This is a genomic window from Streptomyces sp. L500 (assembly GCF_054551825.1).
On the sequence record NZ_JBTOLC010000040.1, the window covers coordinates 1 to 54,238 of the forward strand.

The following is a 54,238-nucleotide window of genomic DNA, read 5'->3' on the forward strand; positions in this document are numbered from 1 at the left end:
ATGAGCGCACCGGATGGGCGGTGGATTTGGCGCCGCCCGGGGAGCGGCACTTGGAGGACAGCGTCCTGCGGGCACTGCGGGAGGCCCCCGAACCGGCCGACGTGACGCACGCGGGCGACGGCTGTCCCACCGCGCGCACGGCGGCCGTGCTCGACTGGGACGCCGGACAGCGGGAGGTCATCGCGGAGGCGTGGCGGACGCTGCGCACGAGCTGGCCCCGGATGTCCGCCGAGCTGGAGGTGACACTGCGACAGGTGGTGCTCCTCGGCGGCTGGGGTATCGACGGGTTCACCGACTTCACCGCGCACGGCGCCGTCTTCGTCAACAGCCGACGGCTGACCGGACGCGAGCCCGACGGGCCGGCCGGCCACGTCCGGCTCGCGGAGGCGCTGGTGCACGAGGGCACCCACAACCGATGCGATTCCGCCGCCGCCTCCGCTCCCTTCTTCCGGGCGTCCGGCGCCGGGGAACTGCTGAGTACTCCGCTGCGCCCCGACGCGCGCCCTCTGGCCGGTCTGTTCCAGCAGGTGGTGGTGCTGGCCCGTAGCGTGCTGCTGTACCGGCGGCTGCCGGACGGGCCGGCCGCACGGGCCCGCCACGCCCTCCTGCTGGACCGGGGCAGACGAGGCGCGGCGACGTTGCGCGGCAGGAGCGAAGCGCTGACGGATGCCGGCAGGGAGCTGCTGGAGCAGGCCGAAGCGGTCTTTGCGACGCGTCCCACGGGCAGGGTGGGCAGCGCGGGGCTTCCCGACTGGCCGGTCCAGACACAGCGGCCGTTCCCTGACGCCCCCTGGTTCGTGCTCGGTAGAACAGCCGCGCGCGGTAACGCCTTCGCGGCGAACGACGCGGCCGGAGGACAACCGGTCATCATCGGTTCGGCCGCCGGCACGGACCCGGCGGATGTCGTGCGGCGGGCCCGGGGCGAGCTGATGGAGCGGGTGCACAGCGTTCTCGCCGGGCACCGGGCGCGGGAGGGAGCCGTCGTCGCGTCGTACGCGTCGCTGCGGCGACAGGGCCGGCCCGCCCTGGACCCATGGGCCTGGCCGGAGTTGCGGCCACTGGCGGAGGTGCGGGAGGCGACGCTGCCCTGGGTGACGGCGGAGTCGCTGACCGGCGGCGGCCCCGTGCTCGTACCGGCGTGCGCCGTCTACCTGGCGCACCGTCCGCCCGCCGGCTGTCCGGCGCCGCTGCGCCCCGGCTCCACCGGGCTCGCGGCGCACCTCACGGCCGCGCGGGCGCGTGAACACGCCGTGTTGGAGATCCTCGAACGCGACCTGTTCTGGCACGCCTGGTACGACGACGCACCCCGCCGGACGCCGCCGGGACCGGCGCCGCTCGGCGAGGATCTGCGGCGGGTGCTGGCCGTCCTGGGCCTGCGGGAACGGTGCGTCGTGCTGCCCGGTCCGGGGAGTACCGCGTGCGTGGTGGCGTGTCTGCACGCGGGCGACGGCACACGGCAGAGCTTCGGTGCCCGCGCCACCGCGGGGGACCGGGCGTCGGCAGCGGTCTCCGCCGTCCACGAGGCGCTGATGGTGCGCTGGAGCATGGGCACCGCGAGCGCCGTCGCCGTATGGGACCGGATGCGGGAGCACGGGCCGTCGCAGCCGCCGAACGGCCCGCTGGAACACGCCCTGCACGCCTTCCACCGCCAGGACAGTCTCGCCGCTCTCCTGCGCGGAGCGGTCACGGAGCCTTGGCCGACAGCGGCTCGGGCCACCATGGCGGAGGAGTTGCCGCGTCTGCTGGCCGAGCGAACCGGTGAGGACGTCGTCGAGGTGGACTCCTCCGCTCCCGGAGCCGGGTTCGGCGAGCCGGTGGTGGTGCGTGTGGTCGCCCCGGGTGCCCGGCGTCTGCCCGCGAAGGAACCGGACCCGGCGACGTCACCCAGGGGAACGGCCCGCCGGCGTCTTCCGCACCCGCTCGGCTGACCGTAGCCGACCGTGCGCCCGGCCTCTTCCCCAATCCCTCCCCTCCCTCCCCTCCCTTGAGCCCCTTGGAGAAGCCCGTGCCCGCATCCCCGGAGGCCCACGAACCGCCGGAGCCCGCCCCGGCCACCCCGTACGCGCGGCGGTTCGCCGACCGCTACGACCGCTGGTTCGGCAAGGAGTCACTGACCGCCGACACCGTCGACTTCCTCGCCCGGCTCGCCGGCTCCGGTACCGCTCTGGAGCTGGGTGTGGGCACCGGCCGGATAGCGCTGCCGCTGGCCCGGCGCGGCGTCAGGGTGGCGGGCGTCGACGCGTCGCCGGAGATGGCGGCGCGGCTGGCGGCCAAGCCCGGCGGCGACCGGATCCCGGTGACCGTCGGCGACTTCACCCGGCTGCCGGCGGACGGGCGGACGGTCGACGTGGTCTTCGTCGCCGGTGGCACGTTCTTCGAACTGCCCACGCAGGAGGACCAGTCGCGCTGCTTCCGTCATGCGGCCGGTCTGGTCGGCGCCGACGGCGCCTTCGTGCTGGACGCGATCGTTCCCGAGGTCCTGGTCGGTGCGGAGTGGTCGGGCGGCCGCGTGGTGCCCAATCGGGGCGATGATCTGGTCGTGCGCTACCGCCGGTTCGACCGTGCCGCTCAGCGGTACCACTCGCATTACGCGATCACACCAGGCGACGGCAGTGGCAGCCTCCACCTCCATGTCTCCTTCCGCTACGCGGGCGTCGGCGAGCTGGACCTGATGGCCCGGGCGGCCGGGCTGGAGCTGCGGGAGCGGTACGGGAGCTGGGGCGGGGCGCCGTTCCGGGACGGCTGCCCGTATCACGTGTCGGTCTACCGGCCCGCTCGCTGAACGGGGGCCGGGCCATGCCTGCTTGGGCCTCCACCACGCTGACCGTCGCGGCCGTGGTCGTGCTGGCGGCGTTCGTCGCGTGGGGAGCGACGATCTCACCGAACCGCCCGTTCTCGTGGGGCATGTACTCCGGTTCGTCCAAGGGCTATCTGTGGTCCGGTCCCGACGACCCCACCGTACTGCCGCCGCACCGGCTGCTGATCGCCCCCACCGGCCACTACCTCACGGTCCTGGAGCTGCGGAACCTGCTGGAGGGTGCGGGCTTCGACATGCCGCTGCACGGCCTGATCGTCGGATCCGACGGCGGCTGGCGGGTGGACTACGACCCCGGTCGGCACCGCCTGCGTGTGGCCCGGCTGCCCGCCGGGCACGAATGGCGCGTCCTTGCCGACGCGCTGGGTGGGGCGCAGTGAGCACGGCGGTGCTCGGCGCGGGACTGCTGCTCGCCGTCGCCGTGGTGTGGCACGCCGACGTCGTCACGGCCGACGCCCGTGCCGTCGCCCGGAACTATCCCGGCGGCCGGGTCTACCGCCTCGGCCACGGCTGGACGTCCTCCTCCGCGTACGCCGCCTACCACCGTCTCGCTCGTGTCATGCTCGCGGTGGGAGGGGCTCTAGCGGCTGTGTGCGTCGGCGCACGGCTCGCCCCCGGGCGCGGTACGGCCGCGGCCCTCGGTGGATGCGCCGCGGCCGTCCTGGCCCTGGTGTTCGTCAACCGGCGGTACGGCGGCGTCCGGTACGCCGGGGTGTGTCTGGCGATCCTCGCGGGCTGCCTCATCGTGGCGGGCCTGGGCCGTGCGGTGGGCGGCCCGGCGTGGACGGCGGCGGGCGGGGCGCTCGCCTCATTCTTCGCCGCACAGCTGTACCTGGTCGCCGGCCTGCGCAAAGTACGCTCGCGGCACTTCATGAACGGCGGCGTCCTCATCGACAACCTGACCTACAACGCCACCCAGGCCGCCGCCGGCAACCGCGACTTCCTGCCCTGGCCGCGGCAGGCCGCACTGGGCACACTGCTGCTCCGGCCCGCACCGCGCACCGTCTGCCGTGTCATCGCCGTCTGCACGGCCCTCGGCGAAGTCCTCCTCGGACTCGCCGTGCTCGGCCTGCTCCCCGCGCCCGCCACCCTCGCCCTGGCCGTCCTGCTGCACGCCGGCTTCCTGCTGGTCAGCCCGCTGCGCATCGTGCCGTTCGCGGCGGCCGCGACGGGTCTGGTCCTCCTCGCCACCGCCCACCCGATGCTGTCGGCACTGCTGTGACCCGGCCGGGAGGGGCAGGGCATTGCGCACCCGTCGACCGCCTCGACGTGCCCTACGGGAGCGGCGCTTCAGCCGCTCCCCCGGCCAGGTCAGGGATCACTTGTTGGGGCGCAGCGTCCACCAGATCGTCATCTCGCCCGTCTCCGCGCCGTCCTCGCGGGTGATCGAGACGCGCACCGGGAACTCCGGGCGCTGTCCGGCGTCGAGTTCGGCGATGACGTCGGCGGCCGGGCGGCCGAGTTCGGCGGTCGCGGTGACGGGGCCCATGGCGAGCTTCTTGTAGCCGATCTCGGCCTTGACGGCCAGCGGCACGGCGCGGGAGAGCTGGTCGCCGAAGGCGGCGAGGACGATGGCGCCGCTGGCGGACTCGGCGAGGGTGAACATCGCGCCGGCGTGCGGGCCGCCGACGTGGTTGTGGTAGTCGGGCTGGTCGGGCAGCCGGAGGACCGCGCGCTCGGCGGTGATCTCGTCGAAGACGAGGTTGAGGGTGCGGACCATGGGCACGGTGGCCGCGAGGGCGTCGCCGATCGAGGGCGTGGTCTGTGACATGCCGGTAAGTTACCAATCGGTAGCACGATCGGGAAGGGGCGACGACCACAACCGTTACCCACGGCCTCTATGGTTGTCGGCCATGTGGCCAGGACAGCAGCAGCCCGGGGGCGGACAGAACCCTCAGGACCCGAACGCGAACGTGAACCCGAACGGGAGCCCGAACGCGAACCCGTACGCACAGCCGGGTCCGGGTCAGCCCCAGGGCAACCCGTATCAGCAGCAGCCGGGCTACCAGCAGCCCAACCCCTACGCACAGCCCGCCGGGGCGCCGCCCGTACCGCCCGGCGCGCCCCAGTGGTCCCCGCCGGGGGCGCCCGGCGCGCCCCAGCCGCAGGGCGGGGGCGGCGGCCGGGACAAGCGCACCACGGTGATCGCGATCTCCGTCGCGGCGGCGGTGGTCGTCGCCGCGGGCGTCACCGGCTTCCTGGTCCTCAAGGACGACGGCGGCAAGGACGACCCGGCGCCCGCCGCGAAGGACGCCAAGCCCTCCGCGTCCGCCCAGGGCCCGTCGCCCGCCGCGAGCTCCCAGGCGCCGCTGGACAACCCGCGGGCGGGCGGCAGCGGCGTCAAGCCCGTCGTCGACGGCTGGAAGGTCGTCGTCAACTCCAAGCGGCACCTCGCCTTCGACGTCCCCGCCGACTGGGACGTGCCGCAGGACGGGGCGGCCGTGCGGATCGACGACGAGGCCGACACGTCGGGCATGAAGCTGGCCGAGGCCATGTCCTCGCCCGCCTACTTCCAGCGGGAACAGTGCTCGGTCAAGAACGACCGGGGCACCGACGACACCTACTCGTCCGGCGTCGCCGGCACCAAGGGCGCCCAGGGCGCCAAGAGCCTGGAGGAGGCCGCCCAGAACGAGGCGGCCGCCTGGGCGTGGGCGATGTTCGACCAGAAGAAGCAGGGCAAGTACGACATCGGCAAGGGCACGGCCTTCAAGAGCGACCACGGCATCACCGGCGCCACCGCGACCACCACGGTGACCAACGTGCCCCAGGCCAACAAGTGCTCCAGCGACGGCAAGGCCTTCACCGTGGCCTTCAAGGACACCAACGGCGACTTCGCCGTCTGGGTCTTCTCCGGGGTCAAGGGCGACAAGCGCGAGGTCGCCGACGACACCGTCAAGAAGGTCATGAGCACCCTCAGGCCGCTCGCCTCCTCCTGACGGACGGTGGCCTCGCCGAAGCCGCTCAGCCGACCGTGAACGCCCCGCCCGGCGGCTCCGGCGAGGCCACCGCGTCCGCGTCCCGGACCGGTACCGCGCCCCGGGCGAACCGCTCCAGGGCCGCCCCGTACTCGACCCGCGCGGGGAACGCGTCGGCGGCGGACCGGCGGGCGAGGTCGGCGAGCGGCGGCTCCCGGTGCGCGGCGACCAGCACGGCGTTGCCGAACCGGCGGCCGCGCAGCATCGGGGCCTCCGCGATCACGCACACGTGCTCGAAGACGGCCGCGAACGTGGCCACCTGGGCGCGCAGGAAGCCGAAGGGCGCGCCGTCCGCGAGGTTCGCCACGTAGTGGCCGTCCGGCCGCAGCACCCGCGCGACGCTCCGCGCGTACTCCAGGGACGTGAGGTGCGCGGGCACCCGGGAGCCGCCGAAGACATCACCGATGATCATGTCGGCGGAACCGGCGGGGGCCTCCTCCAGCACGGCCCGGGCGTCCCCGGCGCACACCTCGATCCCCGAGCCGTCAGGCAGCGGCAGGTGTTCGGCGACCAGCTCGATCAGGCCGCGGTCCGCCTCGACGACCCGCTGGGCCGAGCCGGGGCGGGTCGCGGCGGCGTAGCGGGGCAGGGTGAGAGCTCCGCCGCCGAGGTGGAGCAGCGTCAGCGGCCGACCCGGTTCGGCGACGGTGTCGAGGACGTGGGCGATCCGGCGCGCGTACTCGAATTCGAGGTGGGTCGGGTCGTCGAGGTCGACGTACGACTGGGGTGCGCCGTCCATGGTCAGCAGCCAGGCCCGCGCCCGGTCCACGTCGGGCATGAGCTTGGCGGTGCCCTGGTCGACCTCGCGGGTCACGGGTATCGGTTCGTCCACTCCCCCATTGTTCCCCCTCGTGGCGGGGCGGCGTGCCCCCTGGTACCGGGGTCGCCGCCCCGCCACGCGCTCACCGCCTGCCCCGCGCTCACGCCGCGACGGCCGTCACCGTGCCGGTGCCGATGGTGCGGCCGCCCTCGCGGATCGCGAAGGGCAGCCCGGCCCGGACCGGGAGGGGACGGTCCAGGCCGACCGTCAGGGCCGCGCTCCCGCCCGGGCCGACGCTGCCGCGCGGCCCGAGGCCGATCTCGCCGGTGACCTCGGCGGTCCGCAGATGGAAGCGGGCCCGGAAGCCGGTGCGGACCGGGGTGCGCCGTCCGCCCTCGGCCGGCGTCAGCAACCGCGCCCGCGCGGTGAAGCGCCGGTGCACGGTGGCGCTGCCCGGCGCGGCGACCACGTCCCCGCGCCGTACTTCGTGCCCCTGCAACCCGCGCAGCAGCAGCGCCACGCTGTCCCCCGCCTGGGCGACCTCCATGCCGCGGCCGAAGGTCTCCACACCCAGGACGTGGGTGAGGCCGTACCCCTCGGGCAGTTCGACGAGGTCACGCGGGCGCACGGTGCCGCGCTCGACGGTGCCGGTGACGACGGTTCCGCGCCGGGGCACGATCAGGACGCGCTCGACCGGCAGCAGGAAGGGCGCGTCCGTGTAGCGGACCGGGGTGGGGAGGCAGGCGTCGACGGCGTCCAGGAGGGCCTCGATGGAGGCGGTCCAGCGCGGTTCGCCCCGCAGCGCGCCCAGCGCGGAGACCCGGACGACGGGGGTGTGGGCGCCGTCGCCGCCCCAGGCGGTGAGCAGCCGCCGGACGTCCGCCTCGACGGCGTCGGCGCGCTCCGGCCGGGCGGCCTCGGTCTTGGTGAGGGCGACGACGAAGTGCTCCACGCCGGCGCGGCGGGCGAGGAGCAGATGCTCGGCGGTCTGCGGCCGGACGCCCTCCAGCGCCGAGACGACGAGGATCGCGCCGTCGAGCCCGGCCGCGCCCGACAGCATGTTCCCGACGAACCGGGGGTTCCCGGGCAGGTCGGCGTGAGCGTAGTGGCGGGTGTCCGTCTCGTACGCGACGTACGTGGTGGCGACCGTGGGGCCGGGCGGGACGCGGCGCGCGGCGGTGCGGCCGAGACGTGCGCTGATGGCACGGGTGAGTGTGGTCTTGCCGTGGTCGAGGTGGCCCATGGTGCCGATGTTGAGATGCGGCTTGGTGCGGGCATAGGCCTGCTGGGTCATGGCTCCTTCTCTCCGGGATCTTCGGACGCTCTCCGGACCCGGTTCACTCGTTCACCCGGTTCCGGAGTCGGGGACGGGGCGCCGCCACGGCACCGTCGCCCGTCAGCCGGGCCCGACCGCACCGGCCCCCGAGCGCGATGCTCGCGCACCGCCCGGGGCCCGTCGAATGCTTTTCGCCCGCTCCGCACCGCAGGCCGACGGACCGGCCGGGCGAACGGAAAATGACCGTTCGTTTCTGCTTCTGTGCCGTCTCACGCAGATCACACCGTCCTTACGGCCTCGTCGGTTACGCTCCTTCGATGCTCGATACCGCCGCGCCGCCCCCCGGCCCCGCCGAGCGCCGCGCCCGCGCGCTGCTGTCCCCGCGGGTCCGGCTGGGGCTGCTCGTCACGCTGGTCGGCGGGGCCGTCGCGGCCGTGCTGCTCCTCCATCCGGAGCGGCTGCTCACGGGCGGCTGGCCGGACCGGCTGTCGGGCGGGGCGGCGGCGCTGGTGCTCTTCGCCGGCGCGTACGGGCTGTGCACGGCGGCGTTCGTCCCGCGCCCGGTGCTGAGCCTGGCGGCGGGCGCCCTCTTCGGGGCCCCGCTCGGCACGACGGCCGCCGTGGTGGGGACGGTGCTGGGCTCGGCGCTCTCCTTCGGGCTGGGCCGGCTGCTGGGGCAGGACGCCCTGCGGCCCCTGGTACGGGGGCGGTGGCTGACGGCCGCCGACCGGCAGCTGAGCCTCCACGGATTCCGTTCGATGATGGCGCTGCGGCTCTTCCCGGGGCTGCCCTTCGCCGGCGTGAACTACTGCGCCGCGGTCTCCCGGATGGGCTGGTCGCCCTTTCTGCTGGCCACGGCCCTGGGGAGCGCGCCCAACACCGCCGCCTACGTCATAGCGGGCAGCCGCGCGGCGTCCCCCACATCCCCCGTCTTCCTCGGCGCGGCGGGCTTCCTGGCCGTCACGGGGCTGGCGGCCGTCATCGTGGCCTGGCGGCGGCGCGGGCGCCGGATCGAACGTCCGGACGGGTGCCCGGGCGCGCCGGCACCCATGGACGCCCAGCCGTCCGGCGAGTGAACAGTCGACGCGAACTCCCGCACGTCGGCCGCGCATTCGATCAAGCATGACGTTCTGCGACCGTTCCACCGGCCGGAACATCGCGCGCACCGGCTGGCCGTGATCACGACGCGGTGACGGGCTGGCTGGTGATCGTCGGCTCGCTCCCGAGCGGCGCGCTGGAGCTGCCGCTCTTCGCGCTCGTCGGCGCGGGCGTCCTCGCCCCGCACGCCGGGGAACTCCTCCTGACCGGCACCGACGGTACGAAACCGCTGATGTCGGATCATCCCCCGCATGACCCGACATCAGCGGACACGCCGGAGCCCGTCCGCCGGGAGGGACAACCGGCCGCCCCCTGAGTATATTGGCTCGGAGCCAGTCAACGCAGGAGTTAAAGCAATGTCTCCGCGCAGCCCAGCGGTCAACGAGGAGTTGCGACGCCGCTCCATCGAACGCCTGCTGCTGGCGACCGTCGAACTCGTCGACGAGCGGGGCTACGAGGCGACGACCCTCGCCGACATCGCGGACCGGGCGGGCACCGCGCGCGGGCTGGTCTCCTACTACTTCCCGGGCAAGCGGCAGCTGCTCCAGTCCGCCGTGCACCGGCTGATGCACCTGGAACTCGCCGCCTGCCTGGAGCACGAGCCGCGCACGCGCGAGGGACACGCCCTGCTGGCCCGCGCCATCGACGCGATCCTCGGGCTCGCCCGGGACCGGCCCCGGCTGATGCGCACCCATATGGCGGGCATCCTCACCGCCGAGGGCTTCATCCAGTGCCCCGAGCAGCAGCGCCTCGCCGCCCTGTTGCGCGACACCATGGCCCACTACGGCTCCGCCGACCCGGAGACCGACTACCGCCTGCTGCGCGCCCTGCTGATGGGCGCGGTCGTGGCCATCCTGCTGCCGGGGGCGCCGATGCCCGCGGAGCGGCTGCGCGCGGAGCTGTTCCAGCGGTACGCGCTCGCCTGGGAGCTCGGCTTCCCGCCCGGCGAACCGCCACCGGCCCCGGGGGCTTGACGGCCCCCGACCGGGGAACCGACGGCCTTGGACCGGAGATCTGACGGGCGCCCGACCCGGGAACCGGCGAGCCCGCCTTCGGGAGACCGCACCCGTGTGGCCCTTCTGCCCCTGCCGTGACCCGGCCGTCGATGGGATCCTGGACGCACCCGCGGGAAGGAGCCCCTGTGCTTCGCGTCGCAGTCGTCGGATCGGGACCGAGCGGTGTCTACACGGCCCAGTCCCTCGTGGAACAGCGCACGGTGCCAGGAGTCAGGGTCGACGTGCTCGACCGGCTGCCCTGCCCGTACGGGCTGGTGCGCTACGGCGTCGCCCCGGACCACGAGAAGATCAAATCCCTTCAGAACAACCTCCGCACCGCCCTGGAGCTGCCCGGGGTGACGTTCCTCGGCAACGTCGCGGTGGGCGACGGCCCGGGAGAGGTGACGCCGCGTCGGCTGCTGGACCTCTACCACGCGGTGGTCTACTGCGTGGGCGCGGCCACCGACCGGCGGCTGGGCATCCCGGGCGAGGACCTGCCGGGCAGCTTCTCGGCGACCGAGTTCGTCTCCTGGTACAGCGCCCACCCCGACGCCGCGCCCGAAGGGTTCGCCCTCGAGGCGCGCTCCGCCGTCGTCATCGGCGTCGGCAACGTGGCCGTCGACGTGGCGCGGGTGCTGGCGCGCCGCGCGGACGACCTGCGGCCCACCGACGTCCCGGACGCGGCCCTGGCCACGCTCGCCGCCAGCCGGGTGCGGGAGATCCACATGGTGGGCCGGCGGGGACCGGCCCAGGCCCGGTTCACCACCAAGGAGCTGCGCGAACTGGGCACCCTGCCGGGCGCCTGGGCGCACGTACGGGCCGACGAGGCCGCGCTGGACCCGGCGTGGGCCGACCCCTCCGCGCTGTCCGCGGCCGCCCGCCGCAACGTGGAGGTGCTGCGGGAGTGGGCCGGGCGGCCGGACACCGACGGGCTCCGGCGGATCCGGCTGCGGTTCTTCCTGCGGCCCGTCGCCCTGCTGGGCGACGAGGCCGTACGGGCGGTGCGCTTCGAGCGGACGGCGCCGGACGGGAACGGCGGCGTCGTGGGCACCGGGCGGTTCGAGGAGATCGAGGCGCGGCTGGTCCTGCGCTCGGTGGGCTACCGCGGAGTCCCCATCCCCGGGCTGCCGTTCGACCCCGAGCGCGGCACCGTCCCCCACGACCAGGGGCGCGTGCTGCGGGACGGCGCGCCCTCGCCCGGCGAGTACGTCGCGGGCTGGATCAAGCGCGGGCCGACCGGCGTCATCGGCACCAACCGCCCCTGCGCCAAGGAGACCGTGGGCTCGCTGCTCGCCGACGCCCGGACCCTCCTGGCCCGCCGCCCCGCCGAGGACCCGCTCACCGCTCTGCGCGCGGCCGGCGGGGACCCGGTGGAGTGGCCGGGCTGGCTGGGCATCGAGGCGGCCGAGGCCACGCTGGGGCGCCGGCTGGGCCGGGGCACGGTCAAGATCCCGGACTGGGAGGGCCTGCTCGGCGCCGCGCGCTCGGTGGAGGGGACGGCGGTGAACTGACGTTCCGGCCGGTCGTCCGGACCGGGTGGCGGGCGATGGCGACGAGGGCGACGTCGTCGCTCAGGGAGCCGCCCGCGTGGACGACCAGATCGCTGTGGAGGCGCTGGGCGAGCCGCTCGGGGTCGGTCTCCCGCCAGGCCCGGAGCCGGTCGGCGAGGGGGTAGAAGACGCCGTCGGCGTCGCGGGTCTCGACGACCCCGTCCGTGTAGAGCAGCAGGAGGTCGCCGTCCCGGTAGGGGAAGGTCTCGGCCTCGTAGTCGTCCTCGGTGACGCTGCCGCTCACCCCGAGGGGGAGGGCGGGATCCCGCACCGCCAGTTCCGTCGGCTCCCCGTCGCGCAGCAGGATCGGCGGCGGGTGGCCGCAATTGATGAGTCGGAGCACCTGCTCGTCGTCGGGGATGTCGAGGACCGCGGCCGTGACGAACCGTTCCCCGGCCGAGGTGTCGCCGGTGGGCTGCCCGGACTCCTCGTCGGTCCACTCGGACTCCTCAGCCCCCTCCGGCCCCTCGTACCCCTCGGGCCCTTCGGTCTCCGAGCAGACGGCGTTCTGGAGGTGCGCCACGAGCCGGGGCAGCGGTGGATCGCGATGGGCGGCGGCGCGGTAGGCGCCGAGCAGCAGGGCCGCGTCGCCGACCGCCATCAGCCCCTTGCCCCGTACGTCGCCGATCATCACGCGGGCGCCCCGGGGGGTGCGGACGGCCGCGTACAGGTCGCCGCCGATCCGCGCCCCGGCCTCCGCCGCGACGTACACCGACGCGATGCGCAGCGGCCCCAGTCGCGCCGGCAGTGGCCTGAGCAGGACCTTCTGGGCGACGTCGGCCACCCAGCGGGCCTGGCTGAGCTCCCTTTGGTGGCCCTCGTGCACCGAGCGGAAGGCCACGACGAACAGGGTGATCACCACGAGCGCGATGATCTGCGCCTGGTGGTTGGACGTCCACAGCCCGCCGTGGAAGAGGCCGATGACGATCTGGGCGACCACGGCGAGGGCGCCGATGAGGGCGGTGAGCCGGGGACCGGCGAACACCGCGGTGATCGTCGGGGCCACGACCAGCAGGGGGCCGAGGTGGATGTTGGGCGCGGTCAGCAGGTCCACCGTCACGATCAGCCCGATCAGCCCCAGCGGCACCGCGATCAGCGCACGGCTGGGGCGCCACGACTCACCCGGGTCCGGCAGACGGTGCTGAAGGCGCATGCTTCCTGCTTACATTCCCCGCGGTCCGGGCGCCTGTCCAACACGAGGTCCGACACGAGGTGGGCCTGTCGCCGTCAAGGCCCGTCCGGGAGTACGTCATAAAGAATGACAAGCCGATGATGGGTCCCGGGCACCGCGACGGGTGAATCCGCAGGACGCGCGGGAGCGTCGCACCGGCCGGTCCGCGCTGCCGTCCGGGCATCCCGACGGGCGCCGCCCTCGCCTCGCGTACGATCTTTGCCTCAGAGCGACACCGTCCATACGTGAGGACAGGGAGGCACGGCAGCCGTGGCTGCGAGACCCTTGAACGAGATCGTCGAACCGGGCTGGGCCAAGGCGCTCGAGCCGGTGGCCGGGCGGATCGCCGCCATGGGTGACTTCCTGCGCGCCGAGATCGCGGCGGGCCGGACCTACCTGCCGTCCGGCGCCAACGTGCTGCGCGCCTTCCAGCAGCCGTTCGACGACGTCAGAGTACTGATCGTGGGTCAGGACCCCTACCCCACGCCCGGCCACGCCGTCGGCCTCAGCTTCTCCGTCGCCCCGGAGGTGCGCCCGCTCCCGGGCAGCCTGGAGAACATATTCCGGGAGCTGCACACGGACCTCGGGCTGCCCCGGCCGTCCAACGGCGACCTCACCCCGTGGACCCGGCAGGGGGTGCTGCTGCTCAACAGGGCGCTGACCACCGCCCCGCGCAAGCCCGCCGCCCACCGGGGCAAGGGGTGGGAAGAGGTCACCGAGCAGGCGATCCGCGCGCTGGTGTCCCGGGGCAAGCCGATGGTGGCGGTGCTCTGGGGGCGCGACGCCCGCAATCTGCGGCCGCTGCTGGGCGGGGTGCCGTGCGTGGAGTCGGCGCACCCCTCCCCCATGTCGGCGGACCGCGGCTTCTTCGGCTCGCGCCCGTTCAGCCGGACCAACGACCTGCTGGCCCAGCAGGGCATGGCGCCGGTCGACTGGCGACTGGCCTGACACGGGCCACGGCCCGGGCGATAGGGTGCGCGCCATGTCGCTTCGTACCGGCACGGCGGACAGGGGCAGAGCGGGCGCGGTCCTGGGGGTCGACTCGGGCGGCTCGGGCCTGCGGGTGGCGCTCGCCCCGGCCGCCGGCGGCTCCCCGCTGACCTGGTCCTCGCCCGTGCCGGTCGGCACGGGCGGGCGCGGCATCGACGCCCCGGAGCTGCTCGACCGGGTGCTGCCCGCCGCCCGGCGGCTGCTCCACGAGGCCGGTTCGCCGGGCTGCGACGCCGTGTGCGTGGGCGCCGCAGGCATGGCGACCCTGGGGAACGACCTCCACGCCGTGCTGCCCGGAGTACTGCGCGCCGAGCTCGGCGCCCGGCGGCTCGCGCTGGCCAGCGACGCCGTGACCGCCTACGCGGGCGCCCTGGGGCAGCGCCCGGGCGTGGTCGTCGCCGCCGGTACGGGCGTGATCGCGCTCGGCACCGCCCTCGGCCCGGAGGGCCGCTGGCGGCGCGCCGACGGCTGGGGCCATCTGCTGGGCGACTGCGGTGGCGGCGCCTGGATCGGACGGGCCGGGCTGGAGGCGGCGATGCGGGCGTTCGACGGGCGCGCCGGGGGATCACCGGCGCTGCTCGCCCGCCTGGAGGCGGTCCTCGGCCCGGCGTGCGGGCTGCCCGGAAAGCTCTACCCCCGGCCGGACCGGCCCGCCGTGCTGGCCTCCTTCGCCCCGGAGGTGGGGCGCTGCGCGCCGGACGACCCGGTCGCGGCGGGCATCCTGCGGGAAGCCGCGCGCCACATCGCCGCGTCCGCCGCGGCGGCCTGCCCACCGGCCACGAGCCCGGACGCGGGCCCGGCCGCGACTCCCGAGGTGGCGGCTCCCGAGGTGGCGCTGACGGGCGGGCTGTTCCGCATGGGCGAGCCCCTGCTCTCCCCCGTCCAGGAGGAGTTGCAAATGCAACTACCTCAGGCCCGGGTGACGACCGCTCAGGGCGATCCCCTCGCGGGGGCATTGCGCGTGGCCACGGCGCTGACGGAGGACAGCCTCGCACTGCCGGTGGACGGCGCGCTCCTGCGCGTCGTTTGCTGATCACATCCGCACCCAACGCTTGAGGGGATGAATAAAACCGGACAGACCTTGATCATTTACCCCCACCTAAACGGACGAGTCCTATGAACGGCTAACATGCGGCGCCATGAGCTCCCCCACAGGGCCCACGCCGGGCCTGCCAGTACGAATGCCGCGTCCCCGCCAGCCCGGACGGCACCGGCGGCCGGAGCCCGCGGCCGCTCCGGCGGGTGCTCCCCCGCTGGTGCTCGCCGTGCCCGGGACGCCCGACATCACCACACGCCGCCTCGCCGAGGAGCTGCTGAGCATCGCCCGCTCGGAGCTTCCGGGCCTCGACGCGCGCATCGGCTACGTGGACGCCACCGAGGGCGGCGACGCCGGTGACGGCTTCCCCGCCCTGGACGCCGTCCTCGGCCACGCCTCCGCCCAGCGCGCCGCCCGCATGGCCGAGGCCGAGGCCGCCGAGGGCCCGGAGGGCGCCGCCGTCTGGGCGCAGGCGCCCGACGCCGTCGTCGTGCCGCTGCTGGCGGGCCCGGACAGCGCCGTCGTCCGCCGCATACGCCAGGCCGTGATGAGCAGCGGCTCCGCCAGCGAGCTCACCGACGCGCTCGGCCCGCACCCGCTGCTCGCGGAGGCCCTCCACGTCCGCCTCTCGGAGGCCGGGCTGGCCCGCGCCGACCGCGCCCGACTGTTCACAGTCGCAACGGCCGCCGACGGTATCGTCCTCGCGACGGTCGGCGGCGAGGAGGCCGTGCAGTCCGCCGGCATCACCGGCATGCTGCTCTCCGCCCGCCTCGCGGTGCCGGTGCTGGCCGCCGCGCTGGACGAGGACGGCGCCGTCGCCCGCGCCGCCGACCAGCTGCGCGGCTCCGGCTCCCGGAACCTGGCGCTGGCCCCCTGCCTCATCGGCCCCGAGGTCGACGAGACCCTCACGGCCATGGCCGCCAAGGAGGCCGGCTGCGCCGCCGCCGAGCCGCTGGGCGAGTACCCGTCGCTCGGCAAGCTCGTCCTCGCCACGTACGCGGCCGCGCTGGGCATCACGCTGCCCACGGCCCAGGGCACCCCGGCCGCCCGGTAACCCGGCCGTCCGCACCGCCACGGGAGGGGTCTCCACCGCCGGAGGCCCCTCCCGGCGTTTGCGGCCGCCTCCGGCGAAGCCCAGGCCCCGCCGGGGCGAACGGGAATCGGCCGTCTCCGGTCGCAGGGCCGGCGCCCCGCCGGGGACGGGCTCGCGCGAGCGAAGGCCGCTCCGCGGCAGCGCATGGCGCCGCACGGCTCAGGTGAAGACCACGCAGGACGCCGCCGCGATCGCGGCAGAGCCCGTCCGCTCCGGTATGCCCGTGTCCGGGTCGACGGCGAACCAGGTGACGTCCCCGGAGCGCTCATTCGCCGCGTACAGCACCCGTCCGTCCGCGCCGGACGTCAGGTCACGGGGCCAGTGCCCGCCGCAGCCGACGGTGCCGAGCAGCACGAGCTCGTCGCCGGAGGGGTCGAGGGAGAGCGTGGCGACGCTGTCGTGGCCCCGGTTGGCCGCCCACAGGAAGCGGCCGTCGGCGGAGATCACAGGGGCGGACGGGTACGTCGGCCCCTCCGCCCCGGCCGGTACGACGCGCGTCTCGCTCAAGGGCTCGAGCGTCCCCGTCGCCCCGTCCCAGCGGCAGACGGTGACGGTGGGCTCCAGCTCGTTGAGGACGTAGGCGCGGTCGCCGCGCGGGTGGAAGACCAGATGGCGGGGGCCGCTGCCGGGGCGCAGCCGGGCCTCCCCGTGCGGGCCGGGCGCGCCGGTGACGGGGTCGGTCCCGTAGATCCACACCGAGTCCGTGCCCAGGTCGGTCGCGAGGAGCCAGCGCCCGGTGGGGTCGGGCACGACGGCGTGCGCGTGCGGCCCGGCCTGACGGTCCGGCACGGGGCCGCCTCCCTGGTGCGGGAACACCGCCGAGGGAGCGCCCGGGGCCCCGCCCATCCGGACCGGAAGGGCGCTGACGCTGCCGGAGCCGTAGTTGGCGGTGAGCAGCCACGGGCCGGCGGTGGCGAGGTGGGTGGGCCCGTCACCCCGGACGGGCACGGGCGGACCCAGGAGCGCGGGCCGGGCGGGATCCGCGAGGGAGAACGCCGCGACGGCCCCCTCGTCGGTCTCGCTGACCGCGTACAGGACGTCGCCACCGGGCGAGAGCGCCAGGTACGACGGGTTCACGACCGCGTCGGTGGCGTGGACGGGCGTGAGCGCGCCCGTCACGGCGTCGGCCTCGGCCACGGTGAGGCCGGGGCCGCCCGCCTCGGTGAACGAGCCGATGTACGCCCACCGGCGCCGCTGTCCCTCACTGCCGTTCGCCATGACGTCCTCCCCCTCGCGGCCTGGCGGGTTGATGCGGCCCGCCGAGCGTCGGATCACTGTCAGTGGCTCCGACGCTACACGGCGGCACTGACAACGCCGCGACCGGTCGCTCCCCCGGCCCACGCGCCGCCGCCTCGCCGGGGTACCGGTCGGTCGGCCAGCGGACGGCCGGAGCCACCCGCGACCACTCACGCCGCAGAGGCGAAGACCCCGCGCGGCCCCTCGCGCAGCGGCGTGGCCAGCGAGGCGAGGGACGCCTCCAGGTCGCGCAGGTGGGCGAGGGCGGTCTCGGCGCCGGGGTGGTGGTGCGGGGCGGCGCCGGGTCCCGTCGCGGCTCCGGGCGTCTCGCCGGGCGCGGCCAGGGCCAGCAGCGCGGATTCGACGCGGTCGCAGGCGGCGGTCAGCCGGGCGTCGTGGGAGGCGGCGGGGTCGGCGGCGACCTCCGCCAGGCCACGGGCCTGGCGGGCGCAGTCGTCGAGGTGGGCGAGGACCGCCCGGGCGCGCTCGCGGCGCGCCCGCAGCGGGCTCAGCGGGTGGAGCAGCGGGGCGAGGGAGACCCGCACCTTGGTCAGGAGGAGCTCCAGCTCGGCGACGTGCGGCGCGGGGTCGGCCGACTCGTCGCCGGCCAGCCGGCGCGTGGACTCGGCGGTGCAGTGCCGCACGGCCAGCAGGGCCCGCCGGATCCAGGCGTCGGTGGCGGCGTGGGTGGTGACGGGCAGGACGACGGCGACGGCGACGGCCGCGCCCGCCGCGCCCACGAGGGTCTGCTCGAAGCGCAGCGCCAGCAGGCCGGGGTGGAGCACGCCGAGGAGCCCGTACAGCAGGCCGGCCATGACGGTGACGAAGAACATCATCCAGCTGTAGGAGGGGGCGGCGGTGTAGAAGATCCCGAAGACGCAGAGGGCGACCAGGGCCGCGGTGGGCGCGGGCGCGCCGTGGAGGGGTACGGCCACGAGGAGGCCGGCGGCGATGCCCGCGACGGTGCCGACGACACGGCGGAAGCCGCGGACGAGGGTCTCCCCGCGCGAGGCGGTGTTGACGAAGATCCACCAGGCCGTGCCGACGGCCCAGTACCAGCGCTCCTGGGAAACCAGCTGGCCGACGGCGAGGGCCAGGCCGCAGGCGAAGGCGGTCTGGAAGGCCTGCCGGGTGGTGGCGCGCGCGAGGCCCCGGGCGCCGAGGGGTGCGGGAGCGGCGGGCGGCGGGGTGCGCCGCTCGATGGGCCAGACCGCGAAGCGGACGCCGCCGGCCGCCGCCAGGCCCAGGAGCACCGCCGCGTAGAGGTGCGGCAGCTGGGCGGGGACGGCGTGCAGGAACTGCGTCGCGAAGAACATCATGAAGCCGAAGATCCCGAGGGCGTTGCCCCGGGGGCCCCAGCGGCGGGCGTAGACGCCGCAGAAGACGACGGCGAGGAAAGCCGCGTCCCGGGCGAGCGGCAGCCCGTGCAGGGCCGACGCCAGCGCGAGGACGGGCAGGCCGACGGCGGGCAGCAGCGCGGTGGTGACCGCCTGGCGGCGGACGGTCGGGTCGGCGACCGTGAACAGCGCGAGCAGCGCGGCGAGCCCACCGGTGATGGAGGCCGTCAGCGGCAGCCCGGACAGTGCCACGACGGTGACCGCGAGGCCCACGCCCAGCACGGCGCGGGTGGCGGTCCGCAGCCTGGCCCGGCCCGGATCGGGTGCCACGAACGCCCTCTTCAGCACTGCTTTGCGCCCCTTTCGACGTCTTGTCTCGACATCCTGATGCGAAACCCGCCCGGATCCCGGCGCGGAGCGATGGAAAACCCCGCGATGAACCCGGCATGAAAAAGGCGCCGCGGGAATCCGCAGCGCCATCGACCCGACCATCAGACCATCACTACGGCGGGTGGCTCAAGAGTGCCCGCAAAAACTGAGCCATTGGCCCAGCAGAACAGCGAGTAACTGCGCCAGGAGCGGGCCAATGGCCGCGTTCCGCCGTACCGTGCGGCTTCACCCCGGACGACTGGGCCATTGGTACAGTGCGGGCCGGACCGAACGACCCCGAGGGAGCCGATGGCCCATGGCCGTGGACGCGCTGGACGCCAGGATCCTGCGACTGCTGCTGGAGCGGCCGCGGACGAGCGCTCGGGAGTACGCGCGGCTGCTCGGGATCGCGCGCGGCACGCTGCAGGCGCGGCTCGACCGGCTGGAGCGCGACGGCGTGATCACCGGGACCGGCCCCCGCCTCTCCCCCGCCGCGCTCGGCCACCCCGTGCTGGCGTTCGTCCACATCGAGGTCACCCAGGGCCACCTCGACAGCGTGGCGAACGAGCTCGGTGACGTACCGGAGATCATCGAGGCGTTCTCGATAACGGGCAGCGGCGATCTGATGGCGCGCGTCGTCGCACGCGACCCGGCACACCTGGAGGACGTGATCCAGCGGCTGGTGCAGCTGCCCGGCGTGGTGCGCACGCGGACCGAGATGGTGCTGCGCGAGCGGGTGCCCTACCGGATGGTGCCGCTGGTGGAGTCGGTCGGGCGGGCGGCGCAGCGCACCACCTGACCGCCGGGCCCGCGGTGCCGTGAGGCCCGTAGGGCCCTGCCATGCTGGGCGCGTGATCACTTCAAGCGCGTCCGCGCCTCTCGCGGTCATCTTCGATCTCGACGGAACGCTGGTGGACAGCGAGCCGAACTATTTCGAGGCGAGCCGGGCCGTACTCGCCCACCACGGTGTACGCGCCTTCGGCTGGGACGATCACCTGCGGTTCGTGGGGATCGGCACGCTCGAGACGCTGGAGACCCTGCGCCGGGAGCACCGCCTCGACGTGCCCGTGGACGAGCTGCTCGCCGAGCTGAACCGCGCGTATCTGGAGCTGGCGGGGACGCGCACCGAAACGTTCCCCCGGATGCGGGCGTACGTGGAACGGCTGGACGAGGCCGGGGTGCCGCTGGCCGTGGCGTCCGGATCCTCGCGGCGGATCATCCGAGCGGTGCTGGAGTGCGTCGGCCTGACGGACCGTTTCGCCGCGGTGGTCTCGGCCGAGGAGGTGCCCCGGGGCAAGCCCGAACCGGACGTCTTCCTGGAGGCGGCACGGCAGTTGGACGCGGAGCCCGGGAGTTGCGTGGTGGTGGAGGACGCGCCTCCGGGCGCCGAGGCGGCGCACCGGGCGGGGATACGGTGCGTGGGTGTGCCGTACGCGCCGACCGTGGCCGCGGACCCGGCCTTCAGGACGGCGGGGCTGCTGTTCCCGGGCGGCCAGGGGGAGTTCGACGCCGAACGGGCCTACGCGTGGGTCTTCAACGGCCGTAGGGAATGAACCGCACATTCCATTTTTTCCTCACGGAGTGACTGGTGCGATCATCTGCACGCCACACCCGATTCACGAGGAAAAAGGTCCCTTCATGGAGCTCAGAAGCAGATCCGTCCGCCGCCGGTACGCGGCTGCGATCGCCTCGGCGCTCGCGCTGGCCGTCGCGCTGCCCGCGGCGACCGCCCAGGCCGAGGGCGGCCCGTCCGGCATCGCCGCGCGGGGCGCGTTCCTGCTCGACAGCGGAGCGAACCACGAGCTGTGGGGCAAGGACGCCGACACCAAGCGACAGATGGCCAGCACCACCAAGATCATGACCGCGGTCACGGTGCTGAACAAGCGCGGCCTCGACCTCGACAAGCAGGTCACCATCAAGCAGTCGTACCGCGACTACGTGGAACGCACTGGCGCCAGCACCGCCGACCTGCGGACGGGCGACACCCTGACCGTACGTCAGCTGCTGTACGGGCTGATGCTCCCCTCCGGGTGCGACGCCGCGTACGCGCTCGCCGACACCTTCGGTCTGGGCAACACGGAGGCCGCCCGGACCCGGCAGTTCATAGCCAAGATGAACAAGACGGCCGAGGACCTGGGCATGACCAACACCCGGTACGACTCGTTCGACGGCATATCGACCAACGGGGACAACTACACCACCCCGCGCGACTCGGCGACGCTGGCCCGGTACGCGCTGGCGAACGACACGCTCGCCACGGTGGTCAAGACGACGACCACCAGCCAGAAGGCCGTGAACGTCAACCGCACCTACCGCTGGGACAACACCAACAAGCTGCTCGGGTCCTACGAGGGCGCGATCGGCATCAAGACCGGAACCGGCACGGCCGCCGGGCCGTGCCTGGTCTTCGCCGCCCGGCGCGGCGACCGCACGGTCGTGGGCGTCATCCTCAACGACCCCACGAACCGCTACCCCGACGCCGTGCGGATGCTCGACTGGGCCTTCGGCACGAAGACCGAGCTGAAGCTGCGCCAGCTTCCGCGATCGGCGCAGAAGGACTGATCCTCAGCGCCCCTCAGCCCAGGAAGCTCAGCCGCACCTGACGGTCCGGGTTGTCCACGTTGGTGTCGACCAGGCACACGGACTGCCAGGTTCCGAGCTCCAGCCGCCCACCGATGACCGGAAGGGTCGCGTGCGGCGGCACCAGGGCCGGCAACACGTGGTCACGGCCGTGGCCCCGGCTGCCGTGCCGGTGCCGCCAGCGGTCGTCCGCGGGCAGCAGGTCCCGCAGCGCGGCCAGCAGGTCGTCGTCGCTGCCCGCGCCCGTCTCCAGCACCGCCACGCCGGCGGTCGCGTGGGGCACGAACACATTGAGCAGGCCGTCACGGCCCCCGGCCGCCTCGCGCAGGAACGCCTCGCAGTGATCGGTGAGGTCGTACACGCGCTCGGAGCGGCCGGTGGTGATCTCCAGGACACGGGTGCGGAAGGTATCGCTCATGCGCCCATCTTCGTACGGATCCCGCACCTCGTCGTACCGGCGCCCGCCCGCCCCCGCCCGCCGGGAAGAGATCACCCGTCCCGACAGTTAGTAGAAACATGAACGAAACCGGGGTGCGGGACGTCGAGGCCGTGGTCGTGGGCGCCGGGCAGGCGGGCCTGTCCGCCGCCTACCACCTGCGGCGCGTGGGGTACGAGCCCGAGCGGGACTTCGTCGTCCTCGACCGTTCGCCGAATCCCGGCGGCGCCTGGCAGTTTCGCTGGCCGACGCTGACCTACGGCAAGGTGCACGGCATGCACGCCCTGCCGGGCATGGAGCTGACGGGCGCGGACGACGACCGGCCCTCCTCGGAGGTGATCGCCGGGTACTTCGCGGACTACGAGCGCGCCTTCGGCCTGCGCGTGCGCCGGCCGGTCGACGTGCGCGCGGTGCGCGAGGGCGGCGGCGGGCGGCTGCGCGTGGAGACGTCCGAGGGCGCCTGGTCGGCCCGTACGCTGATCAACGCGACCGGCACTTGGGAGCGCCCCTTCTGGCCCCGCTACCCCGGCGGGGAGAGCTTCCGGGGCCGTCAGCTGCACACCGCCGACTACCCCGGGCCGGACGCCTTCGCCGGGCTGCGCGTCGTGGTCGTCGGCGGCGGCACCTCGGCGGTGCAGCACCTGCTGGAGATCGCCGAGGTGGCGGACGCCACGACCTGGGTGACGCGTCGGCCGCCCGTCTTCCGGGAAGGTCCCTTCGACGAGGCACGCGGCCGCGACGCCGTCGCCCTGGTGGAGCGACGGGTGCGGGAGGGCCTCCCGCCGCGGAGCGTCGTGTCGGTGACGGGGCTCCCGATGACGGCCGCGATGGAACGGGCCCGCGCGGCCGGGGTCCTGGACCGGCTGCCGATGTTCGACCGTGTCACGCCGACCGGTGTCGCCTGGGCCGACGGCACGGCCGTCGACGCCGACGTCATCCTGTGGGCCACCGGCTTCCGCGCGGCCCTCGGCCACCTCGCCCCGCTGGGGCTGCGCGAGGCGGGCGGCGGCATCCGGCTCGAGGGCACGCGCGCGGTCCGCGACCCCCGCGTCCACCTGGTCGGCTACGGGCCGTCGGCGAGCACCATCGGCGCCAACCGCGCCGGGCGCGCCGCCGTGCGCGAGATCAGGACACTCCTGGCGGAGGGCCCACCGGACGCGGCGGGTTCTTCCCAGCGGGCGCTCGCTGCGGCAGTATGAGGCGGCGGAGACGATCACTGGCCGGAGCGTCACCGACAGCGTCACCGACCGCGTCACCGACCGCGAGGAGATGGCCGAGGTGTCATGCGCGTAGGGCTGTTCGTCACCTGCGTCAACGACACGCTGCGGCCGAGCACCGGCCGGGCCGTGGTCACGCTGCTGGAACGGCTCGGCGTGCGCGTCGACTTCCCGCCTGCGCAGAGCTGCTGCGGCCAGCCCCTGTACAACACGGGCTACCGCCACGGCGCCGAGCCGCTGCTCCTGCGCACCGCCGCCGCGTTCGCCGATCACGAGTACGTCGTCACCCCCTCCGCCTCGTGCGCCGCGATGGTCCGGGACGCCTACCCCCGGATCGCCGCCCGCGCGGCCGCCGAGGGACGCCCCGCGGAGGCGGCGCGGCTGCGTGCCGCCACGGAGCGGCTGGTGCCCAGGACGTACGAACTCACCGAGTTCCTGGTGGACGTGCTGGGTGTCGTCGACGTCGGCGCCCGCTTCCCCCACACGGTCACCTACCACCCCACCTGCCACGGTCTGCGCGCCCTGGGCCTGCGTGACCGCCCGCGCCGGCTGCTGGAGCACGTCGAGGGGCTCGAACTGCGCGAGCTCGAAGGCGCCGACGAGTGCTGCGGCTTCGGCGGCACGTTCGCCGTCAAGAACGCCGCCGTCTCCGCCGCCATGGGCGCCGACAAGGCCCGGGCGATCACCCGGACCGGCGCCGCGACGGTCTGCGCGGCCGACAACTCCTGCCTGCTGCACATCGGCGGCACCCTCGCCCGGGAGGACTCCCCCGTGCGCGCCCTCCACCTGGCGGAGATCCTGGCCTGTACGGACGGAGTCGTGCCGTGAGCCGTACCTACCTGGGCATGCCCGCCTTCCCCCGCGCCGCCGCCGAGTCGACCCGGGACGGCACGCTGCGCGCCAACCTCCGGCACGCCACCCACACCATCCGCGCCAAGCGGTCCGCCGCCGTGGCCGAACTGGAGGACTGGGAGCGGCTGCGGGCGGCCGGAGCGGCCGTCAAGGACCGCACGCTGCGCCACCTGGACCACTATCTGCCGCTGCTGGAGGAGAACGTCACCCGCGCCGGGGGCACGGTCCACTGGGCGGCCGACGCCGACGAGGCGAACCGCATCGTCACCGACCTCGTGCGGGCCACCGGCGAGCGCGAGGTCGTCAAGGTCAAGTCCATGGTCACCCAGGAGACCGGCCTCAACGCCGCCCTGGAGGAGGCGGGCATCCGCGCCTACGAGACGGACCTCGCCGAGCTCATCGTCCAGCTCGGCGACGACCTGCCCTCCCACATCCTCGTCCCGGCGATCCATCGCGGCCGCCGGGAGATCCGCGACATCTTCCGCGACCGGATGGCCGACTGGGGCCGCCCGGCACCCGAAGGGCTCACCGACCGGCCCGCCGACCTCGCCGAGGCCGCGCGGCTGCACCTGCGCGAGAAGTTCCTGCGCTGCAAGGTCGGCATCTCCGGCGCCAACTTCATGGTGGCCGAGACCGGCACCCTGGTCGTCGTCGAGTCCGAGGGCAACGGCCGTATGTGCCTCACACTCCCCGAAACCCTGATTTCCGTGGTCGGAATCGAGAAGACCGTACCGACCTGGCGGGACCTGGAGATCTACCTCCAGCTGCTGCCGCGTTCCTCCACCGCCGAGCGCATGAACCCCTACACCTCGATGTGGACGGGCACCACGGACGAGGACGGCCCCCGCGACTTCCACCTCGTGCTGCTCGACAACGGCCGCACCGACACCCTCGCCGACGAGGTCGGGCGCCAGGCGCTGCGCTGCATCCGCTGCTCGGCCTGCCTCAACGTCTGCCCGGTCTACGAGCGCGCCGGCGGCCACGCCTACGGCTCGTCCTACCCCGGGCCCATCGGCGCGATCCTCACCCCGCAACTGCGCGGCCTCGCCTCGCCGCTGGAGGAGTCGCTCCCCTTCGCCTCGTCCCTGTGCGGCGCCTGCTACGAGGTGTGCCCGGTGGCCATCGACATCCCGGAGGTCCTGGTCCATCTGCGGGAGCGGGTCGTGGAGGGCGGGCCCGTCACCGTCGGCGGCAACCGGACCGTGATCAGGCCCGCGAAGCGCCACGCCCTGGAGCGCGCCGCGATGCGCGCCGCGATGCGCGCCGCCGGCTGGGCCTTCGACCACCCGGCCGCGCTGCGCCGGGCCCAGCGCCTCGCCGCCCGGACCCGCCGTGCCCACCCCCGGCGACTGCCGGGCCCGGGCCGCGCCTGGTCGGACACCCGTGAACTGCCGGAAGTGCCCGAGGAGTCCTTCCGGGACTGGTGGGCCCGCACCCGGGGAGAGCGGTCATGACCGACGGTCCGGCGCACTCTCCCAGCAGGGCGCGCGTCCTGGGGCGCGTGCGGCGCGCGCTGGCCGATGTGCCGCGCTACGAGCGCCCCGAGGATCACCCGGTTCCCCGGGACTATCTACGGGCGCACGGCGAACGGACGCCGGCCGAGTCCGTCGACCTGCTCGCCGCACGGCTGACGGACTACCGCGCCGTCGTCCACCGCACGGACCCGCCCGGGCTGCCCGCGCTGCTCGCGGAGCTGCTCCGCCGGCGCGGAGCCCACCGGGTCGTCGTACCGGCCGGCCTGCCGGACGGCTGGCTGGCGGAGGCGGCGGCGGTCGAACAGGTCGTGGACACCGTCGAGCTGACGGCCCATACCCTGGACGCCGTGGACAGCGTGGTCACCGGGTGCGCGCTGGCGATCGCCGAGACCGGCACCCTGGTCCTCGACGCGGGCCCGGACCAGGGCCGCCGCCGCATCACGCTCGTGCCCGACCACCACCTGTGCGTGGTGCGGGCCCCCGGCCAGGTGGTGGCCTCGGTGCCCCAAGCCCTGGAGCGCCTCTCCCCCGTCCGGCCCCTGACCTGGATCTCGGGCCCGTCGGCGACGAGTGACATCGAACTGGACCGCGTCGAGGGGGTCCACGGCCCGCGCACTCTGGAGGTGATCCTCGTCGAGAGCCCGGAGCCGCCCTCCTGACAGCGCCCGTCCCTGTCAACCGTGCTCGTTCCCAAGGAGGAAGCGTGCCGGAACCACCCCTGCGCGGCATCACGGTCGTCGCCCTCGAACAGGCCGTAGCGGTCCCCTTCGCCACCCGTCAGCTCGCTGACCTGGGGGCCCGCGTCATCAAGGTCGAGCGGCCCGGGCGCGGCGACTTCGCCCGGGACTACGACCGCAGGGTGAAGGGCCTCTCCGCCTATTTCGTCTGGGTCAACCGGGGCAAGGAGAGCGTGGTCCTGGACCTCAAGGACGCCACGGACCGGGCGCTGCTCGACCGGCTCCTCGCCCGCGCCGACGTCTTCGTGCAGAACCTCGGCCCCGGCGCCGCCGAGCGACTGGGCCTGGCTCCAGGCCCCCTGCGGGCCCGCCACCCCCGCCTGATCACCTGTGACGTCTCCGGCTACGGCGCGAGCGGACCCTACCGGGACAGAAAGGCCTACGACCTGCTGGTGCAGTGCGAGGCCGGGCTGGTCTCGCTCACCGGAACCCCGGACTCCGTCGCCCGGCCCGGGATATCCGTCGCCGACATCGCCGGAGGAATGTACGCCTTCACGGGCATCCTCACCGCCCTGTACGAGCGCGAGCACACCGGCGAGGGCTCGGCCCTGTCCCTCTCCCTCTTCGACGCGCTCGCCGAGTGGATGGGACAGCCGTACTACGCGGAGGCGTACGGCGGGGCACCCCTGGCCCGCACCGGGGCCCGGCACCCGTCCATCTCCCCCTACGGGCACTACGGGTGCGGCGACGGCGGCCAGGTCTTCCTCAGCGTGCAGAACGACCGCGAGTGGCGGGCACTCTGCGAACGCGTGTTACGCCGACCGGAGTTGGCGGGCGATCCACGCTTCGCGGACAATCCGCTGCGCCACGCCCATGACGAGCAACTGACGACCGTCATCGAGGAGTGCTTCGCCGGGCACACGGCTGAGGGCGTCCTCGCCCTGCTGGACGCCGCGGGCATCGCGGCCGCCCGGCTGCGTACGGTCGCCGAGTTCGCCGCGCACCCCCAGTTGGTGGCGCGGGACAGATGGCGGGAGTTCGGCTCGCCCGCCGGTCCGCTGCGCGGGCTGCTGCCGCCGGTGACGGTGGCGGGCCGGGAGGCGGTGATGGGCGCGGTGCCCGCGCTCGGGGAGCACACGGCCGCGGTCCGCGCGGAGTTCGGGGAGCCGGAGGGTCCGGGCGACCGCCGAGGGTGACCCTGCCGGTGGTAGGCACGCTGTGCGTACGCGAAGCCGGGGGCTGGGTGGGCCGGGCCGCGGTCGGCAGGATCGTCCCGAAGCGGAAGATCGCCGGGGAACCGGCGGACCCATCCAGAAGGGGGACGGACCCATGGCTGTACGGACAGCGGGCCTCGACACGGCGGCACGGACCGGGGCGACGGGCGGAGCGGACACGGGGACCCGGTGGCGGGCGGGCTGGTCGGCCCCGGTGCAGCGGCCGAGCAACGGCTTCGAGGAGAACTGGGCGGAGAGCGGCTTCGACCGCCAGTCCGTGCGCCAGGTCGTCCGGGTGACGGGCGGCGGCTCCGGGGCGCGGATCCGGCTGTCGAACCGCTACGGCGCGGCGCCGCTGACCGTGGACGCCGCGTCGCTCGCCCTCGCCGGTGCGGGCGCCGGGGCCCGGCCCGGCACGCTGCGGCCGCTGACCTTCGACGGGGCGTCGTCGGTGGTGGTACCGGCGGGCGGCGAGGTCGTGAGCGACCTTGTGGAGCTGTCGGTCGAGCCGCTGTCCTCGGTCATGGTGACCCTGTACTTCGCGGGCCCGACGGGACCGGCGACCTTCCACGCGCAGGCTTATGCCACGAGTTTCAGAGCGCCCGGCGACCGGACCGCCGACGCCGGAGCCGAGGGCTTCGCCGAGCGGACCCACTTCTGGTACTACCTCTCCGACGTGGAGGTGACGGGCGGTGCCGGAGCGGCCTCCGGGACGGTGGTGGCCTTCGGCGACTCCCTCACCGACGGCTTCGGCTCGACGGCCGACACCGATCGGCGCTACCCCGACGCGCTCGCCGAGCGGCTGCGGGCCGCCGGCCGCTCCTGGGCCGTGCTCAACGCGGGCATCGGCGGCAATCTGCTGCTCAACGACTCGCCGTGGTTCGGCGAGCGGGCGCCGGCCCGTTTCGACCGGGACGTCCTCGACAAGCCCGGCGTCCGCTCGGCGATCGTCCTCGTCGGCCTCAACGACATCGGGTTCAGCGAGGTGGACCTGCCCACCTACCGGCCCAACCCCCAGGTGTCGGTGGCCGAGCTGACGGCCGGATACGCGGAGCTCGTCGAGCGGGCGCACCGGCGTGGGGTCAAGGTGATCGGAGGAACGATTCTGCCGTTCAAGGGCGCCGAGTACCACACGCCGCGGGCCGAGGCGAAGCGCATCGCGCTCAACGAGTGGATCCGCACGTCGGGGGTCTTCGACGCGGTGGCCGACTTCGCCGCCGCCCTGGCCGCCCCGGACGACGCCCAGACGCTCGACCCGGCGTACGACAGCGGGGATCACAAGCACCCGAATGACGCGGGGTACCGGGTGATGGCCGAGGCTGTGCCGCTCGAGTCGCTCTAAGGCCCGGTGGCGGGGTGGTGCGCGGCCGGGCGGGCCGGCAGGCCGGGCCCGGCCGTCCGCCTCGGGCACGGGTCGGGCCTGACCGCAGGGTCAGACCTTGGCCACGAGGGGGATGTCGCGCCGGACCAGCGCGGCGTAGCGCCCGTCGTCGGCGAGGAGCTCCTGGTGGGTGCCGCGCTCGGCGATCCGGCCGCCGTCCAGGACGACGATCTGGTCGGCGTGGCGGACGGTGGAGAGCCGGTGCGCGATGGTGATCGTCGTACGGCCCGCGGAGAGGGTGTCGAGGGCCTGCTGGACGGCGTGTTCGGTGTGGGTGTCCAGGGCGCTGGTCGCCTCGTCGAGGATGAGCACGGGCGGGTCGCGGAGGATCGTGCGGGCGATGGCGAGGCGCTGTTTCTCGCCTCCGGAGAAGCGGTAGCCGCGCTCGCCGACGAGGGTGTCGTAGCCGTCGGGCAGTGAGGCGACGTAGTCGTGGATCTGGGCGGCCTCGGCGGCGGCTCTGATCTCCTCGTCCGTGGCGTCGGGTTTGGCGAAGCGGAGGTTGTCGGCGACGGAGGCGTGGAAGAGGTAGGTCTCCTGGGAGACGACGCCGACCGCCCGGGCGAGGGTGTCGAAGTCGAGGTCGCGCACGTCCTCCCCGTCGATGAGGACCCGGCCGCCGGTGACGTCGTAGAGGCGGGGCACGAGATAGCTCAGGGTGCTCTTGCCCGAGCCGGTGGGGCCGACGACGGCGAGGCTGCCGCCTGCCGGGATGGCGAGGTCGATGCCGCTGAGGGCCGCGCTGCCGGGGCCGTAGGTGAAGGAGACGTTCTCGAAGACGACCTCGCCGCGGATCTTCTCCAGGCGGACCGGGTGCGCGGGCTCGGCGATCTCCACGGGCAGGTCGAGGTACTCGAAGATCCGCTGGAAGAGGGCGGCGGAGGTCTGCACCTGTACACCGGTGGACAGCAGCGCGACGGTGGGCCGGAAGAGGCCCTGCTGGAGGGAGACGAAGGCCACGAGCGTGCCGAGGGAGATGCCCGGGCCGCCGGTCCGCAGGGCGATGCCGGCCGCCCAGTAGATGAGGGCGGGCATGGCGGCCATGACGACGCCGATGGTGGACATGCGCCAGCGCCCCGCCATGTTGGTGCGCACTTCCAGCTCGACGAGCCGCTCGGACTCCTCGGTGAAGGCCTTGGTGAGGGAGTCGGCCCGGCCCATGGTGCGGCCGAGCAGGATGCCGCTGACGGAGAGCGATTCGGTGACCATGGAGGCCATGGCGGCCATCTGGGTCTGCCGTTCGGCGGTGATCCTCTTGCGTTCGTCGCCCACGCGCCGTCCTATCCAGACGAAGAGCGGCAGCAGGAGGAGGGAGACGACCGTCAGCCGCCAGTCCAGGGCGACCATCGCGACGATGGTCGCGATGACGCTGGTCAGGTTGGAGACGAGCGAGGTGGCGGTGGAGGTGACGGTGGCCTGCATCCCGCCGATGTCGTTGGCGATGCGGGACTGCACCTCGCCGGTGCGGGTCCGGGTGAAGAACGCCAGCGGCATGCTCTGGAGCCGCCCGTAGACGGCGGTGCGCAGATCGTGCATCACGCGCTGGCCGACGGTGGTGGAGATCAGGGTCTGGAGCACGCCGAAGACGCTGTTGACGACGGCCGCGGCGATCATGCCGAGCACCAGCAGGCTCAACAGGCCCATACGGCCCCGGGGGATGGCGACGTCGAGGACTTCGCGCAGCATGAACGGCGAGGCGACGGTCACGAGCGACGAGGCGGCGACGAGCAGCGCGACGAGCGCCAGCCGGCCGCGGTACGGGTGGAAGAGGCGGAGGATGCGCCGCACCTGCGCGGGCCGCTCCGGGTCTGCGGGAGGTGGTGTCCAGTCCAGTGCGTCGTGAGGCATGGGCTCCTTCAGCGAGGTCGGGTCCGGGAGTCGGACGGCACGGTGACGCCGGGGCGATGCCGGGCGGTTCATGCGGCATGACACGTCCGGCACCGAACAGAGCATAGCTCACTGTTACCTATGCTCACAATGAAGGCTGTCCTGATAACATTGCGATCATGACGGCCCCCGACACGTCCGGCCAGCTCGCCGAGCAACTGCTGAGGCTGACCCGCAGGCTCCATCGCGCGCAGAAGCGCTATCTGGACCCGGTCGGCATCACGCCCGCCCAGTCGCGGCTGCTCCGCACCGTGGCGCACTACGAGGCGCCGCCGCGCATGGCGGATCTGGCCGAGCACCTGGAGGTCGTGCCCCGGGCGGTGACGACGCTGGTCGACGCCCTGGAGACCAATGGGGCGGTGCGCCGGGTGCCGGATCCGTCCAACCGCCGGGTGATCCGCATAGAGCTCACCGACCACGGCCGCTCGACGCTGCGCGCCCTGCGGGACGCCCGCCGCGCGGCGGTGGAGGACGTCCTGGCCCCGTTGGACGACGACCAGCGCGAGGTGCTGGGCGATCTGCTCGCCGAGCTGCTGACGGGCCCGGCCCGCACCATCCCCTGAACCGCCCCCGCCCTTCCCACCCGCCGCGGGGAGGCCACCCGGCGCACGGACGCGGGGGTGGCACGCGCGTGAACGCGCGCCCCACCCCCGCGTCGCTTCGGGTGACGGTCAGCAGCGCCGGCTGTCCTCCGTCAGCTCGCCCTGGGCCGTGGCCAGGGTGCGGTCGTAGCACGCGCCCGGGCCCAGGAGGCGGTAGCGCTCACGGGAGACCCCCACCGCGTGACGCCGCTCCCGGGGGACGTTCTGGATGTAGGACGCGTTACCGGTGTAGGTGTCGTCCAATCGACTCCAGGTGAGCTGCTTCCCCGCCCGCGTGGTGCGCAGATCGGCTTGGTCGCCCATGGTCAGCACGGTGTCCAGCCGGTCGTCGGGGGCGATGGTGGTGACGCCCTCCATGCTGTAGACGCGGTGGGCCGTGTTCACGGTGGCCGGTCCTCGGCCGGCGACCGTGACGGTCTCGTCGTCCGTCCAGCGGGCGCGCAGCCCGTCGGTGGTCTCGCGGTCCTTCCAGCGGTGCAGCGAGGTGGCGGCCAGCCGGCGGCTGACCGTGGTGGTGACCCGCCCGTGCGAGGTGTTGAGATAGCCGGAGACGGTGAGCGCGTGGCCGGCGTCGGCCGATACCCGGTGCCGGGTGCCGGGCTGGTAGTCGAGACCGTTGCGCGAGGCGCCGTCCTGGTGCCGGGTGAGCGCGCCGGTGACCACGGACGCCTTGGCGTCCTGCCAGACCAGGACGTTGACGGGGGTGTCCCAGCCGCTCTGCCCCTCGGGCACTCCGGCCACCGCGACCGATATCCGGTGCGGTTTGCCGTCGTTCAGCTGTCCCGCGAAGGGCGTGAGGTCGTACTCCACCGGCCGGACGTCGAAGGCGCGCGGGCCGGGGATCACGTACCACAGGAAGGGGTTGGACCAGCCGCCGGTCCACACTGTCGGGTAGGGGGCGGCGATCCCGGCGAGCTTCCCGTCCACCGAGACCCGGACCTCCCGGGTGGGCCCGTCCTTGGACTTGCAGGAGTAGGGCGCGGGCTCCGGCACGGCGAGGTACCAGAACTCCTCGCAGCCGCCGCCCGATCCGGTCGCGTAGACCTCGGCCACGACGCGCTCGCTGTTGCGCGGCACGGTCAGCGCGCCCTCGTACGCCGTGCCCGCCGCCCGCGCGCCGTCGAGGGTGAGGACCCGGTCCGGGGTGGCGGCCGGCTTCACCCGTCCCTCGGCCTTGTAGAAGGTCAGGGTCGCCTTGACCTTGATGACGCCGGTGTAGGTCTCGTTGACGAGGTTGCCGATGAGCATCTCGACGGGCTGCCGGGTACGCAGGGCGGGGGCGTAGCGGGTGACGTCCTTCTCGACATGCCAGGTGATGCCCTGGGGCGACGGTTCGGGGGTCGAGGTGCGCAATACCTCGACACCGCCTATGCGGAGGTAGCCGAGGCGGTCGAACTGCCGCCCGGCGACGGCGCCGTCGAGTCTGAGGACGACCTTGTTCCAGCGGTCTCCGCAGCGCTTGGGGGGCGCGTAGGTGCTCTTGTAGGGCGTGTAGTCGCGGAATTCGGTGTCGGCGACGGTCACGGTGCAGGAGGTGGTGCGAGGGGTGGCCACGGGTGGGCCGGCGGTGATCGGATCGTGCCAGGTGGTGCCGAACTCGGTGGGTGCGGCGGCCGTGGCCGGTGCCGCGCTCAGCGCGAGTCCGGTGGCCGCGGCGCACAGCGCCAGGAACAGTCGTCTCATGGGGCAGGAGTGAAGCGCGTCGCCGGGTGGCGCACCAGTACGAACCCGGCCTGATGGGCGGTGGCCGGACACCCGGCGCGGGAAAACCAGTTGAACCGGACATCTCCCTGCCGAGAGCCTGGCACGGACCCCAACCACCCACTCCGAACCGGGATGTCATGCACATTCGCGATCTGCCGTTCGCCGACCCCGGCCGCCCGGACGTCCGGTCGGGCCCCCGCTTCCTGCTGTGGCTGGGGCGGACCCAGGTGGGCGGCCAGGCCAAGGCGATGTTCTGGGGCACGGTCAACATGGCGTCCGTGGCCCTGTTCCCGCTGGCGGCGGGGCTCGCCGTACAGGCGGTGATCGACCGTTCCGGCGCCCGGCTGGCGCTGGCGGCCGGTCTGATGCTGCTGCTCGGGACGAGCATGGCGCTGGCCGACATGATGCTGCACAGGGTCTCGGTCACCAACTGGATCACGGCGGCGGCCCGGGTGCAGCAGCTTCTGGCCCGCAAGGCCGCCGAGTTGGGGGCGACTCTGACCCGCCGGGTCGCGGCCGGTGAAGTGGTGGCGGTGTCCACGGGCGACGTCGAGAAAATCGGCTGGTTCGTGGAGTCCGTCTCCCGCTTCATGGCGGCGCTGCTCACCACCCTGGTGCTCTGCGTGTCCCTGACGATCTACCAGCCCCTCCTGGGGCTGGTGGTCGCGGCCGGTGTGCCCGTACTGGCGCTGGCGGTGCTGCCGTTGCTGCCGCACGCCACACGGCGGGCCGACGAGCAGCGGGAGAAGGCCGGCCGGGCCACCGAGCTGGCGTCGGACACCGTGGCCGGGCTGCGGGTGCTGCGGGGCATCGGCGGCGAGGAGCTGTTCCTCTCCCGCTACCGCGGCGCCTCCCAGGAGGTGCGCACGGCGGCCGTGCGCAGTGCCCGGATGTGGGCGCTGATAGCGGCGGTCCAAGTGGTGCTGCCGGGGCTGCTGTTGATCGCGGTGGTCTGGTACGGCGTACGGCTGGTCCGGGAGGGCCGGATCGAGGTGGGCGAGCTGGTCACGGTGTACGGCATGGTCAGCTTCCTGCTGCTGCCGTTGCGCCACTTCGAGGAGATCGCCCAGGCCTACTCCTTCTCCCGGCCCTCGGCGGCGCGTGCCGCGAGGGTGCTGGGGCTGGAGCGCGTCGGACCGCCGGAGGGCGACGACCGGGACGCGCCCGGGCCGCGGCCGCGCGGTGATCTGTACGACCCCGTCACCGGGCTCCTCGCACCGGCCGGGCGGCTGACGGCGGTGGTGTGCGGGGACCCCGACGCCGCGGGCCGGCTCGCCGACCGGCTCGGCGGTCACGCCGACGGCGACGGTGGCGCCGACGGGACACCCTCCGTGCTGCTGGGCGGTGTGGCGCTGGACGACCTGCCGCTCGGCGCGGCCCGCGAGGCCGTGCTCGTCCAGGACAAGGACCCGGTACTGCTGTCGGGCACCCTCGCCGAGCTCCTGGACGTGCCCTCCTCGGGAGCCGTGACGGCCGAGGCCGCTCTGGCTGCGACGCAGTGCGACGACGTACTGGCCTCGCTGTCCCGGTCCTCGGCGGACGGGAGCGACGACCCGATGCGGGCCCGGATCACCGAGCGCGGCCGCTCGCTGTCCGGCGGGCAGCGCCAGCGCCTGGCACTCGCCCGCTCCCTGATCACCGACCCGGAGGCACTGGTGCTGGACGAGCCGACCGCCGCGGTGGACTCGCACACCGAGGCGCGGATCGCCGACGGGCTGCGCCGGCTGCGCGCGGGCCGTACGACGGTGGTGTTCACCTCCAGCCCACTGCTGCTCGACCGGGCCGACCGTGTGGTGTTCCTCCAGGAGGGCCGGGTGGCGACGGTGGGAGCGCACGCCGAGCTGCTGCGCACCGACCCCTCCTACCGCGCGGTCGTCACCCGCCGGACGGAAGAGGAACCGGACACGGCGGAAGAAGAGACCGACAAGGAGATGGACGACAAGCCGATGCACGACAAGGCGCTGGACCGCAAGGCGCTGGGCAGGGAGCTCGCCGGCTTCGAGAAGGCCGAGGCCGACGAGGGCGAGCAGATCGGCGAGCAGATCGGGGAAACGGCATGATCGGCCTGGCACCGCCGGCCTACGACCCGGCCGCACCGGAGTCGGCGACGACCCTTCCGGTGGCCGGAAGCACCACGGTCCGGAGCTATGCGAAGGGGATACTGCGCCGGCACCGGGGCGCCTTCGCCCTGCTCGTGGGAGCGAACGCGGTCGCCGTGCTCGCCTCCATGACGGGCCCGTATCTGCTGGGCGGACTGGTCGAAGACCTCGCCTCGGGCGCGCGCGAGTTCCACCTGGGCCGTACTGTCTCCCTCTTCGCCGTCGCCCTGGCCGTCCAGGCGCTGTTCACACGCATGGTGCGGCTGCGCGGGGCGGTGCTCGGCGAAGAGATGCTGGCCGACCTGCGCGAGGACTTCCTCGTGCGGTCGGTGGGCCTGCCGCCGGGTGTGCTGGAGCGGGCGGGCACCGGTGATCTGCTGTCGCGGATCACCACGGACATCGACCGGCTGGCCAACGCCATGCGGGAGGCCGTGCCCGAGCTGGCGATCGGCGTCGTCTGGGCGGGGCTGCTGCTGGGGGCGCTGACCGTCACGGCGCCGCCGCTCGCCCTGTCGCTGCTGGTCACGATCCCGTTGCTGTTCGTCGGCTGCCGCTGGTACTTCCGGCGGGCGCCGGGCGCCTATCGCTCCGAGGCCGCCGGTTACGCGGCCGTCGCCGCGTCCCTGGCGGAGACCGTGGACGCCGGGCGGACCGTCGAGGCGCACCGGCTGGGCCGGGAGCGCGTCGCGCTGTCCGACCGTCGCGTCTTCGAGTGGGTGCAGTGGGAGCGCTATACGTTGTGGCTGCGCTCGGTGCTGTACCCCGTCGTCAACGTGTCGCATGTGCTGCTGCTGTGCGTCGTGCTGCTCCTCGGTGGGTTCTGTGTGCTCCGGGGCTGGCTGTCGGTCGGTGAGCTGACGACGGGCGCGCTGCTCGCGCAGATGCTCGTCGAGCCGCTCGGTCTGATCCTGCGCTGGTACGACGAGCTGCAGGTCGCGCAGGTCTCGCTGGCCCGGCTCGTGGGCGTGCGGGAGATCGGCGCCGACGACGCCGACGAGCGGGTGCGCCCGGCGGGCCGGGACGTGCGGGCGGACCGGGTCCGCTTCGGTTACGCGCCCGGCGGCGACGTGCTGCACGGGGTCTCGCTCGACGTCCGGCCGGGCACCCGGGTCGCGCTGGTCGGGCCGTCCGGGGCGGGCAAGTCGACGCTGGGGCGGCTGCTGGCCGGGATCTACGCGCCGCGGACGGGGTCGGTGACGCTGGGCGGCGCGGAGCTCTCCCGGATGCCGACGGAGCGGGTGCGCCGCCATGTGGCCCTGGTCAACCAGGAGCACCACGTCTTCGTCGGCGCCCTGCGGGACAACCTGCTGCTCGCCCGGCCGGACGCCGGGGACGAGGAGCTGTGGTCGGCCCTGGCCGCGGTGGACGCCGAGGAGTGGGCCCGGGCCCTGGAGAAGGGCCTGGACACCGAGGTCGGCTCGGGTGGGCTCGCGCTGACCCCGGCCCAGGCCCAGCAGATCGCCCTGGCCCGGCTGGTGCTCGCGGATCCGCACACCCTCGTCCTGGACGAGGCGACCTCCCTGCTGGACCCGCGCGCCGCCCGTCATCTGGAGCGTTCCCTGGCGAAGGTGCTGGAGGGGCGCACGGTCGTGGCGATCGCCCACCGGCTGCATACCGCCCATGACGCGGACGTGATCGTGGTGGCGGAGGACGGCCGGGTCAGCGAGCTGGGCAGCCACGACGAACTGGTCGCGGCGGACGGCGCGTACGCGGCGCTGTGGCGCTCCTGGCACCGCTAGCCCGCCGGGCGGGGTGGGGGCCCGGGAGGTCAGAGGAGCTCCAGGGCCCCCAGCCCGCCCACACCGCCGAGGATCATGAAGGCCGGCATCAGGATCTTGACCTCGACGCGGCTGCCGGCCCGGAAGCGCATCGACTTCGGGGGGCCGAGGGGGTACCAGCGCTTGCGCGCTATGGGCAGGGGCCACAGGATCGGGCAGCCGGAGACCGTGAGGGCGTCCCCGATGTCGTGGACGAGCGCGCCGAGGACGATCGGCAGGCCCAGCCACAGGTACTCCTCGCCGGGGCCGGTGAACAGCCAGTGGGAGCCGTTGCCCGGTTGGTCCAGGATCCCGGCGAGGATCCAGGCGCTGGTGGCCCCGAGCAGCCAGACCAGTACGTCGCTGGAGGTCCGGGCCGCCCGCCAGAGCAGCCCCTCGACGGCGAGCACCATATGGACGAAGAGGATGCCGAGCACGGCCCAGCGGTCCCCGGTCATCGCCAGCGCCGAGGCGCCGGCCCCTATCAGCACCGCCCAGAGGGCGGTGTGGGTCAGGGTGCGGTGACCGCCGCTGCGGCGCGGGTCGGCCTTGGACTTCGTGGCCTTGTAGACCGCGTGGGACAGCTGGTCGATGATCCCGCACAGGATCCGCGATATCGGGCCGAAGGAGCGCGATATCGTCGCGGACTTGTGGTCGAGGTCCGGGGCCAGGGCGGCCCCGGCGCAGATCAGGGCGCCGACGACGAGCACGGGCCAGGGCATGGGGTGGTCCAGCGCGGCGGCCGCCGCTCCCACACCCAGCCAGGCCGCCGCCCCGGAGAGCGAATGAGCCGGTCCCATCATCGTCGTGCCACCCCTTCGCCGGCCCGTGCCGGACCTCGCTGACGCCCTGTCGGCCACTCAGCGTAATGCCCGGATGATCATCGTTCGACCGGCCGGTTCCCTGATCCGGCCGGGGGCCAGGCAGTATGGGGGTGTGACCCTTATCGATCAGATGCCGAGCCATGCCGACCCCGATGCCCTTTTCGAAGCTTTCTCGACCTGGGCCGAGGAGCGGGGCATCACGCTGTACCCCGCCCAGGAGGAGGCTCTGATCGAGGTGGTCTCCGGGGCGAACGTGATCCTCTCGACACCCACCGGCTCGGGGAAGAGCCTGGTCGCGGCGGGCGCGCACTTCACCGCGCTCGCCAATGACCAGGTGACCTTCTACACCGCCCCCATCAAGGCGCTGGTCTCGGAGAAGTTCTTCGACCTGTGCAAGATCTTCGGCACCGAGAACGTCGGCATGCTCACCGGCGACGCCTCGGTCAACGCCGACGCCCCGGTGATCTGCTGCACGGCCGAGGTACTCGCCTCCATCGCGCTGCGCGACGGCAAGGACGCCGACATCGGCCAGGTCGTGATGGACGAGTTCCACTTCTACGCCGAGCAGGACCGTGGCTGGGCGTGGCAGATCCCGCTGCTGGAGCTGCCCCAGGCGCAGTTCATCCTGATGTCCGCGACGCTCGGTGACGTCTCCCGCTTCGAGGAGGACCTGACCCGGCGCACCGGCCGGCCGACCTCGGTGGTCCGCTCGGCGACCCGGCCCGTTCCGCTGTCGTACGAGTACCGCGCGACGCCGCTGACGGAGACGCTGACGGAGCTGCTCCAGACACGGCAGGCCCCGGTGTACATCGTCCACTTCACCCAGGCGGCCGCCGTCGAGCGGGCGCAGGCGCTGATGAGCATCAACATGTGCTCGCGCGAGGAGAAGGACGAGATCGCCAAGCTGATCGGCAATTTCCGCTTCACCACAAAGTTCGGCCGGAACCTCTCCCGCTACGTCCGGCACGGTATCGGCGTCCACCACGCCGGGATGCTGCCGAAGTACCGGCGGCTGGTGGAGCGGCTGGCGCAGGCCGGACTGCTGAAGGTGATCTGCGGTACCGACACCCTGGGCGTCGGGGTGAACGTGCCCATCCGCACGGTGCTCTTCACCGCGCTGACCAAGTACGACGGCCAGCGGGTGCGGACGCTGCGGGCCCGGGAGTTCCACCAGATCGCGGGCCGGGCCGGGCGGGCCGGTTTCGACACGGCCGGATTCGTCGTGGCGCAGGCGCCCGATCACGTCGTCGAGAACGAGAAGGCGCTGGCCAAGGCGGGGGACGACCCGAAGAAGCGCCGCAAGGTGGTCCGCAAGAAGGCTCCCGAGGGCTTCGTCAACTGGACGGAGAGCACCTTCGAGAAGCTGATCGCCTCCGAGCCGGAGCAGCTGACCTCCCGTTTCCGGGTCACCCACGCGATGCTGCTGGCGGTCATCGCCCGGCCGGGCAACGCCTTCGAGGCGATGCGCCGGCTGCTGGAGGACAACCACGAGCCGCGCAAGAACCAGCTGCGGCACATCCGCCGGGCCATCGCCATCTACCGTTCGCTGCTGGACGGCGGCGTGGTGGAGCGGCTGGACGAGCCGGACGCCGAGGGCCGGATCGTCCGGCTGACGGTCGACCTCCAGTCGGACTTCGCGCTCAACCAGCCGCTGTCGACGTTCGCGCTGGCCTCCTTCGAGCTCCTGGACCCGGAGTCCCCCTCGTACGCGCTGGACATGGTCTCGGTCGTGGAGTCGACGCTGGACGACCCCCGGCAGATCCTGGCCGCGCAGCAGAACAAGGCGCGCGGCGAAGCCGTGGCGGCGATGAAGGCGGAGGGCGTCGAGTACGAGGAGCGCATGGAGCGCCTCATGGACGTCAGCTACCCCAAGCCGCTGGAGGAGCTGCTGTCCCACGCCTACGACGTCTACCGCAAGAGCCACCCGTGGGTCGGCGACCATCCGCTGTCGCCCAAGTCGGTCATCCGTGACATGTACGAGCGGGCGATGACGTTCACGGAGTTCACGGCCCACTACGACCTGGCCCGGACCGAGGGCATCGTGCTGCGCTACCTGGCGAGCGCGTACAAGGCGCTGGACCACACCGTGCCGGACGACCTGAAGTCCGACGACTTCGAGGACCTGATCGCCTGGCTCGGCGAGATGGTCCGCCAGGTCGACTCGAGCCTGCTGGACGAGTGGGAGCAGCTGGCCAACCCCTCGGAGGAGAGCGCGGAGGAGGCCCAGGAGCGCGCCGACCAGGTCAAGCCCGTCACGGCCAACGCCCGGGCCTTCCGGGTGCTGGTGCGCAACGCGATGTTCCGCCGGGTGGAGCTCGCCGCCCTGGACAAGGTCGCCGAGCTCGGCGAGATGGACGCCGAGTCCGGCTGGGACGAGGACCGCTGGGGCGAGGCCATGGACGCCTACTGGGACGAGTACGACGACCTGGGCACCGGCCCCGACGCGCGTGGGCCGAAGCTGCTGCGGATCGAGGAGCGGCCGGAGGACGGTCTGTGGCGGGTCCGGCAGTCCTTCGCCGACCCCAACGGCGATCACGACTGGGGCATCTCCGCCGAGGTGGACCTCGCGGCCTCCGACGAGGAGGGCCGGGCGGTCGTCCGGGTCATGGACGTCGGCCAGCTCTGATCCTTTCGCGGTCACGGTCCGGCGGCGTGCGCGGCACTCCGCCGGGCCGTGGTCTACGCGCGCCCGCGCAGCCATGACCAGATCCTTCCGGGCCGCACGGACCGGGCCGTCGTCGGCGGTTCGGCGTCACCCTGCCGGGGCTCCGGCTCGGCCGCCGGTGCCTGCGTCGTCTTCCCGTTTCCCTCGGTGCCGGGTGCCGGCCGGGTGGCTCTGGCCTCGGTCAGTGCGGTCGTGAGGCAGTGGCTGTACCAGTCGATCTCGTCCGGGTCCTCGGCCAGCACCAGCGACTCGATCACCTCACGGGCCGCCGGGACCTCCGAGCGGATCCGGGTCAGCTCCGGGCGCAGCGCGTTCAGATACGCCCGTTCACCCGGGTCGGGCACGGCCTGTGCCAGTTCCGGGGCGTCGAGCACGGCGGCGGTGGCGGCCGCCCGCTGCCAGGCGTCCGATGCCTGGGCGGTCAGCTGGTCGACCCGGCGGGCGCGCCAGCCCCGGGCACGCCGGTCGGAGTGTTCGTCCAACGCGGTCCGCAGCAGGGCGGGGATGCGGCCGGTGAGCAGCCCTGGTTCGCGGTCGGCGAACTCCGCGAGGTCGGCGGCCAGATAGTGCCAGACGACGGCGCGGTACCGGTTGACGTAGAAGCGGACCGGGGTGAAGCACCCGGCCCGGGCCAGGCGGGTGAAGCGGGTGGCGCTGACGCCCATGAGCTCGGCTCCTTCCGCCGTGCCCACGGCCCAGAGCCGGGAGCGCAGCGCTTCGGGGAAGCCCTCGCTCGATCCGTGCCGGTCGATCTCCTCCGGCGGGACCCGTCGCCGCCCGTCCGGGCCGGCCGCGACGGTCCGCACCTCCCCCAGCTGGACGGCAAGTTCGAACTCGCGCGGCTTGAGCCCGAGTTCCCGTGCGGCCCGGGCCAAGGGGACACCCGGCCCCGCCGGGCCGTGCGCCCCGGCCCGCCCCGGCGCCCGCTCGGGCTCCGGCTCCCGCAGCCGCGCTTCCTGCCTCGCCTGTCGTACCTCCACGACACCCTCCCGCCATCACACGATTACCGACAGTGACGACAATAGCGGTGGGGTGCGACACCCCGTCGAGCCTGTGGATAACCCTGGCGGACACGCGGCCCCCCCCCCTGATCAGCGATGTGCCGCCGGCCGGAGTCAGCGGCTCCGGCCCCCGATGCGGTTGGCCAGCAAGGTCATCTCGTAGGCGATCCGGCCGATGTCGGCCTCGGCCTCACCGAGTACGCACAGGCAGCTCTCCTCGTCGGCGGCCGTCACGAACAACACGCCCCGATCGAATTCGACCATGGTCTGGCGCACGCCGCCCGCCCGGAATTGCCGGCCCGTTCCTCTGGCGAGACTGTGGAGTCCGGAGGCGACCGCCGCCAGGTGTTCGGCCTCCTCTCTCGTCAGACTCGCGCTCGCTCCCGTCACAAGCCCATCGTTGGACAGCACCAATGCGTGGCGTATCCCACCGCCCCCCTCGGCCAGCTCGTCCAGCATCGAGTCGAGTTCCTTACCGATTCCCATGCCCCGCCTCCCCGTTCGGCAATTCCCCGTAACCGCCGTGCAAGCCTTGCCCACCTCCGCGCTCCGGGCAACCCACCCTCCCCTCCGATGCGCATCCGTTCGCCAGTTGACACAGGATGCGGACATGACGCGGAAAATGAGCAAACAAGCCTTCATCCCACGGACACCGTCGCATTATCCGGAGGTTCAAATCCGTGCCCACGGGGCACACTTGAACGACCGCAGGAATTTGCCGCTCACGGGGGCAGGTGATCCGCGTGTTCAACAAACTCCGCAGGCACTCGGAAGAGGCCCGACGGGCACCGGCGCCACGGCCGCTGGTGAGCCGGCAGCACAATCTCTTCGAGGCCGCAGCGTCATATGTCACCGCCTGCGCCGAGAACGACTACGACAAAAGCATGGAGGCGGCGCGCTGGGTCTCGCCGGAAGCCCTCAGCTTCGGCGTGAACGAGCTCGCGTGCCGCGCCGTCATAGCCCTCGCGCGCGAGCGCGACGAATCCCCCCAGACGGTGGCCCGCACCCTCCTGGGACTCCCTGCCGCCTGACGTCAGGCACCCTCCGAGGTGGCGCCTGTCGCGCTCCGCTCGGCAGGCGTTCCCGGATTCGTCATGTTGAAGTCGTGTACATGCCACCGCGCGCCGCCCTACGCTGCCAGCGCACTCGGCTCACACCCCCACCGATACCGCTTCGCCCGGAGGAGCTCGTGCCCGCCGCAGCCAGTCCCGCCCGTCGTCCCCACCGCCGCCGTCTCCGACTCCACCGCCGCCACTCCCTCGCCCTCGCCACGGCCTTCGGCCTCGCCGTCACCTCCCTCGGCCTGTGGGCCTCGGACTCCACCGCCGCGCCGGCCGTTCCCACACCCGACCACGTCGTGGTCGTCGTCTTCGAGAACCACGCCTACGACCAGGTCATGGGCAGCTCCAGCGCCCCGTACATCAACTCTCTGGCGGCCGGCGGCGCGAACCTGACCGCCTCCTACGCCGAGACCCACCCCAGCCAGCCCAACTACTACGCACTGTTCTCCGGCGACACCCAGGGCGTCACCGACGACAGCTGCGTCGATCCCGGCTTCAGCGAGGAGCCCAACCTCGGCTCGGAGCTGCTCGCCGCGGGCAAGTCCTGGGCCAGCTACAACGAGTCCCTGCCCGCCGAGGGCTCCACGACCTGCGAGAGCGGCAAGTACCGCCAGAAGCACAACCCATGGTTCGGCTTCGGCAACGTCCCCACCAGCACCGCGCACACCTTCGGCGCCTTCCCGAAGGACTACACCACCCTTCCCACGGTCTCCTTCATCGTGCCGAACATGTGCAGCGACATGCACGACTGCTCCATCGGCACCGGCGACACTTGGCTGAAGAACAACCTCAAGTCCTACGCGGACTGGGCCAAGACCCACAACAGTCTGCTGCTGATCACCTTCGACGAGGACAACCGCCTCAGCGGCAACCGGATCCCCACCGTCCTCTACGGCCAGCAGGTCAAGCCCGGCTCCACCTCCGACACCACGTACAACCACTACGACGTACTGCGCACCCTGGAGACCATGTACGGTCTCCCGCACGCCGGGAACGCCGCGAACGGCAAGGACATCACCGGCGTCTGGAACAGCTGACCGTGTATCTCGCGGACCGTCGCACCACCACCGGCACCGCCGGCCGGAACCCCGCTCCCGGCCGGCGGGCCGCCGTGCCCGCCACGGTGTTCGCCCTCGGCACCGTCAGCCTGGTCACCGACGTCTCCTCGGAGATGGTCAGCGCCGTCCTGCCGCTCTATCTGGTCGCCGGGCTGGGCCTGTCCCCGCTCGGCTTCGGGCTGTTGGACGGCCTCTACAACGGCGTCAGCGCGCTCGTGCGCCTCGTCGGCGGCCGGCTCGCCGACCGCCGCGACGGCGGGCACAAGACCGTGGCCGTCCTCGGTTACGGTCTCTCCGCCCTGTGCAAACCGCTGTTGCTCGTCGTGCACGGCGTCCCGCTGATCGGCGCCGTCCTGGCGGCCGACCGCACGGGCAAGGGGCTGCGCACCGCACCGCGCGACGCCATGATCTCGCTGGCCTGCGAACCCGCCGACCGGGGCCGGGCGTTCGGCGTGCACCGGGCCATGGACACCGCCGGGGCGCTGCTCGGCCCCCTCCTGGCCTTCCTCGTCCTGCGGACCGCCGCCGAGGGGTACGACGCGGTCTTCACGGTCAGCGGCTGCGTGGCGGCCCTGGGCGTGCTCGTCCTCTGGCTGTTCGTTCCCGCCCGCCCCGACGAACCCACGAGCCTCGGCAAACCTGCGTACCCCGGCGGTCCAGGGCTCCGCCCCGACGAGCGGACTCCGCTCCGGGCCCTCCTGCGCCGCCCCGGGGTCCGCCGGCTCACCGCCTGCGCGGTGCTCCTCGGACTGACCACCGTCAGCGACTCCTTCCTCTACCTCACCCTCCAGCGCCGCCTCGCCGTCACCGAGGCGTGGTTCCCGCTGCTGCCCCTGGGCACCGCCACGGCGTTCCTCCTGCTGGCGGTGCCGCTCGGCGCGGTCGCCGACCGCATCGGCAGGCGCAGGCTGTTCCTCTGCGGCCATCTCGCGCTCCTCGGCGCGTACGGGCTGCTGCTCGCGCCCCTGGGGAGCTCGCCCGCCCTGGCCTGCGCCGTTCTCACCCTGCACGGCACGTTCTACGCCGCCACCGACGGGGTACTGGCCGCCGCGACCGCCGACGCCGTGCCCCGGGAGATCCGGGGCAGCGGACTCGCGGTCGTCCAGACCGGTCAGGCCGCGGCGCGCTTCGTCTGCTCGATCGCCTTCGGCGCGGCCTGGACGGCGTGGGGCGACCGCACGGCGCTGGGCGCGGCGGCCACCGGCCTCCTCGTCTCCGCCGCCGCCAGTGCCGCCCTGCTGCGACCCCCGCCCGCCGACGTCCCACCGGAGCCCGCCCGTTGAACCGGATGAACCCGAACCGGAGAAACTCGAACCGGAGAACCCGAACCGGATGAACCGCACCCACCGACTGCTGATCCTGCTCGCGGCCGTCCTCCTCCTGACGGGGGTCGCGGTCGGCGCCACCCTGCACGCCGCCGACCGGGCGGCGGAGAAGGACCGGCCCCGGGCGGGCGGCCCGCCCGTACGGCCCGGCGCGGTCACCCTCGACGCCCCGGGCCGCGACGTCTTCCGGAACATGGCCTGGGGACCGCACCGCGACGAGATCGTCTCGGTCTCCGACGCCGACCCGGCCGGTGCCCGCACGTCCTCCGGAGTCCGCTGTCTGCGCTTCCACACGGCGGCGGGCACGGGCATCTGCCTCCAGTCGGCGCGCAGCGGCCTGCGGGACGTCTACCGGGCGGTGGTGCTCGACGCGCGCCTGCGCCCGCTGCGCCGCTACGACCTGGCGGGCATCCCCACCCGCGCGCGGGTCTCCCCCGACGGGCGCGCCGCGGCCTGGACGGTCTTCGTCAGCGGCGACTCCTACGCGGGCACCGCCTTCTCCACCCGCACCTCGGTCCTGGACGTCCGCACGGGGGAACTGGACCGGGATCTGGAGACCTACCGGTTCGTCCTGGACGGCCGCCCCCACCGGGCGGCGGACCTCAACGTCTGGGGCGTCACCTTCGCCGACGCCGGGCACTTCTACGCCACCGTCGCCACGGGCGGCAAGACCTATCTGGTGCGCGGGGACCGATCGGAGCGGACGCTGCGCGCCCTCCACGAGAACGTCGAATGTCCCTCCCTGTCCCCCGACGGGACGCGCGTCGCGTACAAGAAGCGTGTCGAGGGCGTGTCGCCCGACGCGCCCTGGCGGCTGTACGTCCTGGACCTGCGCACCCTGCGCGAGACCGCCACGGCGGAGCGGCGGAGCGTCGACGACCAGGCGGTCTGGCGGGACGGGCACACGCTCGTGTACTCCCTGCCCGGCGACTACGGCTCCGATCTGTGGACCGTCCCGGCCGACGGCTCCGGCCGCGCGCGGCTGCTGACGGAGGCGGCGCTCGCCCCCGCGTTCACCGCTCGCCCCTGACGGTCGCCGCGCCCCATGACGGTCGCCCCTTAACGGCCACCGTGCCCCTAGCGGTCCAGTTGTTTGCGGGAGACCCTGCGCAGCCGCGTGCGCTGCGACGGGTCCAACAGCAGGTAGGCGCCGAGGGGGATGCCGACGATCACCAGCAGCGCCGCCCAGAAGGGCAGCAGCCACAGCAGGACCACCCCCACCGCCACACCGCCCACGGCGACCTTCGCCCTGTTGGTCATGTCCGTGCCTCCTTCACGACGGCTGCCGAACGGTTTCAGCGTACGTCGGCCCGCGTGGAGGAGAGTGGAGGAGCGTGACGCGGCTCACCCGTGGAATCCTCTCGCCTGTCGTGCGCCTCCTGTACCCTCGGCCGCTCCGAAGCCCGCACTAGTCAAATTTGAGGAATGCGCAGCGCTGTGACTCCGCTCTCTGCCGCGACACCCTCCGACGTCTCCCTGCTCGCCCGCTGTCAGGCGGTCTTCCTCCCCGGGGACCCCGCCCGCACCGGGCGGGTCGCCTTCTGGCTCCCGGACGGCACTCCGCCCCTGGCGGGTGGCGCCGTCGAGGAGCTGACCGTCGCCGTCCCCGACGGCGACGACGTGACCACGACGACCGTCCGGGCGAACGTGCTGCCCGTGCGCGACGCCGTCCCCGTCCTCACCCGCGCCCGGGCCGCCCGGGCCGACGAGACGGCCGCCTTCTGGGGCGCCGTCGCCGTCCTCGCCCTCCAGTTCGCCGCGCGCGGCAAGCTGCTGCCCGGGCTGACCGGCACCGACCACGACACCTGGCGGACCGGACCGCTCACCCCGGACGACACCCGCCGTGTCCAGGAACTCGCCGCGGCCATGCCGCCCACGGCACACGCCGTGCCGCTGCCGGGCGGCGGGACGCCCCTGCTGCCCGAACCCGAGGGGCTCGTCCGGTCCTTCCTCGACGCCGTCGCCGACGGCCTGCCCCGCTCCCCCGCCGCCGCCCTCGCCGCGGGCGGCCGCCCCTTCGCCGCCCCCGAGCCCCAACGCGTGCCCGCCGCACGCGCCTGGGCCACCGGGTACGACACGGCCGTACGGCTGTCCCTGCGCGTCGAGGTCCTCGCGCCGACGGGGTCCGGCGGGACGGACGACGAGCTCCGCCCCCGCTTCCGGGCCGTGCCGCAGCTGCACAGCCTCTCCGACCCGGCGCTGGTCGCCGACGCCGCCGACGTGTGGTCCGGCGCGTCCCCGGCGGGCCGCGCGCTCGGCGGCGCCCGCATGAACGCGCTGCGCGCCCTGCGGCGCGCCGCCCACGCCTGGCCCGCGCTCTCGCCCCTGGTGTCGGCCGCGGTGCCCACCGCCGTCGACCTCGCCGACGAGGAGACCGGGGAGCTCCTCGGCACGGCCGCCCGGGCGCTGGACGCCGCAGGCGTCGAGGTCCACTGGCCCAAGGACCTGGTCCGCGAGCTCACCGCCCGCGCCGTCGTCGGCCCACCGGACGAGGACGACGCGCCCGGGCACCGCTCGGGCATGCCCTCCCTGTTGTCCGCCGACAAACTGCTCGCCTTCGGCTGGCGTTTCGCCATCGGTGACCAGGAGCTGACGAGAGCGGAACTGGACCGGCTCGCCGAGGCGAGCCGCCCCGTCGTACGGCTGCGCGACCAGTGGGTGCTCGTCGACCCCGAGGAGCTGCGCCGCGCCCACGCCCGGCGCGACCGGCGGATCACCCCCGCCGAGGCGCTGGGCGTCGCGCTCACCGGCAGCGCCCTCGCCGGGAACGACGACGAGACGGTCGAGGTGCGCGCGACGGGCTGGCTGGCGGCGCTGCGCGACCGCATCGCCGACCCTGAGACCCGTCAGGAGCCGGTCGCCCAGCCCGCCGCGCTGGCCGCCACCCTGCGCGACTACCAGTTGCGCGGCCTCGATTGGCTGAACCGGATGACCTCGCTCGGCCTCGGCGGCTGCCTGGCCGACGACATGGGCCTGGGCAAGACCATCACCCTGATCGCCCTTCATCTGCACCGCCAGACCCTGCCGGAAGCCGCCGGCCCCACCCTGGTGGTCTGCCCGGCCTCCCTGATGGGCAACTGGCAGCGCGAGATCGAACGTTTCGCCCCCGGCACCCCGGTCCGCCGCTTCCACGGCACGTCCCGCGACCTGGACGCGCTCGGCGAGGGCGAGTTCGTCCTCACCACCTACGGCACGATGCGGCTGGACGCGGCGAGGCTGGCGGGCACCGGCTGGGGCCTGGTCGTCGCGGACGAGGCCCAGCACGTCAAGAACCCGTCCTCCGCGACCGCCAAGACCCTGCGCACCATCGGGGCGAAGGCACGCGTGGCGCTGTCCGGCACGCCGGTCGAGAACAACCTGTCCGAGCTGTGGGCGATCCTCGACTGGACCACGCCCGGGCTCCTCGGCACGCTCGGCGGGTTCCGCAGACGCCACGCCCGGGCCGTGGAGAGCGGCACCGACCCGGCCGCCGCCGAGCGCCTCGCGGCGCTCGTCCGCCCGTTCCTGCTGCGCCGCCGCAAGTCCGACCCGGGCATCGCGCCCGAGCTGCCGCCCAAGACCGAGACCGACCACCCGGTCGCGCTCACCAGGGAACAGGCGGGGCTGTACGAGGCCGTGGTGCGGGAGATCCTCGCGGAGATCGCGGAGGCGGACGGGCTCGAACGGCGCGGGCTGATCGTCAAGCTGCTCACCGGGCTCAAGCAGATCTGCAACCACCCCGCCCAGTTCCTCAAGGAGCCCATCCCGGCGAAGCCCGGCGGGAGCGGCGACGGCCCCCGGATCGAGGGGCGTTCCGGCAAGGTCGAGCTCCTCGACGAGCTGCTGGACACCATCCTCGCCGAGGACGGAAGCGTGCTGGTGTTCACCCAGTACGTCCAGATGGCGCGCCTTCTGGAGCGTCATCTGGCCGCGCGGGGCGTGAGCACGGCGCTGCTGCACGGCGGTACGCCCGTGGCACGGCGGGAGGAGCTGGTCCGGCGCTTCCAGGAGGGCGGGATCCCGGTCTTCCTGCTGTCGTTGAAGGCGGCCGGCACGGGCCTGAACCTCACGCGCGCCGGTCATGTCGTGCACTTCGACCGTTGGTGGAATCCCGCGGTCGAAACCCAGGCCACCGACCGGGCCTACCGCATCGGCCAGACCCAGCCCGTCCAGGTGCACCGGCTCGTCGCCGAAGGCACCGTCGAGGACCGCATCGCGGAGATGCTGGTGCGCAAGCAGGCCCTCGCGGACGCGGTGCTGGGCGGCGCCGGGGAGGCCGCGCTGACCGAACTGAGCGACGCCGAGCTGGCGGAGCTCGTGGCACTGAGGGGGACCGGACGATGACGACAGCGGCACACGACCGGCGGGAGCGCGTCTTCGCGACCCCGCCCCTGGGGGCCGGGCGGGACTTCGCCACCGGCCGGTGGGGCCGGGCCTGGCTCAAGGCGCTGGAGGACTCCGCCCTGGACGGCAAGCAGGTGAAGGCCGGCCGCCGGTACGCCCGCGCGGGAGCGGTCGGGGCGGTGTCCGTGCGGCCGGGGCGGATCACCGCGCTCGTCCAGGACCGGGACGGCGTCCCGTACCGCGCGGACGTGGTGGTCCAGCGGTTCACGGAGGCCGACTGGGACCGGTTCCTGGACGTGGTGGCCGACCGTCCCGAGCACCTCGCGGCGCTGCTGGACGGGGAGCTGCCGCCACACCTGGCCGAGGACGCGGCCGCGGCGGGGGTCGACCTGCTGCCCGGCATCGGCGATCTGGAGGCCGAGTGCGCCTGTGGGGCGTGGGACCACTGCCCGCATTCGACGGCGCTGTGCCATCAGGTGGCCGGGCTGCTCGACCGCGACCCGCTCGTCCTGTTGCTGCTACGGGGTCGCGGGGAGGGGGAGTTGCTGGAGGAGCTGCGGGCGCGCAGTGCTCCGCGTGCCGCTGAGCACGCCCCCGAGCCGCCCGCGGGGATACCGGCGCGTGAGGCGTTCGCGGGGCGCGGCCTCGTGCCGCCGCTTCCGGATCCTCCGCCGCCGGTGGACGTGGCGGGGCGGCCGCCCGTCCTGGCCGGTGAGGGCGACGGGGCCGAAGAGGCGCACGGGCTCGACGTCGAGGCCCTGGCGTTCCTCGCGAGGGAGGCGGCGGTCCGGGCGCGGCGACTGCTGGCGGAGGCGCTGGCTCCAGGCCATGAGCTGACGCCCGTGCCCGGGGAGCCGACTGTGCGTGAGGACGCGGAGCGGCTGGTGGCGGCGGGGGCGCCGGAGCGGGTTGCCGCGCGGCTCGCGGCGCGGCTCGCAGAGGCCGACTGAGCGGCCGCCGTCAAGCACTCGGCGGAAGCGCGGTCCGGCGGCTGCGGGCCGGTGGGGGCCGGTCGCGCCCACGCGGCGGTAGCCGCATATCAACACTGTCCCGCGCCCCTTACGGGCCGCGGTAGCGCACCGGACGTCGACAAACCCGTCTGGTAGCGGAGGATGTGCGCCTTACAGCCCGAAGATGTCCGTCGGCAGACCCGACGGGAGAGTCGAGGGCAGCGTCGACGGGAACCCCGACGGCAGGCCGGAAGGCAGCTCGGACGGCAGACCGCTGGGCAGGCTCGACGGTAGGCCGGTGGGGAGCGGGAAGGGTGATGAGGCGGTGCCCGGCGTCCCCGTCGGCACCGCGCTGTGGCTCGGCGTGCTGCCGCCGGGGTCCTTGCCCGCGAGGAGCACCACGGCTGCCACCGCGAGGGCCGCGACCCCCAGCAGCGCGGCGACGGCCGTGGCCACCCGCCGCCCTCCCCCGGACGGGGGCGGGGGGTCCGGCCGGCGGGCGGGGCCGAAGCCTCCGGACGGCCCGTGAGGTCCGTACGGCGGGCCGGAAGGCGGCCCCGGTGGGGGACCTGGTGGGGTGGCCATACCGCCAGCGTTCCCCGGCCGCGGCGGCCCGGCCCGCGCGGTGACCGTTCCGCTACGGGATCCGCTCCTGAACCGGACATTCCACCGACCCGCCGACGATGCGGCATTACCGGAATAAATATCTGTTAACCGTATGATTCGACCGATGACTGCCGAGATCACACGGACACGAGCCGTCGAGGCGAAGGCGGGCGCGGCCCGCCTTCTGCTCGCCTTCCGGCACGGCAATCAGGCGGCGTTCGACGACTCGCTGCCCGGGTCCATGGCGGCCGAAGAGGCCCGGGACCTCGTCGCCGCGCTCGTCTGGATCGCCAACGAGGCCGTCCGGAAGGCCTACCGGCCCGATGTCGCCGACCGGGTGCTGCGGCACCTCGTCAAGCGGGTGCCGGACGAGCCCGGTTGGGTCGAGACGGACGAGGAGGCCGCACCGGATGTCGCAGTGCTGCTCGAATCCGTGTGGCGGAAGGACACGGAGAGGGTACGGGAGCTGGTGCGCGCCACGCCCGACACGACCTTCGTGCTGGGCAAGCTGGTGCAGGCGGTCGCGATGCTGCTGCCGTCGGTGCGGGACGCGGAAGTGTGCCGGGTGCTCAACGAGCTGCGCGCAGGAACGTCTCCAGACCTGCCAGGTCGTCCGTGTTGAGGTAGTCCACGCCGGCCGCGAGCAGCTCCCGCCAGAGCGCGTCCCGCGCCGGACCCGGCGCGTCAGGCGTGGCCCAGAAGCGGACCGTCCGGCCCTCCGCGTGCGCGGTGGCGACGATCCGCCACAGGGCGGCCCGCTCACGGGCGGGCATGGGGCCCACCCCCCGCCAGGTGAAGTTCTGCCCCCAGTTGTCGCTGACGAGGGGCGCGAAAGAAGCGGGCGCGCCCCCGAGGTCGGTGAGCCGGCCGTCGTAGAAGGCGTGACGCGTCCGCTCCGCCTCCATGGGGGCGCGGGCGCCGCGGTCACCCGAGACGACGGCGGTCACCGCGGCGCGGCGGACCCGTCGGCCGGACCACTCGGTGAGCATCGGGTGGTACGGGCGCAGACGGCGCGACAGGGCCCGGTAGGTGGCGTCGCCCGGGGTCTTGATGTCGATGAGCAGCTGGAGGGTCAGGTCGTATCCGCGGTAGACCCGGCCGCGGTTGGCTCTGACGCGGCGCAGCAGGGGGTCGAGATAGAGGGATTCGAGCGTGCGTGCGGGGTCGAGGCCGGAGGCGTCGTGCGCGACGAGGAGCTCGTCCCCGACCAGCCAGATGTCGGCCTCCACGCTGTTGAAACCGTGGGAGAGGGCGTCGGTGAGCGGGTGGGGGTGCTCGTAGTCGTTGTGCGCGTGGGCGTGGCGCAGCGGCGGCCTGCCGCGCCCGGCGTCCGCCGTCGTGAGCGTGGGCGCGGGCAGGGGCGTGGGCGTGGCGGGGGTGGCGGCCGCGAGGGCGGGGGCGGCGAGGGAGCCGGTGAGCGCGGCTCCGAGGGCGAGGACGGCGGATCGGCGCGTTCGGGTCATGGGGCTGCCTCCCGGTGGCTCGGTGAGCGAATAGGGGCGGGCTGCGCGCGCTGACGCTTGCGAGTATCGGGGCCCACCGGGCCGTTTGACAGAGCCGGGCCGAGAGTTGCGCCGGGCGCCGCCTGAGATTTCCCTGTCGTTCTTTCGGGGCATGGATAAGTCCCTTGCGTCGTGACAGAGTTGACGGGACCTCTGGGGAGACAGTGGGAAGACGTGGACGCCGCGTGCGCGCGGTTCTGACGGTACTGGTGGCATGGGTCTCGCTGGTCGGGGGCGGCACGGCATGGGCGGGCACGGAGGATCTCTCCCCGCCGGAGCTGGGCGCGCCGTCGGCGCTGGGGCCCGGAGTGACGTATCGGGGGTTCTCGCTGAAGGGATCGAACGGACCGGCGTACGGGCATCTGCTCACGGTCGATCTGCGCGAACGGCGGGTGTCGGTGGACCTGCTGTATCCGGGCGCGGTGGGCGCCCGGGAGCGGCTGTCCCGGATGGCCGCCGACAGCGGCGCGGTCGGCGGGGTGAACGGGGACTTCTTCAACATCGCCGAGGCGCAGCACCCCGGGGTGGACGCCACGGGCGCGCCGGTGGGCCCGGCCGTGGCGGGTGGGCACGACCTGAAGGCGGCGGTGCCGGACGGCCAGCGGTTCGGGCCGGCGATGCCGTCGGGCGGCACCACGGAGGACGTCCTGGGCGTGGGCGCGGACCGGACGGCCCGGCTGGACCGGCTCACGCTGGAGGGGTCCGTGCGCGCACGGAACGACGAGTTCCCGCTGAGCGGCTTCAATCAGTACGCGATCCCGGTCGACGGCATCGGGGCGTTCACCCCGGCCTGGGGCGCGGCGTCACGGCTGCGGGCCACCTGTGGCACGGACACCGACCGGGGCGCGCCGTGCAGCGACGACACCCGTGAACTGACCGTGCGCGGAGGCAAGGTGACGGCCGTGGCGGAGCGGCCCGGCCGGGGCGCCGTCGCGCGGGGTTCGGTGGTGCTGCTGGGGCGTGAGGACGGGGCGCGGCAGCTGCGCAAGCTCAAGGTCGGTGACCGGGTGACGGTCGACGAGTACCTGCGGCCCCGGCGTTCGGGGTCGTTGCGCTTCGCGATCGGGGGTTTCCCCCTGTTGCGCGGGGGCAGGCCGGTCTCGGGGCTGGACGCGGAGACCGCCGCCGTGCGGACGGCCGCCGGCCTGGCGGACCGGGGGCGGCGGCTGTTGCTGCTGGCGCTCGACGGCGGCGCCGCCCACCGTCCGGGGCTGACCCTGCTGGAGCTGGCCCAGGCGTTGAAGGGGCTGGGGGCCTCCGACGGCTTCAACCTCGACGGCGGCGGCTCGTCGACGCTCGTCGCCCGGGAGCCGGGAGAGGCCCGGCCGACCGTGCGCAACCATCCGTCGGGCGGTGCCGAACGGCCCGTCCCCAACGGCGTGGGCATTTTTATCCGACCTTGACATCACCTTTCAATCCCATCCTTTTGAGTGATCGCCCCCATCGATTCGCGCTGCTAGCTTCGAATGGGGGCGAGCGGGAATTCCCGACGGTTCCGCAATGGGTTCTTCCGTGATGGATGGGTGGGCATTCGATTATGACGACGTCAGTGGAGACCGGAGCGGGCACGGATAATCCACCCGGGCGGCTGAGTCTGGGCACCGAGGCCGCCCGCAATCTGGCGACCACGACCAAGTCCGTGCCGCAGATGCAGGGGATCACCTCGCGGTGGCTCCTGCGGCTGCTGCCATGGGTTCAGCTCTCCGGCGGTACGTACCGGGTCAACCGCCGGCTGACGCACACGCTCGGCGACGGCCGGGTGGAGTTCTTCACGACCGGCGCCGAGGTGCGGGTCATCCCGGCGGAGCTCGGCGAGCTGCCCTTGCTGCGCGGCTTCGAGGACTCCGCGGTCCTGGAGGCGCTGGCCGGGCGGTTCGTCCAGCGGGAGTACCGCCCCGGCGAGCTGCTGGTCGAGGCCGGGCGCCCGGCGGACGAGGTGGTGCTGCTCGCCCACGGCAAGGCCGAGAAGTTCCACGAGGGCGAGTACGGAGAGCCGGCCGTGCTGGGCGTGCTGGCCGACGGCGGGTACGTCGGTGATCAGGCGCTGGCCGCCGAGCAGCCGGGCGAGTGGGATTTCTCCGTCCGGGCGGTGACGGCCTGTACGGTGCTGACGCTGCCGCGCGGGGATTTCCAGGAGGCCCTGGACGGCTCCCCCGGCCTGAGCGCGCACGTCGAGGGCTATCGCCGCCGGTCGGCCCTCCCCCACAACGAGCACGGGGAGTCGGCGATCGACGTCGCCTCCGGCCACAGTGGGGAGCCCTCCCTGCCCGGGGTCTTCGCGAACTACGAGACCTCGCCGCGCGAATACGGGCTGAGTGTCGCCCAGACGGTGCTGCGGGTC

General features: G+C 73.8%; 49 protein-coding genes. 34 read left to right on the forward strand and 15 right to left on the reverse strand.

Annotated features, from left to right (window positions below; all coding sequences use genetic code 11):
- The 4 genes from ACX9I7_RS26365 to ACX9I7_RS26380 all read left to right on the forward strand — a co-directional run.
- The coding region (locus ACX9I7_RS26365) for a YcaO-like family protein (RefSeq protein WP_459388734.1) at positions 1 to 1,928 on the forward strand (1,928 nt) is incomplete at its 5' end.
- 77 nt (positions 1,929 to 2,005) lie between these two features.
- On the forward strand, positions 2,006 to 2,782 hold the full coding sequence (locus ACX9I7_RS26370) for a class I SAM-dependent DNA methyltransferase (RefSeq protein ID WP_459388735.1): 777 nt from the start codon (positions 2,006 to 2,008) through the stop codon (positions 2,780 to 2,782).
- A gap of 14 nt (positions 2,783 to 2,796) precedes the next feature.
- A complete protein-coding gene (locus ACX9I7_RS26375; RefSeq protein ID WP_387567996.1) occupies positions 2,797 to 3,195 on the forward strand; it encodes a hypothetical protein in 399 nt (132 codons plus the stop codon).
- Positions 3,192 to 4,037, forward strand: a complete 846-nt coding sequence (locus ACX9I7_RS26380) for a hypothetical protein (RefSeq protein ID WP_387567993.1) — start codon at positions 3,192 to 3,194, stop codon at positions 4,035 to 4,037. Before ACX9I7_RS26375 ends, ACX9I7_RS26380 begins: the two co-directional genes overlap by 4 nt.
- A 96-nt stretch (positions 4,038 to 4,133) precedes the next feature.
- Here the strand turns inward: ACX9I7_RS26380 and ACX9I7_RS26385 are convergent, their stop codons facing one another.
- On the reverse strand, positions 4,134 to 4,586 hold the full coding sequence (locus ACX9I7_RS26385) for a DUF4442 domain-containing protein (RefSeq protein ID WP_387567990.1): 453 nt from the start codon (positions 4,584 to 4,586) through the stop codon (positions 4,134 to 4,136).
- A gap of 142 nt (positions 4,587 to 4,728) precedes the next feature.
- Between ACX9I7_RS26385 and ACX9I7_RS26390 the strand changes: the two genes are divergently transcribed.
- Entirely contained in the window at positions 4,729 to 5,751 is a 1,023-nt protein-coding gene (locus tag ACX9I7_RS26390) for a hypothetical protein (RefSeq protein ID WP_459388736.1), read from the forward strand.
- Positions 5,752 to 5,776: 25 nt separating this feature from the next.
- Here ACX9I7_RS26390 and ACX9I7_RS26395 read toward each other — a convergent pair whose 3' ends face one another.
- Entirely contained in the window at positions 5,777 to 6,622 is an 846-nt protein-coding gene (locus ACX9I7_RS26395) for a spermidine synthase (RefSeq protein ID WP_386724613.1), read from the reverse strand.
- 88 nt (positions 6,623 to 6,710) lie between these two features.
- The gene (locus ACX9I7_RS26400) at positions 6,711 to 7,844 is read right to left on the reverse strand and encodes a GTP-binding protein (protein WP_459388737.1); all 1,134 of its coding nucleotides are present in this window, start codon (positions 7,842 to 7,844) and stop codon (positions 6,711 to 6,713) included.
- 299 nt (positions 7,845 to 8,143) lie between these two features.
- Between ACX9I7_RS26400 and ACX9I7_RS26405 the strand changes: the two genes are divergently transcribed.
- The 4 genes from ACX9I7_RS26405 to ACX9I7_RS26420 all read left to right on the forward strand — a co-directional run bounded on the left by ACX9I7_RS26405 (position 8,144) and on the right by ACX9I7_RS26420 (position 11,430).
- Positions 8,144 to 8,902 (forward strand): TVP38/TMEM64 family protein, encoded by a 759-nt coding sequence (locus ACX9I7_RS26405; protein WP_459388738.1) that lies wholly within the window; start codon positions 8,144 to 8,146, stop codon positions 8,900 to 8,902.
- A gap of 113 nt (positions 8,903 to 9,015) precedes the next feature.
- Positions 9,016 to 9,240 (forward strand): hypothetical protein, encoded by a 225-nt coding sequence (locus tag ACX9I7_RS26410; RefSeq protein ID WP_459388739.1) that lies wholly within the window; start codon positions 9,016 to 9,018, stop codon positions 9,238 to 9,240.
- Between the two features lie 40 nt (positions 9,241 to 9,280).
- Positions 9,281 to 9,898 carry a TetR/AcrR family transcriptional regulator gene (locus ACX9I7_RS26415; protein WP_189447827.1) on the forward strand — a complete coding sequence of 206 codons (618 nt, stop codon included), beginning with the start codon at positions 9,281 to 9,283 and terminating at the stop codon, positions 9,896 to 9,898.
- Positions 9,899 to 10,065: 167 nt separating this feature from the next.
- A complete protein-coding gene (locus ACX9I7_RS26420; RefSeq protein WP_459388740.1) occupies positions 10,066 to 11,430 on the forward strand; it encodes an FAD-dependent oxidoreductase in 1,365 nt (454 codons plus the stop codon).
- On the opposite strand, the gene ACX9I7_RS26425 is transcribed toward ACX9I7_RS26420, so the two are convergent.
- Positions 11,363 to 12,622: a PP2C family protein-serine/threonine phosphatase gene (locus tag ACX9I7_RS26425; RefSeq protein ID WP_459388741.1), complete on the reverse strand. Its 1,260-nt coding sequence runs from the start codon at positions 12,620 to 12,622 to the stop codon at positions 11,363 to 11,365. The two genes, ACX9I7_RS26420 and ACX9I7_RS26425, sit on opposite strands and share 68 nt — an antisense overlap.
- A gap of 288 nt (positions 12,623 to 12,910) precedes the next feature.
- Between ACX9I7_RS26425 and ACX9I7_RS26430 the strand changes: the two genes are divergently transcribed.
- The 3 genes from ACX9I7_RS26430 (at position 12,911) to ACX9I7_RS26440 (ending at position 15,720) form a co-directional block, all read left to right on the forward strand.
- Positions 12,911 to 13,588: a uracil-DNA glycosylase gene (locus ACX9I7_RS26430; RefSeq protein ID WP_189447833.1), complete on the forward strand. Its 678-nt coding sequence runs from the start codon at positions 12,911 to 12,913 to the stop codon at positions 13,586 to 13,588.
- Positions 13,589 to 13,622: 34 nt separating this feature from the next.
- Positions 13,623 to 14,663: an N-acetylglucosamine kinase gene (locus ACX9I7_RS26435; protein WP_459388742.1), complete on the forward strand. Its 1,041-nt coding sequence runs from the start codon at positions 13,623 to 13,625 to the stop codon at positions 14,661 to 14,663.
- A 106-nt stretch (positions 14,664 to 14,769) separates the two neighbouring features.
- Positions 14,770 to 15,720, forward strand: a complete 951-nt coding sequence (locus ACX9I7_RS26440; protein ID WP_387567970.1) for a sirohydrochlorin chelatase — start codon at positions 14,770 to 14,772, stop codon at positions 15,718 to 15,720.
- A gap of 198 nt (positions 15,721 to 15,918) precedes the next feature.
- On the opposite strand, the gene ACX9I7_RS26445 is transcribed toward ACX9I7_RS26440, so the two are convergent.
- Both ACX9I7_RS26445 and ACX9I7_RS26450 read right to left on the reverse strand, forming a co-directional pair.
- Positions 15,919 to 16,977, reverse strand: a complete 1,059-nt coding sequence (locus tag ACX9I7_RS26445; protein ID WP_459388743.1) for a lactonase family protein — start codon at positions 16,975 to 16,977, stop codon at positions 15,919 to 15,921.
- Positions 16,978 to 17,165: 188 nt separating this feature from the next.
- Complete coding sequence (locus tag ACX9I7_RS26450) at positions 17,166 to 18,677, reverse strand: FUSC family protein (protein WP_459388759.1); 1,512 nt, start codon at positions 18,675 to 18,677, stop codon at positions 17,166 to 17,168.
- Positions 18,678 to 19,017: 340 nt separating this feature from the next.
- On the opposite strand from ACX9I7_RS26450, the gene ACX9I7_RS26455 reads away from it, so the two are divergent.
- The 3 genes from ACX9I7_RS26455 (at position 19,018) to ACX9I7_RS26465 (ending at position 21,263) form a co-directional block, all read left to right on the forward strand.
- Positions 19,018 to 19,500, forward strand: coding sequence for an Lrp/AsnC family transcriptional regulator (locus ACX9I7_RS26455; protein ID WP_126917102.1), 483 nt, complete (start codon positions 19,018 to 19,020; stop codon positions 19,498 to 19,500).
- A 52-nt stretch (positions 19,501 to 19,552) separates the two neighbouring features.
- Positions 19,553 to 20,254, forward strand: coding sequence for an HAD family hydrolase (locus ACX9I7_RS26460; protein ID WP_459388744.1), 702 nt, complete (start codon positions 19,553 to 19,555; stop codon positions 20,252 to 20,254).
- Positions 20,255 to 20,339: 85 nt separating this feature from the next.
- Positions 20,340 to 21,263 (forward strand): D-alanyl-D-alanine carboxypeptidase family protein, encoded by a 924-nt coding sequence (locus tag ACX9I7_RS26465; RefSeq protein WP_387567964.1) that lies wholly within the window; start codon positions 20,340 to 20,342, stop codon positions 21,261 to 21,263.
- A 13-nt stretch (positions 21,264 to 21,276) separates the two neighbouring features.
- Here the strand turns inward: ACX9I7_RS26465 and ACX9I7_RS26470 are convergent, their stop codons facing one another.
- A complete protein-coding gene (locus ACX9I7_RS26470; RefSeq protein WP_126917100.1) occupies positions 21,277 to 21,699 on the reverse strand; it encodes a secondary thiamine-phosphate synthase enzyme YjbQ in 423 nt (140 codons plus the stop codon).
- Positions 21,700 to 21,797: 98 nt separating this feature from the next.
- On the opposite strand from ACX9I7_RS26470, the gene ACX9I7_RS26475 reads away from it, so the two are divergent.
- From ACX9I7_RS26475 to ACX9I7_RS26500, 6 genes are all read left to right on the forward strand, one after another.
- A complete protein-coding gene (locus tag ACX9I7_RS26475) occupies positions 21,798 to 22,916 on the forward strand; it encodes an NAD(P)-binding domain-containing protein (RefSeq protein WP_459388745.1) in 1,119 nt (372 codons plus the stop codon).
- An 84-nt stretch (positions 22,917 to 23,000) separates the two neighbouring features.
- The gene (locus ACX9I7_RS26480) at positions 23,001 to 23,762 is read left to right on the forward strand and encodes a (Fe-S)-binding protein (RefSeq protein ID WP_387567957.1); all 762 of its coding nucleotides are present in this window, start codon (positions 23,001 to 23,003) and stop codon (positions 23,760 to 23,762) included.
- Positions 23,759 to 25,240, forward strand: coding sequence for a lactate utilization protein B (locus ACX9I7_RS26485; RefSeq protein ID WP_459388746.1), 1,482 nt, complete (start codon positions 23,759 to 23,761; stop codon positions 25,238 to 25,240). The genes ACX9I7_RS26480 and ACX9I7_RS26485 overlap by 4 nt, the downstream gene beginning before the upstream one ends.
- The gene (locus ACX9I7_RS26490) at positions 25,237 to 25,920 is read left to right on the forward strand and encodes a LutC/YkgG family protein (protein WP_459388747.1); all 684 of its coding nucleotides are present in this window, start codon (positions 25,237 to 25,239) and stop codon (positions 25,918 to 25,920) included. Before ACX9I7_RS26485 ends, ACX9I7_RS26490 begins: the two co-directional genes overlap by 4 nt.
- 44 nt (positions 25,921 to 25,964) lie before the next feature.
- Complete coding sequence (locus ACX9I7_RS26495; RefSeq protein ID WP_387567948.1) at positions 25,965 to 27,134, forward strand: CaiB/BaiF CoA transferase family protein; 1,170 nt, start codon at positions 25,965 to 25,967, stop codon at positions 27,132 to 27,134.
- A 133-nt stretch (positions 27,135 to 27,267) separates the two neighbouring features.
- Positions 27,268 to 28,494, forward strand: a complete 1,227-nt coding sequence (locus tag ACX9I7_RS26500; RefSeq protein WP_459388748.1) for an SGNH/GDSL hydrolase family protein — start codon at positions 27,268 to 27,270, stop codon at positions 28,492 to 28,494.
- A gap of 90 nt (positions 28,495 to 28,584) precedes the next feature.
- On the opposite strand, the gene ACX9I7_RS26505 is transcribed toward ACX9I7_RS26500, so the two are convergent.
- Complete coding sequence (locus ACX9I7_RS26505) at positions 28,585 to 30,381, reverse strand: ABC transporter ATP-binding protein (RefSeq protein WP_387567943.1); 1,797 nt, start codon at positions 30,379 to 30,381, stop codon at positions 28,585 to 28,587.
- A gap of 158 nt (positions 30,382 to 30,539) precedes the next feature.
- Here ACX9I7_RS26505 and ACX9I7_RS26510 point away from each other — a divergent pair, with 158 nt between their 5' ends.
- Entirely contained in the window at positions 30,540 to 30,983 is a 444-nt protein-coding gene (locus ACX9I7_RS26510; protein WP_358621583.1) for a MarR family winged helix-turn-helix transcriptional regulator, read from the forward strand.
- Between the two features lie 108 nt (positions 30,984 to 31,091).
- On the opposite strand, the gene ACX9I7_RS26515 is transcribed toward ACX9I7_RS26510, so the two are convergent.
- On the reverse strand, positions 31,092 to 32,705 hold the full coding sequence (locus ACX9I7_RS26515) for a peptide-N4-asparagine amidase (protein WP_459388749.1): 1,614 nt from the start codon (positions 32,703 to 32,705) through the stop codon (positions 31,092 to 31,094).
- Positions 32,706 to 32,863: 158 nt separating this feature from the next.
- Here ACX9I7_RS26515 and ACX9I7_RS26520 point away from each other — a divergent pair, with 158 nt between their 5' ends.
- Together ACX9I7_RS26520 and ACX9I7_RS26525 are read left to right on the forward strand one after the other, a co-directional pair.
- Positions 32,864 to 34,786 (forward strand): ABC transporter transmembrane domain-containing protein, encoded by a 1,923-nt coding sequence (locus tag ACX9I7_RS26520; RefSeq protein ID WP_459388750.1) that lies wholly within the window; start codon positions 32,864 to 32,866, stop codon positions 34,784 to 34,786.
- Complete coding sequence (locus tag ACX9I7_RS26525; RefSeq protein ID WP_459388751.1) at positions 34,783 to 36,564, forward strand: ABC transporter ATP-binding protein; 1,782 nt, start codon at positions 34,783 to 34,785, stop codon at positions 36,562 to 36,564. The genes ACX9I7_RS26520 and ACX9I7_RS26525 overlap by 4 nt, the downstream gene beginning before the upstream one ends.
- A gap of 29 nt (positions 36,565 to 36,593) precedes the next feature.
- On the opposite strand, the gene ACX9I7_RS26530 is transcribed toward ACX9I7_RS26525, so the two are convergent.
- Positions 36,594 to 37,385, reverse strand: coding sequence for a metal-dependent hydrolase (locus tag ACX9I7_RS26530; protein ID WP_387567931.1), 792 nt, complete (start codon positions 37,383 to 37,385; stop codon positions 36,594 to 36,596).
- 133 nt (positions 37,386 to 37,518) lie between these two features.
- Here ACX9I7_RS26530 and ACX9I7_RS26535 point away from each other — a divergent pair, with 133 nt between their 5' ends.
- Positions 37,519 to 40,032, forward strand: a complete 2,514-nt coding sequence (locus ACX9I7_RS26535) for a DEAD/DEAH box helicase (RefSeq protein ID WP_189447867.1) — start codon at positions 37,519 to 37,521, stop codon at positions 40,030 to 40,032.
- 53 nt (positions 40,033 to 40,085) lie between these two features.
- On the opposite strand, the gene ACX9I7_RS26540 is transcribed toward ACX9I7_RS26535, so the two are convergent.
- Both ACX9I7_RS26540 and ACX9I7_RS26545 read right to left on the reverse strand, forming a co-directional pair.
- Positions 40,086 to 41,051 (reverse strand): DUF6397 family protein, encoded by a 966-nt coding sequence (locus ACX9I7_RS26540; RefSeq protein ID WP_387567925.1) that lies wholly within the window; start codon positions 41,049 to 41,051, stop codon positions 40,086 to 40,088.
- A gap of 135 nt (positions 41,052 to 41,186) precedes the next feature.
- Positions 41,187 to 41,558, reverse strand: a complete 372-nt coding sequence (locus tag ACX9I7_RS26545) for a roadblock/LC7 domain-containing protein (protein ID WP_126917086.1) — start codon at positions 41,556 to 41,558, stop codon at positions 41,187 to 41,189.
- A 317-nt stretch (positions 41,559 to 41,875) separates the two neighbouring features.
- Between ACX9I7_RS26545 and ACX9I7_RS26550 the strand changes: the two genes are divergently transcribed.
- The 4 genes from ACX9I7_RS26550 to ACX9I7_RS26565 all read left to right on the forward strand — a co-directional run bounded on the left by ACX9I7_RS26550 (position 41,876) and on the right by ACX9I7_RS26565 (position 45,546).
- Complete coding sequence (locus tag ACX9I7_RS26550) at positions 41,876 to 42,103, forward strand: hypothetical protein (RefSeq protein WP_459388760.1); 228 nt, start codon at positions 41,876 to 41,878, stop codon at positions 42,101 to 42,103.
- Between the two features lie 158 nt (positions 42,104 to 42,261).
- Positions 42,262 to 43,170 carry an alkaline phosphatase family protein gene (locus tag ACX9I7_RS26555; protein WP_387567922.1) on the forward strand — a complete coding sequence of 303 codons (909 nt, stop codon included), beginning with the start codon at positions 42,262 to 42,264 and terminating at the stop codon, positions 43,168 to 43,170.
- A gap of 2 nt (positions 43,171 to 43,172) precedes the next feature.
- A complete protein-coding gene (locus ACX9I7_RS26560) occupies positions 43,173 to 44,474 on the forward strand; it encodes an MFS transporter (RefSeq protein ID WP_387567919.1) in 1,302 nt (433 codons plus the stop codon).
- A 49-nt stretch (positions 44,475 to 44,523) separates the two neighbouring features.
- On the forward strand, positions 44,524 to 45,546 hold the full coding sequence (locus ACX9I7_RS26565) for a TolB-like translocation protein (RefSeq protein ID WP_459388752.1): 1,023 nt from the start codon (positions 44,524 to 44,526) through the stop codon (positions 45,544 to 45,546).
- Positions 45,547 to 45,593: 47 nt separating this feature from the next.
- On the opposite strand, the gene ACX9I7_RS26570 is transcribed toward ACX9I7_RS26565, so the two are convergent.
- Positions 45,594 to 45,776 (reverse strand): hypothetical protein, encoded by a 183-nt coding sequence (locus ACX9I7_RS26570; protein ID WP_189447876.1) that lies wholly within the window; start codon positions 45,774 to 45,776, stop codon positions 45,594 to 45,596.
- A 165-nt stretch (positions 45,777 to 45,941) separates the two neighbouring features.
- Here ACX9I7_RS26570 and ACX9I7_RS26575 point away from each other — a divergent pair, with 165 nt between their 5' ends.
- Both ACX9I7_RS26575 and ACX9I7_RS26580 read left to right on the forward strand, forming a co-directional pair.
- Positions 45,942 to 48,839: a DEAD/DEAH box helicase gene (locus ACX9I7_RS26575; protein WP_459388753.1), complete on the forward strand. Its 2,898-nt coding sequence runs from the start codon at positions 45,942 to 45,944 to the stop codon at positions 48,837 to 48,839.
- Positions 48,836 to 49,789 carry an SWIM zinc finger family protein gene (locus ACX9I7_RS26580; protein ID WP_459388754.1) on the forward strand — a complete coding sequence of 318 codons (954 nt, stop codon included), beginning with the start codon at positions 48,836 to 48,838 and terminating at the stop codon, positions 49,787 to 49,789. The genes ACX9I7_RS26575 and ACX9I7_RS26580 overlap by 4 nt, the downstream gene beginning before the upstream one ends.
- 171 nt (positions 49,790 to 49,960) lie before the next feature.
- Here ACX9I7_RS26580 and ACX9I7_RS26585 read toward each other — a convergent pair whose 3' ends face one another.
- Complete coding sequence (locus ACX9I7_RS26585) at positions 49,961 to 50,245, reverse strand: hypothetical protein (RefSeq protein ID WP_459388755.1); 285 nt, start codon at positions 50,243 to 50,245, stop codon at positions 49,961 to 49,963.
- 274 nt (positions 50,246 to 50,519) lie between these two features.
- On the opposite strand from ACX9I7_RS26585, the gene ACX9I7_RS26590 reads away from it, so the two are divergent.
- Entirely contained in the window at positions 50,520 to 51,017 is a 498-nt protein-coding gene (locus ACX9I7_RS26590) for a hypothetical protein (RefSeq protein WP_459388756.1), read from the forward strand.
- Here ACX9I7_RS26590 and ACX9I7_RS26595 read toward each other — a convergent pair.
- Positions 50,965 to 51,858 (reverse strand): phosphatidylinositol-specific phospholipase C/glycerophosphodiester phosphodiesterase family protein, encoded by an 894-nt coding sequence (locus ACX9I7_RS26595; protein ID WP_459388757.1) that lies wholly within the window; start codon positions 51,856 to 51,858, stop codon positions 50,965 to 50,967. The genes ACX9I7_RS26590 and ACX9I7_RS26595 overlap by 53 nt on opposite strands.
- Positions 51,859 to 52,082: 224 nt before the next feature.
- Between ACX9I7_RS26595 and ACX9I7_RS26600 the strand changes: the two genes are divergently transcribed.
- Entirely contained in the window at positions 52,083 to 53,300 is a 1,218-nt protein-coding gene (locus ACX9I7_RS26600) for a phosphodiester glycosidase family protein (RefSeq protein WP_387567899.1), read from the forward strand.
- A 134-nt stretch (positions 53,301 to 53,434) separates the two neighbouring features.
- Positions 53,435 to 54,238: cyclic nucleotide-binding domain-containing protein (locus ACX9I7_RS26605; protein WP_459388758.1), on the forward strand; the 804-nt coding region annotated here is incomplete at its 3' end.

Coding starts and splice junctions, on each gene's coding strand:
- ACX9I7_RS26375 (WP_387567996.1), top strand. CDS start 2,797: ATGCCTGCTTGGGCCTCCACCACGCTGACCGTCGCGGCCGTGGTCGTG.
- ACX9I7_RS26385 (WP_387567990.1), bottom strand. CDS start 4,586: ATGTCACAGACCACGCCCTCGATCGGCGACGCCCTCGCGGCCACCGTG.
- ACX9I7_RS26400 (WP_459388737.1), bottom strand. CDS start 7,844: ATGACCCAGCAGGCCTATGCCCGCACCAAGCCGCATCTCAACATCGGC.
- ACX9I7_RS26405 (WP_459388738.1), top strand. CDS start 8,144: ATGCTCGATACCGCCGCGCCGCCCCCCGGCCCCGCCGAGCGCCGCGCC.
- ACX9I7_RS26415 (WP_189447827.1), top strand. CDS start 9,281: ATGTCTCCGCGCAGCCCAGCGGTCAACGAGGAGTTGCGACGCCGCTCC.
- ACX9I7_RS26425 (WP_459388741.1), bottom strand. CDS start 12,622: ATGCGCCTTCAGCACCGTCTGCCGGACCCGGGTGAGTCGTGGCGCCCC.
- ACX9I7_RS26435 (WP_459388742.1), top strand. CDS start 13,623: ATGTCGCTTCGTACCGGCACGGCGGACAGGGGCAGAGCGGGCGCGGTC.
- ACX9I7_RS26440 (WP_387567970.1), top strand. CDS start 14,770: ATGAGCTCCCCCACAGGGCCCACGCCGGGCCTGCCAGTACGAATGCCG.
- ACX9I7_RS26445 (WP_459388743.1), bottom strand. CDS start 16,977: ATGGCGAACGGCAGTGAGGGACAGCGGCGCCGGTGGGCGTACATCGGC.
- ACX9I7_RS26455 (WP_126917102.1), top strand. CDS start 19,018: ATGGCCGTGGACGCGCTGGACGCCAGGATCCTGCGACTGCTGCTGGAG.
- ACX9I7_RS26465 (WP_387567964.1), top strand. CDS start 20,340: ATGGAGCTCAGAAGCAGATCCGTCCGCCGCCGGTACGCGGCTGCGATC.
- ACX9I7_RS26470 (WP_126917100.1), bottom strand. CDS start 21,699: ATGAGCGATACCTTCCGCACCCGTGTCCTGGAGATCACCACCGGCCGC.
- ACX9I7_RS26475 (WP_459388745.1), top strand. CDS start 21,798: ATGAACGAAACCGGGGTGCGGGACGTCGAGGCCGTGGTCGTGGGCGCC.
- ACX9I7_RS26480 (WP_387567957.1), top strand. CDS start 23,001: ATGCGCGTAGGGCTGTTCGTCACCTGCGTCAACGACACGCTGCGGCCG.
- ACX9I7_RS26490 (WP_459388747.1), top strand. CDS start 25,237: ATGACCGACGGTCCGGCGCACTCTCCCAGCAGGGCGCGCGTCCTGGGG.
- ACX9I7_RS26500 (WP_459388748.1), top strand. CDS start 27,268: ATGGCTGTACGGACAGCGGGCCTCGACACGGCGGCACGGACCGGGGCG.
- ACX9I7_RS26505 (WP_387567943.1), bottom strand. CDS start 30,381: ATGCCTCACGACGCACTGGACTGGACACCACCTCCCGCAGACCCGGAG.
- ACX9I7_RS26510 (WP_358621583.1), top strand. CDS start 30,540: ATGACGGCCCCCGACACGTCCGGCCAGCTCGCCGAGCAACTGCTGAGG.
- ACX9I7_RS26515 (WP_459388749.1), bottom strand. CDS start 32,705: ATGAGACGACTGTTCCTGGCGCTGTGCGCCGCGGCCACCGGACTCGCG.
- ACX9I7_RS26520 (WP_459388750.1), top strand. CDS start 32,864: ATGCACATTCGCGATCTGCCGTTCGCCGACCCCGGCCGCCCGGACGTC.
- ACX9I7_RS26525 (WP_459388751.1), top strand. CDS start 34,783: ATGATCGGCCTGGCACCGCCGGCCTACGACCCGGCCGCACCGGAGTCG.
- ACX9I7_RS26530 (WP_387567931.1), bottom strand. CDS start 37,385: ATGATGGGACCGGCTCATTCGCTCTCCGGGGCGGCGGCCTGGCTGGGT.
- ACX9I7_RS26545 (WP_126917086.1), bottom strand. CDS start 41,558: ATGGGAATCGGTAAGGAACTCGACTCGATGCTGGACGAGCTGGCCGAG.
- ACX9I7_RS26565 (WP_459388752.1), top strand. CDS start 44,524: ATGAACCGCACCCACCGACTGCTGATCCTGCTCGCGGCCGTCCTCCTC.
- ACX9I7_RS26570 (WP_189447876.1), bottom strand. CDS start 45,776: ATGACCAACAGGGCGAAGGTCGCCGTGGGCGGTGTGGCGGTGGGGGTG.
- ACX9I7_RS26575 (WP_459388753.1), top strand. CDS start 45,942: ATGCGCAGCGCTGTGACTCCGCTCTCTGCCGCGACACCCTCCGACGTC.
- ACX9I7_RS26580 (WP_459388754.1), top strand. CDS start 48,836: ATGACGACAGCGGCACACGACCGGCGGGAGCGCGTCTTCGCGACCCCG.
- ACX9I7_RS26590 (WP_459388756.1), top strand. CDS start 50,520: ATGACTGCCGAGATCACACGGACACGAGCCGTCGAGGCGAAGGCGGGC.
- ACX9I7_RS26595 (WP_459388757.1), bottom strand. CDS start 51,858: ATGACCCGAACGCGCCGATCCGCCGTCCTCGCCCTCGGAGCCGCGCTC.